Raw genomic sequence first — 56272 nt, forward strand, 5'->3', positions numbered from 1 at the left:
ACTTCTGGCTGGCGACCCTGGGGATCGTCGTCTACGCCGCGGTCATGTGGGTGTCCGGCATCATGCAGGGCCTGATGTGGCGCGAATACGACGAGCAGGGCTTCCTGGTCTACTCCTTCGCCGAAACGGTCGCAGCCATGCACCCCTACTACGTCATGCGCGCCATCGGTGGCGCCATGTACCTCTCGGGCGCCCTGGTCATGGCCTGGAACATCGCCATGACCATCCTCGGCCACCAGCGCGAGGAGCAACCGATGCCTGGCTCCGTTCCCGCCCTTCAGCCTGCCGAATAAGGAGCCAGAACATGGGCTTGATGGATAGACATGCACTAATCGAGAAGAACGCCACGCTTCTTCTTGTGGGCTCCCTTCTTGTTGTGACAATCGGCGGCATCGTTGAAATCGCACCGCTCTTCTATCTCGACAACACGATCGAGAAGGTGGAAGGCATGCGCCCCTACTCGCCGCTCGAACTTGTCGGGCGCAACATCTATGTGCGCGAAGGCTGCTACCTCTGCCACAGCCAGATGATCAGGCCGTTCCGCGACGAAGTCGAGCGCTACGGCCACTACAGCCTGGCTGCGGAGTCGATGTACGACCACCCCTTCCAGTGGGGATCCAAACGCACCGGGCCGGATCTCGCCCGCGTCGGTGACCGCTATTCGAATGCCTGGCACGTCGCGCACCTTGCCGACCCCCGCTCGGTCGTCCCGGAATCGGTCATGCCGAGCTATGCCTTCCTGAAGGACGCGCAGATCGAGGTGAAGAACTTCTCGACGCACCTGGTTGCGAACGCGCGCGTTGGTGTCCCTTACTCGGACGACATGATCGCCAACGCCAATGCCGATTTGAAGGCGCAGGCCGACCCGAATGCCGACACGTCCGGCCTCGAGAAGCGCTATCCCAAAGCCAAGGTCGGTGACCTCGACGGCAATCCGCAGGAGGTGACCGAAATGGATGCCCTGGTTGCCTATCTCCAGATGCTCGGGACCTTGGTCGACTTCAAGAACTACGACGAAGCCGCCGGCTACCGTTGAGGAGTTTATCCATGGATTACAATTTGATGCGGGAGTTTGCTGACAGCTGGGGTCTGGTCGCCATGGCACTCTTCTTTGTCGGAGCAATTGTCTTTGCCCTGCGCCCTGGCAGCCGCAAGCTGGCCGACGAAGCTGCCCGGATTCCCCTTGAGGACGAGTGATCATGAGCGACGAGCACATCGATGAAATCTCTGGCGTCTCAACCACCGGTCACGAATGGGACGGCATCAGGGAGCTGAACAACCCGCTTCCGCGCTGGTGGGTCACAACGTTCTACGTCACCATCGTGTGGGCGATCGGCTACACCATCGCCTATCCGGCATGGCCGCTGCTGCACTCGGCGACAACGGGTGTTCTCGGCTATTCGAGCCGCAATGACGTCAAGAACGAGCTGGCGGCGGCGGAAGCAGCGAAGGGCAAGTACGTCGCGGCGGTGGAGTCGAAAAGCATCTCCGAAATCGCCGCGGACGATGTCTTGCGGGAATTCGCGGTCGCGGCCGGCGGCGCCGCATTCAAGGTTAACTGCACGCAGTGCCACGGCTCCGGCGCCCAGGGTTCCAAGGGCTTTCCCAACCTCAACGACGACGACTGGCTGTGGGGCGGCAAGGCCGAGCAGATCCAGCAGACGATCACGCACGGCATCCGCTTCGCTTCAGATCCGGACACGCGCCTGTCGGAAATGCCGGCCTTCGGCGACATCATCACCGCCGACCAGATCTCCCAGGTCAGCGCCTACGTCGCCAGCCTGTCCGGCAAGGTCCGCGATGCAACTCTTATTCAACTCGGCGCCAAGGTCTTCGCCGAAAACTGCGTCGCTTGTCACGGCGACAATGCGAAAGGCAACAGGGAGCTCGGCGCGCCCGACCTGACCGACGCGATCTGGCTCTACGGGTCGGGCGAAACGGCAATCGCCGACCAGGTTCGCGCACCGAAGCAGGGCGTGATGCCAGCGTGGGGCGCGCGTCTCGGCGAGACCAAGGTCAAGGAGTTGGCGGTCTACATCCATTCGCTCGGCGGCGGGGAATAGGTCGGGGGCCCTCTTTCCTGCCCTTCGCCGCCTGAGCGACGCGGCCCGGCCAGTCCGGGCCTCAATTTTTTCGGCATTCCTCGATTGACCTGCATCAACGCGGGTCTGTCCATGCCGCGGCAAGGTTGTCCAGCGCACTCAAAGTCACGGTCTGCGCGCAAGTGGAGATACTCGTGCTGGACAAGACGCAGATAGAACGGCTGGAAGCCGAGGCGGTCAATTCCGCCAAGACCCGTCAGCCCCTTTACGCTGCGCGCAAGAAAATTTTCCCAAAGCGCGCCTCAGGCAACTTTCGCCGCTTCAAATGGCTGGTGATGGCGATCACGCTTGGCATCTACTACCTGACGCCGTGGCTGCGTTGGGACCGCGGTCCATTTGCCCCGGACCAGGCCGTGCTGCTCGATCTCGCCAATCGGCGCTTTTACTTTTTCTTTGTCGAGATATGGCCCCAGGAATTCTACTATGTGGCCGGCCTTCTTGTCATGGCCGGCGTTGGACTTTTCCTGATTACCTCGACTGTCGGCCGTGCCTGGTGCGGCTATGCATGTCCGCAGACCGTATGGGTCGATCTGTTCCTTGTCATCGAACGTGCGATCGAGGGGGACCGCAACGCCCGCATGAAACTTGACGATGGTCCCTGGACCGCCCGCAAGCTGATGCTGCGCGTATCGAAGCACGCCGTCTGGCTGGTCATCGGTGCGGCGACCGGCGGCGCCTGGATTTTCTATTTCGCTGATGCACCGACACTTGTGGGCGAGCTTTTCACCGGTACCGCCGCGCCTGTCGCCTACATCACCATCGCCGTGTTGACGGCGACCACCTACACGTTCGGCGGCCTGATGCGCGAACAGGTCTGCACCTATATGTGCCCATGGCCGCGCATCCAGGCAGCCATGCTCGACGAGAATTCGCTCACCGTCACCTACAATGACTGGCGCGGCGAACCGCGCTCGCGTCACGCCAAGAAGGTGCAAGCCGCAGGGCAGTCCGTCGGCGACTGCGTCGACTGCAATGCCTGCGTTGCGGTATGCCCAATGGGGATCGACATTCGCGACGGCCAGCAGCTCGAATGCATTACCTGCGCGCTGTGTATCGACGCCTGTGACGGCGTCATGGACAAGCTCGGCAAGGAGCGCGGGCTGATCTCCTACGCGACGCTCTCCGACTACAACGCCAACATGATGCTGGCGACCGCAGGCGGCTCCAGTTCAATCAATCCGTCGCTGGTCAGGACTGCCGTCGGCACCTTCTCCGATCAGGTGGCGCATTTTCACATTCGCAAGATCTTCCGGCCGCGCACCTACGTCTACATGGGCCTGTGGTCGCTGATCGGGCTGGGCCTGCTCTATTCGCTGCTGACGCGCAATCGGCTTGAGCTGAACGTGCTGCATGACCGCAATCCGCAATTCGTCACGCTATCCGATGGTTCCATCCGCAACGGCTATACCGTCAAGCTGCTCAACATGATCCCTGAGCCAAGGACCATCGCCGTCACCATGCAGGGCCTGGAGGGTGCCGACATGGTCGTCGTCGGCGACGACATCCCGGCCGGCCGGTCTTTCGCCGTCCCGGTCGAACCCGACCGCCTGAAAACGTTGAAGGTCTTCGTTCGCCAGCCGGCGGACCAGATCCACGCCCCGGCCCAGACCTTCAAGCTCCGTGTCGAGGACAAGGCGAGCTTCGAGTCGAACGAGTACACCGCCACATTCAACGCGCCAGAGGCCGCCAAATGACCGCCAATGCCCAAAAGCCTCGCGAATTCACCGGCAGGCACATGCTGGCCATCATTCTCACCTTTTTCGGGGTGGTCATCGCGGTCAACCTGACCATGGCCACGCTCGCCAATACGAGTTGGACCGGCCTCGTCGTCGAAAACACCTATGTGGCCAGCCAGCAATTCAACAAGGAGGCCGAGGCCGGCCGCGCCCAAGCAGCGCTCGGTTGGACCGGCAAGCTGACCATCGCATGGGGCGAAGTCCGCTACGGCCTCTCCGACGCAGCCGGCAAGCCGGTTCCTCTGCACGGCGTCAAGGTGCTGTTTCGTCATCCCGCCTACGAGAAAGAGGACGAGTCCGTCACGCTCGCGCTTGCCTCCGGCCAGGAATTCGCAGCGCAGCATATGCCGAAGGACGGTGTCTGGATCGTCGAAGTCGACGCCGATGCCGGCCAGGCACGACCCTATCGCGACGTCCGCAGGATCATGATTTCTCATGGAGGCTGCAGTGAGCTGCTGTGCACCGGGCGCTGAAATGGCGCTAGATCTGAACGGCGCCACATCGGTCCTGCCATCCAGCCAGGAGATCAGGTTGGCGAGCCGATCGCTTGGCGACGATCTTCGGCAGACCGACCTTTCAGTGCCGACGGTTCATTGCGCCGCCTGCATCCAGACGATCGAAGCGGCACTTGGAAGGCTCGATCACGTCGAAAGCGCGCGCGTCAACCTGTCGACGAAACGGGTCGCGGTCCGGTGGCGTGGAGACGAGGTGCCACCCTTCGTCGCCGCGCTTGGCAGGCTGGGCTACGAGGCGCATCTGTTCGCACCCGAGATCGACGACAAGGACAAGACGCTTGCCGAACTGATCCGCGCAGTCGCTGTTGCCGGCTTTGCGGCGGGCAACATCATGCTGCTTTCGGTTTCGGTCTGGTCCGGCGCCGAAGGTGCTACCCGCGACCTGTTTCACTGGGTCTCGGCGTTGATCGCCATTCCTGCCCTCGCCTTTGCCGGCGGCATCTTCTTCCGTTCGGCCTGGAATGCTCTGCGCCATGGTCGCATGAACATGGACGTGCCCATCGCGGTCGGTGTTTCGCTCGCCTACGCCATGAGCCTCTATGAGACGGTCAATCATGGCGACCACGCCTATTTCGACGCGTCGGTATCGCTGCTGTTCTTCCTTTTGATCGGACGCACGCTGGATCATGTGATGCGGGAGCGTGCCCGGACTGCCGTGAAAGGCCTGTCTCAGCTGGCCGCGCGTGGCGCCATGGTGCTGCGCGGCGACGGCGCGCGCGACTATTTGCCGGTCGGCGAGATCGAACCAGGCATGCGATTGTTGATCGCAGCCGGCGAGAGGATCCCCGTCGACGGCAAGATCATCCAGGGAACGTCGGATTTCGACTGCTCGCTGGCCTCGGGCGAAAGCACGCCGAAAAACGTGGCGCCGGGCGAAGCAGTACAGGCCGGCGTGCTCAATCTTACCGGCCCGCTGATGATTCAGGCGACAGCCGCCGCAAAGGATTCGTTCCTGGCGGAAATGGTCCGGCTGATGGAGGCCGCCGAGGGCGGTCGCGCGCGCTATCGCCGCGTCGCCGATCGCGTCTCGGCGCTCTACGCCCCGGTGGTTCATCTCACCGCCTTCTTGACATTCCTGGGCTGGATGGCGGGGACCGGCGACTGGCACCGGGCCGTGACGATCGCCATCGCGGTTCTCATCATCACATGTCCATGCGCGCTCGGCCTCGCCGTGCCGATCGTTCAGGTGGTCGCAGCACGACGCCTGTTCGAGAACGGCATCATGGTCAAGGATGGTTCGGCCATGGAACGCCTGGCGACAATCGACACGACGGTGTTCGACAAGACCGGCACGTTGACCCTTGGCCGGCCCCGGCTGGTCAACGCTTCGTCGATCGATCCAGGCATGCTGGCGATCGCAGCCGACTTGGCCGCACATTCCCGTCATCCATTTTCAAAGGCCATAGCCGGCTTTGCCATTTCGAGCCGGCAGCACAAATTCGATGCGGTGACCGAGCAACCAGGTTTCGGGATCGAAGCCACCGACGCCGGAACCATCTGGCGTTTGGGTCGACGCGGATGGGCCGGCTGGAAGGCTCGCACTGGCGGCGAAGGCAAATACGGCTACGGCGGAACGGTGCTGACGAAAAATGGCATGATTGCCGCATCCTTCGTTTTCGAGGATGCGCTGCGCGCCCACGCCAGAGCGGCCGTCCAACGGTTGGACGATGCCGGGGTATCGGTGGAAATGCTGTCGGGCGATACCGCTAAAGCCTGCGCCGAGGTTGCGGACGTGCTGGGTGTCGATAACTTCGTTCCCTGCCTGCTGCCGTCCGGCAAGGTCGAACGCATCGAGAGTCTGGCGAGAGATGGGCACAAGGTTCTGATGGTTGGCGACGGGCTCAACGATACGCCGGCGCTGAGCGCGGCCCATGTCTCGATCGCACCGGCCAGCGCCGCCGATATCGGCCGGAATGCAGCGGATTTCGTTTTCCTGCGCGAAAGTCTTCTGGCCGTGCCTCTCGCGCTGGACATCTCGCGGAAGGCAGGAAGCCTGATCCGGCAAAACATCGCCATCGCGATCGTCTATAATGCGGTCGCGGTACCGATCGCCATCCTTGGCCACGTTACGCCCTTGATAGCGGCGATCGCCATGTCCGCCTCATCGCTGCTTGTCATCGGCAATGCGCTGCGACTGCGATCGTCGAAACCAATCTCACCGGCCAGCGATATTCGCCACGATAGGCTGTCCAACTCCAACGAACGGGTCGGACCGTAATGACCACACTGACCTACCTCATACCTGTCGCGCTGTTTCTTGGAGCGCTTGGCCTGGGGGGCTTCCTGTGGGCTTTGAAAACTGGCCAGTACGAAGATCTCGACGGAGCCGCCGAACGGATTCTGATCGATACGGAAGATAAAAGCGGCCGCTGATATTCAAGAAGTGGCCCGTGACGGCGCATCCTTGCAGAAAACGGCGACGCCAAAATTCTCCACTTCAAATAGTGACACATAAGATCGCTGCGTTCCGAGCTGTTGTTTCCGCGATTAACATCACCAATTTGCGCCAACGCAAAGAAACGCTAGGTCAGGTCAGGTAGTTTCTCCTCATCCACAATGGTCGAGAGACAGGAGATTGACATGATTACGCGACGCGAAGCCCTCTTCGGAGCAGCGTTTGGCGCTGCCGCCGTTGCGGCGCTGCCCGCATTGTCGGCAACGGTTACAAAGGCAGAGGTGCGGGGGCTGCCCCGCGAAAAGATCATGCTCGTTGCGCCGCCTTTTGTGCATTCGCATGACCAGATTGCCAAGGGCGGACCGAAGATCGTCGAGTTCACCATGACAATCGAAGAAAAGCCGATCGTCATTGATGCCGACGGCACAAAGCTCAACGCGATGACCTACAACGGCTCGATCCCCGGCCCGCTGATGGTCGTGCACCAGGACGACTACCTCGAGCTGACGCTCATCAATCCTGAAACCAATTCGCTTGCCCACAACATCGACTTCCACGCCGCAACCGGCGCTCTGGGTGGCGGCGAGCTCACGCTGATCAACCCCGGCGAACAGGTGACCCTGCGCTTCAAGGCGACGCGGACGGGAACGTTTATCTATCACTGCGCCCCTGGCGGCGCGATGATCCCCTGGCATGTCGTGTCTGGGATGAACGGCGCGGTCATGGTGCTGCCGCGCGACGGCTTGAGGAACGACAAGGGCGAACCGGTCAAGTACGACAAGATCTTCTACGTGGGCGAGAGTGACTTCTATATCCCGCGCGACGAGAAGGGCAACTTCAAGAGCTACGAATCCGCCGGCGACGCCTACGATGACACCGTCAAGGTGATGCGCGGGCTCATTCCCACGCATGTGGTGTTCAACGGCAAGGTCGGATCGCTCACCGGCGACAACGCCATGAAGTCGAAGGTCGGCGAAACCGTGCTGATCGTCCACTCACAGGCCAACCGCGATACGCGGCCGCATCTGATCGGCGGCCATGGCGATTACGTCTGGGAACAGGGTAAATTCGCCAACCCGCCGGCCAAGGATCTGGAAACCTGGTTCATTCGTGGTGGTTCCGCGGGCTCGGCGCTCTACACCTTCCTGCAGCCGGGCGTCTACGCCTACGTCAATCACAATCTGATCGAGGCCGTGGAGCTCGGAGCGACCGCTCACTTCAAGGTCGAGGGCGATTGGAACGACGACCTCATGACGCAGGTGGAAGCGCCCAAACCCGTCGCCATGAACTGAACGGCCCTCGCATTTGCCCGGACAGTGATCCTGTCCGGGCTTGGACAAGAACTATGTCGGCTTTCATCCTGAAGCTCGTGCCAATGGCCGTGGTGGCCGCAGCGGTAGCGGTAGGACTCTCGATACAGGCCGCCGATGGCCAGCGACAGCCCCACGCCATTGCCACAACGGTTAGCCTGTTCCCCGGTTCGATCACCTATCCGATGCCCGGCGAGTTCCTGAAGAACGGACGACCGCAAACCAATCCCAAGGTCGAGCAGCAACTCAACGGTCCGCTTGAGATCATGACTTATCAGGTCAGCGCAGCCGACTATACGGATTGCGTGTCGGCTGGGGCCTGTCGGCCGGCGGAGGAGACCCGCTCAATCCCGCATGACGCACCCGCAACGACAGTGAGCTATCTCGACGCCGTTGCCTACGCCCGGTGGTATTCAGAAGCAACAGGTGACCAATGGCGGCTGCCCACCGACGAGGAATGGGCATTTGCGGCAGCTGAGCGGTTTGCAGGCGAATTCGAAGGTGTCGAAAACGATGCCAACAACCCTGCCAGGCGTTGGCTCACCAGCTACCAGGCAGAGCTTGACCTCAATCGCAAACCGGACCCGTTGCCCAGGAGCCGGGGTTCCTTTGGTGTGAATTCGCGTGGCTTGGCCGACTTTTCCGGCAACGTGTGGGAGTGGACTTCGACCTGTTATGTCCGCACGACGCTGGCCGAAGACGGAAGCGGGGTTGTGAGCGCGGTCGACAATTGTGGCGTCCATGTCCTTGAAGGCCTTCACAGAGCCTATATGTCGAATTTCGTAAGTGACGGAAAAAGCGGAGGCTGCGCCGTCGGCTTGCCCCCCGACAATCTGGGATTCAGACTGGTGCGAGGGCATCGTGGATGGGCCAACCGTTTCCTTAGCTATCTCGGCATTACCTGACAGTCAGGAGCAAGTGCTGCGTTCTGGTTTCGTCGGTCGATTGCTGCTCCGGGCTCACGGTGTCTTTGGCCTCATCTATGCTGTTCGATAGATCAGGATAAAGCCGGCAAAAGCCGCCATCCGGCCAGCACCCGCCGCTCCAGTTGGGGACGAAGGCGATCAGAATTCCCAGTGATCCCGCAAGAAGGACGGCTACGAAGATGAACAAAGGCGCCATTTCCAGCTTTGAACTCTCGCCCAGTGTGCCCGAGCGCTGGTCATCAGAGCAGGTGTCAAAGCGCCCACCGCACCCGTTCCGAGCGCGCATAGCCCGGCAGCGGTCGGCACCATGGCAGGAAAGAAGATCGGCGCCGAAATGAAGGCAACTTCAACCGGCACGAGGCCCATGCAAGATGGAGGACCAGCGCAGCCCACGGTCGCCACGCCTGGCGGATAGCGGCCACGGCCATAAACAGTCCTGAGGCGCTGTCGTCATGAGCGGTCGACCACGTGCCCAGCGCGACGGCCGAGATGACTATTGCCACGATGTCGAGTTGGGCAAATTGTGTCGGCAGCCGGTCGTGTCTTGGCGGACGAGCCAGTTGCGCGTGAAACTCGGAACGATCCTTCCGCCGATGAACGAGGGTGGTTCACCTTGCGTCAATAGGTGAAAAGCTCGTCCTCTTCGACCTCCATGAGTAAGGAACCACATAAGCGTCCCGAAATTTGCCGAGGATTTGGTGGCCGTCTTGAACGCGGTTGATCGCAAGCGAACGCTTGGCAACGCTTGATTGATCCTTCGCGCTCAAACATTCCCGGCCGCTTTGGTTCGGGTGTTGATTTGCTTTGTGGGGTCCGTTCAACAGGGAGTAAATAAATCCTTTCGAGGGGGAGGAAGCCCCATGCTTGCAGCGCATACAGACATCGCGCGCGGCCATCGAAGCCACCTTCCTGCTGCGGCATCGCTCCTTTGCTGAAAGAGCCGCATTTCGGCGCGATATTAATCATACCCGAAGCGTAACCACGGCATCACACGACCTTCTGAGACGGCTTCACCAGTCCCAGAACGATGACACCGTCCGACCTTGGGAAGATGCAGACCCGGCTCCCCTTACCATCTCAGCGTTCGATGCCGATATTCTCCGCGCTGTGTTCCGAGATTTGGTCTCGGGAACGAACGCGCCCGAGTGTCAATGGCGCGATCTGGCTAAGAGCCTGGTACTCGAATACGTCGGGTGCGTGCCGGTCGAAGTTGGCTTGGTGGATTGGATCATCAGCAAGTAGTTGTCCCTGCCGGCGTCAGTTTAGCCTGAATGACGAAGCTCAGGGCTCTCGGGCGCTTTCTGGCCTTGGGAACCATCCAGGGCACCCGGAGTTCGGTGCTGAACTACTCGTGCAGACCGACCATGGCAGAACTCGACAAAGCCCGGCAGCAGGCCATAGCCCACCTTGTTCGCCGGTGGATCAAGACAGAGGCGTTCCGCCGCCACCTTCGCCAGTTGCTGGGGCTGCGGATAGACCACGATCTCCCCCAGGAGCATCGGTCCCTGCTCGAAGAACTGAGACGGAAATACAGCGAATGGTCTCATGGCCCCAAGGTACGAACGGAAAAGAGACCCCAAGGGGTGGACGGTGGTCGACCAAAAGACCGGGAAACCCGCTGAACCCGAGGGTCACCCAGCGGTCGGCCTTGAGGTCACCTTACGCGACGGACCTCGTGATGCTCCTGAACGCCTCTGAACTCAAACGCAGGCTCTCCTATCGGAGCGTCAGCTGATGGCCACCTTGATGGCCACCCACTGGTTCACCCCACCGGTCCCGTCAGCGGCAACCCGTCAGGCATGACGTACATGGTCAGCAGCGTAGAGGCTGCCGCCGAGCATCTCCTTCAGTGGAGTAAGCGTGGCCCTAAGTGGAAACAAGCGGTGCGCGCTTGCTGGGCCGCTCTGGCTGGCCAAGCGACACCTCAGGAAGGCTCGAGAGTGCTTCAAGCTGGCTGCTATCGAGGAGGGGAAATTCCGAGGTGCCCCATTAGGGGGCTGACTGAGCAAGGAAGGCCCGCTGCCGGAGGGACGGACAACGGGCCTCAAGCGGCTGCATCCTCGGGGAATCGAACACTCTGCAAAAGCAACCTGTACGGCGCAGAATGGTTCCGCATGGAGTTGCCGGTTCAAGCGGGTTAGTATGAGCTAGGATCCTTCGGTCTGGCTGACAATACGCGTCGATGCCCCAGAAATCGCCTGGAGAAACCCCAAGCTGCCCCGCCCGTTTCCGACCCCGCGTTTCTGCCAAACACTGCGGTTCAGGCTACCTTTCCGGCTCAAGCTCCATCTGCTTCGTCTCGTCCTCTCCAACGCGCTCCTCGACCCGTTTGCGGCAATTTCCGTGGCCCATCAGCTCATGTCTGTGAAAACAAGCGAGTTGCCGCTGCGGGGGTTCCATATCCTTGCTGTCTTGGTTATGGTCTCAGCCAGGCCGATGGAGCTTAGGTATGAGCAACCCAATTCCGCTCGCTGTTGTTGCGTCTCTGTTGCTCACCTCCGTCTCCGCACTTTCGCAAGACAATCCGCCAAACAACGCTCCAGACACAATGGAAGCTCGCGTGCAGGCCTGCACCATTTGTCATGGCGACAAAGGCAAGGGCACCAGCGACGTCTATTTCCCGCGACTGGCGGGCAAGCCATCCGGATATCTCTATAATCAGTTGCTCGCGTTCAGAGCGGGACGGCGCCATTATCCGCCGATGAACTACTTGCTCGAATTCCTGCCGCAGTCCTATCTCAAGAAGATGGCGGACTATTTTGCCGACCAACGGCCGGCCTTGCCTGTTGCCGCGCCCCCCGACGTCTCGCAAGACGCTTTGATGCATGGCAAGGAACTGGTGACACATGGTGACTCAGCGCGCTCCATACCTGCGTGCGCGAGCTGTCACGGCCCTTCGCTTACGGGCATGGAGCCTGCAATTCCCGGCCTTCTTGGTCTGCGCCCAGCCTATGTAAGCGCTCAGCTCGGCGCCTGGCGCTACGGGACCCGGACGGCGACTGCTCCTGATTGCATGCAAGTCGTGGCAGGGCACCTTACGGAAGATGATGTGAGATCCGTGGCGGCGTGGCTGTCTTCCCTGCCGGCCCCGCCGAATGCCGCGCCAGCCCCGAAAGGCACCTTCACATTGCCCTTCGATTGTGGAAGCCAGCCGAACTGAGAGGACGCTATGCTGAAGCCCAAAGTTCTCGTCGGCCTCCTGGCGTTTTCAGGCGCGGTTTCGTTTGCCGCCCTCAAGCTGGACGACGCCGCCTGGGCGCAAGAACGGACATTGACAAACCCGGCGGCCACTATTCTCAAAGGCGAGTATCTGGCACGTGCCGGAGATTGCATCGCCTGCCATACGGCGCCCGAAGGCAAGTTGTTTTCAGGCGGCCGCGCCATGCTCACCCCCTTCGGCACACTCTACACTTCCAACATCACACCGGATCCTGAGACCGGTATCGGCCAATGGACGGCCGACGAGTTTTACAGGATGATGCATACCGGGCGTTCACGGGATGGGGGATTGATCTATCCGGCAATGCCGTTCGCCTCCTACACCAAGGTGACCCGGGAAGACAGCGACGCGATTTACGCCTATCTCAAGTCTGTCGAAGCGGTGAAACAGCGAAACCGGCCCCATGACCTCAGTTTTCCATACAACAACCGATCACTAATCCTTGGCTGGCGTACCTTGTTCTTTACCGAAGGCGAATATCAGCCCGATCCAAGCAAGTCGCAGGAGTGGAATCGCGGCGCCTACCTCGTCGAGGGGCTCGGGCACTGCGGCATGTGCCATACGCCGATCAACGCCCTTGGAGGCAACTCTCAGTCCGACGCCTTCAAGGGCGGTCTTATCCCGATGCAGAACTGGTATGCCCCATCCCTCACCTCGAACAAGGAAGCGGGGCTCGGCGACTGGAGCATCAAGGACATTTCCGATCTGCTGCGCACCGGGGTCTCGAACAGGGGCGCGGTCTACGGGCCGATGGCCGAAGTCGTTTACAACAGCCTCCAGTATCTCAGCGACGAAGACACGCGCGCAATGGCCGTCTACTTGAAGAGCATCGCTCAGGACAGCGCCCCCGATGTCGCTAAACCTTCCGTGCCGCCGAGCGAAGGAAGCCTGCTGATAAGCCTTGGCAAAACGGTGTACGATCAACGATGCGCAAGCTGCCACGGCGCGCGAGGCGAAGGGGCTCCGCCACATTACCCGCCATTGGCCGGCAACCAGTCCATCCAGATGCAGTCGGCGGTGAACGCGATCCGGATGGTACTGAATGGCGGTTATCCTCCCGGCACCGCCGGCAATCCGATGCCGTATGGCATGCCTCCGTTTGCCGGCACTTTGTCAGACAACGAGGTGGCGGCGGTAGTCACTTATGTCCGCACCTCGTGGGGCAATCGGGGAGCAGCGATCAGCCCGTCGGAAGCAAACCAGCTGCGCTCTGCGACATTGAATTGAGGGCCGGATGATCAACTCTGATGAGCCGACAGGCGCAGCCGGATCCGAAAAGGAGGCACTGGAGCGGATATTACGATCGGGCCCAGGCGGAGCTTTTCTCCTCGCCGGTATTACGACCGCCATTGTGCTTGGCATGTGGTTGACGTTCTACCTACTCGTATTCATCCCCCACGCCAATCCTTAGGGCTTCGAGGCTATCCAGATGACCGAGGATCCTGTTGACCATGCCGGGGCTGCGATTCGCGCCGAGAAAAACTGGGCAATAATCGCGGTCTTGATCATCGCCTTCCTCGCCGGCATGGCGGCCTTCGCCGGCATCCATCAGGCGACGATGCCGCAGGCGCGGGTGGAGACCGCTGATCCAACCACGCTTCACATTTCGGGTGAGTTCGTCGAATCCAACCTTGGTAGCGCCATCGAGCCTGACGGTTCAGTAACTGTCCGGGCAATCGGGCAACAATACTCCTTCGCGCCACAGTGCATTCTCGTCCCGACTGACACGACGATAACCATCCGCGCCACCAGTGCAGATGTCATCCACGGCCTTCTTATTCAGGGGACGAACGTCAACACCATGCTCGTCCCCGGCTACATTTCCGTGCAGAACGCCCGCTTCCGCAAGCCGGGCGAGTACCTGATGCCATGCCAGGAATATTGCAGCTTCGGGCACGAAGGAATGTGGGGGAAAGTCAAGGTCATTGACAAAGCCGAGTTCATGACCATGGCAACCAAGCAAGAGAGGGTGAGCTGTGTTAAATAGCCGGCGACTGATACTTGCTCATTTTTGGCTTGCGTTTGCGGTTTTTGGGCTCGCGCTTATCATGGGCGCCTGGCAGATGTTCATTCGAAGCCCGCTTCATACCTGGATCACCAATCCGGAATGGTATTATCGCTCGCTGACGGCCCACGGAACCATTATGGGTTACGTGTTCCCGACGCTCGTGGCCATGGGCTTCGGCTACGCCATTTCCGAAAGCGCGCTCAAGCAACCACTCATCGGACGGCGATGGGCCTGGGCGGGCTTCTGGCTGATCGTGATCGGCGCAGTGACGGCGATGGTTCCCGTGTCGCTTGGCCGCGCATCCGTACTCTACACGTTCTATCCGCCGCTGATTGGGAGCCCATTCTACTATATCGGCGTCGTGCTGGTGGTGCTCGGGTCATGGATATGGGTCGCACTCATGTCCATCAACCTGAGGATCTGGAAGCGAAACAACCCGGACGCGCCGGTGCCTCTCGCCATGTTCGCCAATGTAGCGGGCGCATATCTTTGGGCCTGGACGGCCGTTGGAGCGGCGCTAGAGCTTTTGTTCCAGATTTTGCCGGTAGCGCTCGGCTTGAAATCGACCATAGACGCTGGGTTGGCCCGCGTCTTCTTCTCATGGACGCTTCATGCCATCGTCTATTTCTGGCTGATGCCTACCTATATCGCCTATTACACGATCGTGCCGCGGGCCATTGGCGGGAAGCTCTACAGCGACTCCATGGGCAGGATTGCCTTCATCCTCTTTCTGGTCGTTGCGATGCCCATCGGCATCCATCACGCTTTCGCCGATCCGCAGGTCGGCGCCGGCTTCAAGTTCATCCATTCGGCGTTCACGGCGCTTGTGGCCCTGCCGACCCTGCTGACTGTTTTCACGATCTGCGCATCTGTCGAAATCGCAGGTCGCCTGCGTGGGGGCAGAGGACCACTGGGATGGATCGCTACATTGCCGTGGAACAATCCGATCATGCTGGCAACGGCATTCTCCTTCGTGCTTCTGGGTTTCGGCGGCGCCGGAGGCCTCATTAACATGAGCTATCAGCTCGACACCACGATCCACAACACGCAGTGGATAACCGGCCATTTCCATCTGATCTTCGGCGGCGCGATCGTGATCATGTATTTCGCCATCGCCTACGATCTATGGCCACATCTGACGGGGCGCGCGTTCATCGACTTCCGCCTCATGCGCCTGCAGCTCTGGCTATGGTTTCTGGGCATGATCATTACAACTTTCCCGTGGCATTATGTTGGTATATTAGGCATGCCTCGCCGCATGGCTTACTTCGATTATACCGACCCCGGACTTGCCTCCGAAGCGATGTCAGTGAGCATGTCGGCCTTTGGGGGGCTGATCCTGCTGATCTCCGGCGCGATCTTCATTCTCATCCTCATACGAGGCCAGCGCGCCCCGGCGATGGATGCGGGCGAATATCGCTTCAGCACGGCCGTCCATGCTCCCGTTTCTGTGCCCGCTGCCCTTAACAGCTATGGCCTTTGGCTGGCACTGATGATCGGGCTCACTGTGACCAATTATGGGTTCCCAATCTTGCAACTCGCGTTCAGGCAGGGCACCTCTGTTCCGGCTGTCTACATTGGAGCCCGATAATGTCGACGGAACGCCTCTTCTCAGCGACAAACCCTTGGGTCAGGTTGAGTATTGGTATCACGGCCGCGCTGGTGGTCTTGACAGCCCTTGGCGGCTTCATCCTGCTTCCCTATGCACAGTCTGATCTGAAGCTGGCTGGCTTGTGGGACGCAATATGCAGTGCTGCCGGCATTCCCAAACTGACATCGGGTGCCAGGACCGTTCAGCCCACGTTCAAGACCTCGGACGTCATCATGACGTCAGCCATGCTCGCCAATCCTTCGAACGAGTCGATCAACCGCGGTGCGACGCTCGCTCAGCAATGCGCGATATGCCATGGCCCGACGGGCGTCAGCCGCGCCGATTCGCCCAACCTCGCAGGGCAATACCCAGCCGCCATATACAAACAGCTAAAAGACTTCAAATCGGGCGCGCGCGTGAACGCCGTAATGAGTCCATTCGCGCCTCATCTTGCCGACCAGGACATGATCGACCTCGCGGCCTATTATAATTACCTGCCGCGATTGCCTGCCTATCATCCCTCGCAAAAGGTTCCTGCGCCTCGCATCGTCATCAATGGAGCCCCAATGCGCGGAATTGCGCCTTGCGGCTCGTGTCACGGCAGTTTGGACAACAAGGCCGGCAGTCCGTGGCTCGAAGGCCAGTCGGCCGTCTACATCAAAGCTCAACTGCGCGCTTTCGCAGACGGAGGTCGTCGCAACGATATTAGCCAGCAGATGCGAAATATTGCACGCGCAATGACGGACGATGAAATGGAGCAAGTAGCACAATACTACGCATCTCAACCCCCGGATAAGTATAAGCCGCAACCTTGAAGGCGTTCAGCAGCGTGGGTAGCATCTTCCACTGGACCGAACCGGCGGCCCTATGCTGTCGCAAAAATAACTTCACGAATTGGGTGTGAAGGCAATCGGCAGCGACGGCATGGCACCCTCGGATCAGCTCAATCAGGCGCGCTGCGGCATTGATCGTCGCTTAGGATGTGGAGCGGCAGTCTGGCTTCGTCTTGCGCAGGATGAGCATTCTACGGAATGCTGTGACAAACAGACCGAAGGCGACAACCCACATTGCTCCCGAGAGGTTGGTCAAGCCTGTCCCGTAGTCCGGCAACAGTTCGACGAGGAGGCGCGACAGGCAGCAAGTCGTCATCGCTATGAACGCACCGGTCGTCGGAGCCGAAGACGCGAAGGCGCGGTGGCTATGCTTACGGATCATGCTCGCCATGATAGCGAGGGCCATCGTGCCAATGGCGCCGATCGTCCATGCGTGGACCGCAGCCGCCTGTCCCAGCCACTCCGGTGCTAGAATGTGGATCGCCAGAAGTCCGAAACCCACGATGATCCATCCATATCCTATGTGAAGGGCAAGAGCCGTCGCCGAGGCCGCGCTTCGCCAACCATTCCATTGGGCGGCTCGCATGGTCTGACCGCAGGCGGCGAGCGCGCAGGCAACGCCGGTGAGTTGTGCCTGCGGCGCAACAACCCACAAACCAAGGGCGCATGCCGCAATAGCCGCTGCCGCGTATTCCAAAACGGCAGAACGGTTGACGGAGATTCGACCGCCCGCGCTCTCGACATAGGCCACCGTCAACGCCGGGACGACGCGTCCTCCGATGATCATGACAAGTCCGACGATCGAAGCCAAGGCTAGCCGCAGCGCAAATTCTACTTGGTAGGACGCCGCCGCAAGTATGTTGCCACCACAAAAGGCGAGCAGCAGAAACAATATCTTCAGGTTGCGGCGGTCGCGGCTCGCGATCACCCGTCCCGCCGCAATCAAGAGGAGCGTCAGCACCAAAAACGCATAGAGGGCAAGCCCGGCCGAATGCGACAGAAACAGGAAAGTCCCCCGGCTGCACAGCCATAGGGCGACGAGCAGACGCGTGGTAAGTGGCGAGACTGCGCGTCGTCCTGTCCATCGAGGCAATGCCGTCAACAGAAAGCCAGTCAAAATGGCTGGAACCATCCCGAAAAGAAGCACGTCGCGATGCCAATCGCCGGGAGATATCCCGGTCGGGCCGATGGCCTGTATTCCGAACGTTGACGGCAGCCAGACCGCCGGGCCTACAATCGCGTCCAACCCCGCGATTAGAAAGAATGGCCGAAACGGCGCCGACATCCGCCTCTGCTTCGCGTCGAAAATAAGCACACTCCCGTCGGCGGCCATGCGACAATTCCTCTACAGGGATGACTGACACGACGTCCTCGTGCCGCTTCTCAACTCGCAAGATCGGCGGTCGGAAAAAACTCAATGCGAAGGCAATACCGTCGATGATCGGTCTACGTGTTTGCTCCAGCGCAAACAGGCAGCAAAAATAGTCGCTTATAATCAAAACAATTTTCGAGACCGCGTCTGCCGATTGGCAGGGCGCGCGTCGTCTGTTCGCGTTGCGACCGGCTGCGAAACGTCTGCCCTAGGAGCGAAGAAGATGAAACAAAACGTTCCATTGAGTAGTATTGACGACTGTTCCCGGCGCTTTGCTGGCATGGCCGTTGTCGGCAGGCTGGCAAATTTGATCAAGGACGCCCGGCTCGATTGTGAGTGCCGTTCCAGACTCGACGAGACGCTGGCGCGATTTACGGCTCTGGAAGTGCGGCGCGCGGCACGCGAGCATCTTGCCAACGCCCGCTGTCAACGCGAGCGCATCGAAGCCATTCTCTTCTTCCTGCAGGATCTCGATGAAATGGGCGCAGCCGAACGGGATCGCAGCGTCTACATGGATCTCGCTCTCCTGTTTGACGACATCGCGAGCACCGCAAAGGAGGGTGCATTTTCGATGCGGCAACTCAGTTTATCTGCGGTGCAGACGGGCCATAGGTGATCAGCGGCAAGAACTGGTGAAGGCTTCAGGCGACCCTGCTAACCTGGTTCCGCCGATCGCGGTCCAAAACAGAGCCCGCGGCCACCTCCGACAGGGTGAAACTCAACACATTTCACAACGGAGAAATCGCACTGAAGAAATGCATGATGCCAACAATCGCCATGGTCCTCTTCATCGCCCCGGCGCTTGCGGCGGGAATGCATTCCGGCACTCATGACGGCCATGAACTGATGGTTATCGGTCAGCCGGGCATGGCGGCCAAAATAGATCGTACCATCGCGATCAGCATGGTCGAGAACGAAGATGGATCGATGGCGTTCGATCCGGTTTCAGTCACCGTAAAAAGAGGCGAGACGGTGCGTCTGGCCTTCACCAATGAAGGCGAATACGACCACCTGATACGGGGTCATTATGAGCTTGGAATGAAGGGGGCCCTCACGGTCACTGCCACCTGAGTCTTGAGTGACCAGATCGGTCGATCGGCGTGTGCGACCTCTTCGTAGAGCTCGACATCACTGCGCAGGTTGAGGTCTTCCTATCTCGATCAGCCATTCTGGTGGCCCCGGTCTAAGGCAAAGCCAGATGTGTTCGCCAGCAAAGAACGCTTCGAACTGACGCCTGAGTCTATCAGGATCAAAATCGAGAACGACCACGAATGTCTGACCGGGTTTGAGTCCGTCGAACATTGACAATACAGCGGACTGCTTCCTTTCAGGTGGAAGTTTCCGTACGTCATATGTCGCGCCTTTCGACGTCTGCAAATTCATTGCTATCCTTGCACGTTGAGCCAATCCATCAGGATGATCACGCGGCGGCGACTTTCTTTTCGCCCCAACGCGTGAGCTTGTCGCCCGGGTCAACGCCCGCCCAGCCAATCAGTCGGGCAGCCATCTCGACTACCATTTCCTCGATCGAGGCAAGCTTGACATAGAACGGCGGTACCGGCGGTGCGATGACTGCGCCCATCCGTGCTAGTCTCAACATCGCGTCGAGGTGCCCTTCATGGAGCGGCGCCTCGCGTGGAACAATGACCAGCCGGCGCCTTTCCTTCAGGACGACATCGGCGGCCCTGGTGAGAAGATTGTCGCCTAAACCGTGTGCCATAGCTGCCAAGGTCCGCATCGAACAGGGAACGACGATCATGCCATCCGTTCTGAAAGAGCCGCTGGCGATTGGTGCGGCGAAGTCCTGATAGGAATACGCGCGGTTGGCGACGGAGGTCAGTTGGGCAAGGCCGTCGGTGCCGAGCTCATGTGGGATCGCCAATCGCGCGCCCTTGGAGACGACGAGATGCGTCTCCACCCCGGCCCTGACCAACTGACGTATGGTCTCCAGCGCGAGCACGGAGCCGGATGCACCTGTCACACCGATTATCAGCCGTTTGGTCATTGTTGCCCCTGAGCGGTCGTCTGCGAAACAAACTCGTTCCATCGTTGAGACACCTGCTCCTCGATATGAGTTGACATCGTCAGCTCCTTTCCCCATTCGCGAGAGGTCTCGGACCCAATCTTGCGCGTCGCATCGAACCCGATCTTTCCCCCAAGCCCTTCGAGGGGTGAGGCGAAATCGAGCTGGTCGATAGGGGTTCGGTCCACCTGCATCAGATCGCGCGAGGGATCCATCCGGGTGGCGACCGCCCACATCACGTCCGGCCATGATCGAATGTCGATATCGTCATCCACCACGATGACAATCTTGGTCATCGAAAACTGCGGCAGCAGGGACCAGAACCCCATCATCACGCGCCTGGCCTGTCCGGCATACTTCTTGGCGATCGAGATGACCGCAATCCTGTAGGAGCAGGCTTCCGGCGGAAGCCACACATCAACGATTTCCGGTATCTGCTGGCGCAGGAGTGGCTTGTACACATCGAGCAGTGCCTCGCCGAGAACCGAGGGCTCGTCGGGCGCGCGCCCGGTGAACGTGGTCAGGTAATTTGCCCCGTCGCGAACGCGAACGCGCTTGAGGTTGAATACGGGGTATCGCTCCGGCGTGTTGTAATATCCCGTGTGATCGCCGAAAGGGCCCTCCAGCGCGGTTTCTGTTGAAGAGACGGCACCTTCAAGCACGATTTCCGCACTGGTTGGCACGTGAAGCATGATGCTCTTGCAGGGCGCCAATCCGACTCGGCGATTATTGATCATCCCGGACAGTGCCAGCTCCGACACGCCTTCAGGCGCCGGCATCACCGAGGCGATCAACGTCGCGGGATCTGCCCCGATGACGACCGCCACCGGCATCTCAAGCCCCCTCGCCTGCCATATGCGATGGTGGGCTGCTCCACCTCGCATGGGCAGCCATCTTACGATGGCACGATCACGGGCTAGCACCTGCATCCGGTATATGCCCAGATTGTATGTGCTCGGGTCGTCCTCGCCAGGCGGGCGAGTAATGACCACTGGCCATGTTATGAGTGGGCCTGCGTCTCCCGGCCAACAAGTCTGGATGGGAAGAAGCGAAAAATCCGGATCGGCGTCGCGCCACTCTCTGGGCGGGGAGACGATCTTCGGCCGCGCCACGAGTGCACCCCGCGCCGCAGGCAACATCTGTCGGGCCTGACGAAGGTTCTGTGGAGCCTGAGGCGATCTCATCCACGCAAGGAGCGCGCCGAGGGTTTCCAGACCGTGAAGGTCGGTGCCAAGGCCCCAGGCTACACGTTCCCGGGTGCCGAAAAGATTTGCGACGACGGGAAAGGCTGACTTGACGCCGCGATCGTCGACAGGCGCCGTAACGCGGAGCGCTGGGCCTTTCGAGGCAATCACCCGCCTGTGTATCTCGGTCAGTTCGAGCCGTGTCGAGACAGGGATGCCAACCTCACGAAGCTGCCCGTTCCGATCGAGGAACGAAAGGAATGAGCCAAGATCTGAAAACAAGGGAAGGCAGCGGTGATGCATAGCGAAATCCGGCCCGACCGGTTCGTCGGCGATCGATTTTGCCATCAGGGCTGACGAAGAACTTTGCGCTAGCGCAAAGAGCGAACGATCCGTCCCCGCTATTTTTCCCTTCTCACATCATTTCCGAGGAAGGCGATCGAGCCAAAAGGATTTCACATGGCAGGCAATCTCATTAGCGAAACTGTCGAAGCTTTGCGGTCCGTAATTTCCCTTCTCGCGGATCGCCGGCAGAGCATGGCAGCGACAAGGGACTTTTGGGCAATGGGTTTGGATGAGTGTACAGGCATCCTGAATGGCATCGGTTTGTCACGAAGCGAATTCGATGAAGCCATGCGGCTACCCTACGCTTCGCAAGACCTGCTTTCTTCCGCGATGCGTTCGATTGACATCGATCCTGACAGCTTTCAATCGCTGGAAGCCGCGCACCGTTTCATGTCACGCATCTGCATCGCCTGCCAGCATCGCCGCCAGTGTCATGGCCACCTGGCCGCCTTCGATTTCGAAAGCCACTATCAGGATTTCTGTCCCAACAGTGTCAATTTCGCGGACTTGCTGGCAGACGGACGCAGGAAGTCGATGGCCGGAAGGGCCTGCTGAACGAGCTCATGTGGATAGGATGTACTGAATGGTGACGATCAGCACGGAACCGACGTTGCCGGCGGTCATTCGTCATCTTTTCCCACCTTTTGCCGGACTTCCCCTCGGGCCGTTGCTGACGCTATCCTTGCGCTCGATGGCTAGGCGCCAGCCCCGATTGTTCGACCGCCTGGGCGAACATCGAACAGCTTGCGATTTCATCGACCCGGTCGACCTCGCCTTCGCATTTACCGTCGTACCGGACGCAGAGCGTTCGATCGTTCGTGTCGTCAGGAGAAGTGAGGCCGCGACATCAAACGTCCAGATCAGGGGACCTCTTCTGACACTCTTGAGCCTGCTCGACGGCACGCTGGATGGCGATGCGCTTTTCTTCAGCCGGATCATCTCGATCAGCGGCCGCACGGAGGCGGTGCTCGCGCTGAGGAACACAATCGAGGACGCCGAGCTTAGCCCCGCGGACCTACTCGGCCTGCGTGGCTTCCTGGCTCGTCTCGCCAATACGGGCATTCTCGGCGCATTGAGCGTCGCACGCCAAATGGCCAATCGAAATTCCAGACGCGAGGCGCCAGAGGCATGACAAGCGGACGCATGGAACTTGTCTGCCCGGCCGGAACCCCGCCTACATTGAGGGCAGCCGTCCAGGCAGGCGCGGACGCAGTCTATTGCGGATTTCGCGACGAAACGAATGCCCGGAATTTCCCCGGGGCTCAACTTCTCCGGGGAAGAACTGGCCGAGGGCGTCCGCTTCGCGCATAACCACGGCAGCAAGGTTCTCGTCGCCATCAATACATTCGCGCGTGTCAACGATGTTGGCCTGTGGAAAAAGGCAGCGGATACCGCAGCCGAATGCGGCGCAAATGCCATCATCGCGGCGGACATAGCCGTCCTTGATCATGTCGCCAAGAACCATAAACAAATTCGTCTTCATCTGTCGGTACAGGCTGCGGCAGCAACGCCGGAAGCAATCGGATTCTACGCGAAAAGTTTCGGAGTTCGTCGCGTCGTGCTGCCGCGGGTTCTTTCGGTTCAGGAGATCGCGGCGCTCAACCGCGCGATCGACGTGGAGACGAAGCATTCGTGTTCGGCGGCCTTTGCGTGATGATCGAAGGCCGATGCTATCTTTCTTCATACGCGACGGGAAAATCGCCAAATCTGAATGGCGTCTGTTCGCCACCCGAAATGGTGAGTTACGACGACGAGCCTAACGGCACGGCAGCACGGCTTTCAGGGTTCACGATCGACCGCTACGAGTTCGGCGAGCCAGTAGGCTATCCCACTTTGTGCAAGGGCAAATTCAAGGCCGGCGGCAAGACCTCCTATTTGTTCGAGGATCCCGTCAGCCTGAACGCTGGCGGGATGATTGCCGGGCTGAAGGCCGCCGGCGTAACCGCCTTGAAGATCGAAGGACGCCAGCGCGGCAAAGGTTATGTGACGGAAGTGGTCCGCGCCTTCCGGAAGGCCGTTGACGCGGTCGAGCAAGGCGGCGACGCCATTGAGATCGATCGGATTCTTGCTGGCCAGTCGGAAGGTTCCCGGCAGACGGCAGGAGCGTACAGCAAGAAGTGGAGATAGCACCTTGTCCGCAATTGCGTTGACGCTTGGGCCGGTCTTCTTCCACTGGTCGCCCGACCGCCTCACGGACTTCTACCGCAGGATCGCGGACGAGGCTCCGATCGACCGGGTCCATATCGGCGAAGTCGTCTGCGGCAAGCGGATGCCGTTTTCCGACCCCGTATGGCCTGAGATCATCGAACGCCTCGAGCGTGCCGGAAAGGAAGTGGTGCTGTCTACCCTGGCAGCACCGGCGACCGTTCGGGAACGCAGAAGCATCGAGGACCTCTGTGGCGACGATCGGCTGATCGAGATCAACGATGTCACCGCCCTGCCGTCACGCTCCGGCAAGCCTTTCGTGACAGGTCCGTTCCTGAACGTTTATAATGGGTCTTCCGCGCAATTCCTCATTCATCGCGGTGCCAAAACCATATGCCCGCCAGTGGAATTGTCGCTCGCCGCCGTCGGCGCCATGGCCAGCGCATGTCCCGAGGCGGATTTCGAGATTTTCGCCTTCGGTCGGCTGCCGCTCGCGCTTCCGGGCGATGCTATCATGCGCGCATTTACGGCCTTCACAAGGATTCGTGCCAGTTTACCTGCGAGAAAGACCCGGACGGTCTTGCCGTAGACACGCTCGACGACCAGCAGTTCCTCGCGATCAATGGCGTGCAGACGCTCTCCAACCAGGTGCAGGCCTTTTGCCCCGCACCCGCGGATCTCGCCTCCAGAGGCGTCCGGCGCATCCGCCTGTCTCCGCACACGTGCGACATGATCGAGGTGGCAAAGACGTACAGAGCTCTTGCCAATGGGAGAGAGGATCGCGAGGGGGCCCGTTTTATTCTCTCGTGCCTCGATCTGCCCGGCACGCTCGTCGATGGATACGCCCATGCCAAGCCCGGATGGCAAGCGACCGCTTCGATCTGAAGGTGGATCTCGAACAGAAAAAATGACCCAGATTGCAATCATTACAGTGTCAGAACGTGCAAGCCGCGGCGAATATCAAGATCTTGGCGGGCCTGCCATCGAGCGCTGGCTTCGACGTGTCGTAGCATCGCCTTGCGTCTTCATCCGCCGCATAGTCCCTGACGGCGTGGAAAGTGTCCGGAATGTGCTCATCGAGCTTTGCGACCAATGCGGCGTTGATCTTATCCTGACGACTGGAGGGACCGGTCCATCTCCAAGGGATCTTACCCAGAGGCAATGCAGCAAGTCATCACCAAGGAACTTCCCGGTTTTGGCGAACTCATGCGGCAGGCCAGCATGCGGCAAGTCCGCACAGCCATTCTTTCACGTCAGACTGCGGGAGTCCGCGGCCATCCGCTGATCATAAACCTGCCAGGCAAGCCGGCTTTAATCGACGTATGCTTGAACGCCGTCTTTCCTGCCGTGCCTTACTGTCTCGAACTGATCGGCGCAGCGCCAATCATACCCGAGCGATGTTCGGATGATCCCGTGTCGACAGCGCTTTTAGATTAAGAGCTGCGGACAATCACCTGATCCATCGGATCGTAGCTGCGAGAGGGCGACAACGAGGGAATTCCTGATTGTTTTCTCAAGCGAGTTGCGATGCGTCACACCTGTTTGAGCTTTGAGAAGCAACATTCGACCAGAGTGGCTTGGCGCACCGCGTGTTTGCGATCACATGGCGCAGGCGATCGGCATCGTCGGCCATTGCGACTTTGGCTGGCCGCCGATCAGAGCATAAGCCTGCGGCCTTTGCGCGACGGCCGGATGAAGCGCACCGGATGCCCTCATGCCTCCTGCGGCTGAAACAGCGGAAAACTCTGTTCAATCGCCGAAGACATCGGGCCTATCACGCTAGGCGATCAGGTGCGCACCCCTGCCCGGACACGCAGGATCCGAACTTGATAAATTGCTATGTTCTTTGAGCCAAATGCCCTGAACTCAGCCGCGCCGCACGCACTCAGGCTTCCCGCTGGGAGGCTGACGGCGACAGCTTGGTGATCTGCTCCTCTTTGTTCCAGCGCAAAGACGCGGACCTTTATCTGGGCAATTCATGGTCCAACGGTTGGCACGATTTCGTCCTCGAGACATTGCGTCGCGTCGAATGGGCCCGCTTCAAGTTTCAAAGCCGTTGTGTCGAAAATGCATGGAGCTTCGTCATGAACACCCAATTCCCAGTTCCAGAACTATGGGAACGCACGGTCGGCGACATAGCCGCAACGCTGCCTGGCGCCACCGCCGTTTTCCGCAAATTCAAGATCGACTTCTGCTGCAATGGCGATCTCACCCTCGATGGCGCCGCGCACCGGCGCGGAGTCGATCCCGACGACCTTGAGCGCGCGTTGGAGGCACTTGGTACCGACACTGCGGGTACAGCGGCGCCGGCTGCGATGGACAGCGATGAACTGATCAACCACATCGAAGCCTGCTACCACGAAGCGCACCGGCGCGCTCTGCCCGAGCTCATTGCACTGTCGCGTAAGGTTGAGGCGGTGCATCGCGAACATCCGAAGGTGCCGGCCGGCCTTTCGGATGCGTTACGGCAGTTGCAGAGCGAACTGGAGCAACACATGGCCAAGGAAGAGGCCATTCTGTTTCCAGCAATGCGGCAGTGGGGCAAAGGCAAGTTCGATATCCCGATTTCGGAACTGCGGCACGAGCACGACGACCAAGGCACCTTGCTTCGGCTCCTCGAAAGCCTCACCGGCGACTTCGTCACGCCCGACGGAGCCTGCCGCTCCTGGCAGGCGCTCTACGTCGGCACGGCTCAGTTTGCCGAAGACCTGATGGAACACATCCACTTGGAGAACAACATCCTGTTCCCGCGGTTCGCGGCAACGGAAGGCCGCGTCTAGCCGCCTAACGTCGACGACGACTGCAGCTACGCGGATCGCATAGCGAATCCTCGGCTGATGGTCTTGGTACTGAGGTAGCCACCGTGTTGTCGTCAGCACCAACTCGCTGTGGACCAACGCGCCTTTCCAGTTCGTCCAACCTGTCCCTGATGTCGTTGGCATCGGCCAGGTCTTCGCCCTGCCCTATCCTAGTTTGGCCTGATCTCACGACGGCCAATGGCGTGGCGGAAATGCCTAGTGGCGGTCGCTAAAATAGCTACGGGCTCGCGATAACACTTCCTCAGCGGTGACCGCATCGACAAATTCCACGCCAACGACACGACCCTCGGCCTTCTGACGGCATATGCGCTCGAGCAAGCCGACACAGCTCGATCTATTTCCGATTATAATCCATTTCTTCCGAGCTTCCAGAAAGCCAAGAACCTCCCCGAAGAAATCATCGTCTCGACGTTGGCCTTTCTGACCATCATGCGTCAGCCGCATGTCACCGATGAATTCAGGTTCTCCAGCGACTGACGGCGTTGCAGCGTCTTCAAAAAGGAACACTTTTGCTGTTCGGAATTCCAGCCACACAACAGCGTGATCGATTGACATGCCCTACCCCAGCTATCCTACGAGATATCCGGTGTGGGCGCTTGCCGCGCATTTGATATCGTTCGGCGGCATCGGCAGTGAACAGGCATGGAAGGGATGCACGGCCAGAAAGCGCAGGCGCACCCTAGGCTTCGGACCGAGTGCAATACCACAGTGGCTTAGATGCACCTCCATGACCATTGTCCCTCAACTCAATCCAGCGAGGACTCGCACGGGTATTGGCGGCAAATCTGTCAGTTCAGTGCCCAGGGCATCATTGACGGCGTTGACCACGGCCGCCGCGACCGGGATTGTCGCGATCTCTCCGACGGCTTTGGCGCCGAAGGGGCCGGTCGGCTCACCCTCTTCGGTGAGCAGGACACGCATCGGCGGCATCTCGGAGGCATTGGCCAATGTATAGCGGCTGAAGCTGTCGCCACGCATTCGACCAGTGACAGGGTCGATCGCAACATCCTCGTAAAGGGCATATCCGATACCGATCTGGATTCCCCCATGGAGTTGGCCTTCCACCAGCATGGGGTTGATCGCTCGGCCGACGTCATGGGCGGCTAGATAATCTGTCACGCGTACGCGACCGGCGAGTCCGTCGACCTCCACCTCAGCAAAATGCGCTGCGTATGAGCCTGAATTGGCCTGGGCGCGATAGGTCTCGGTCGCCGTGGGCAGTTCCGCCCCGCGGACCGTCAAGCGGGCAGCGAGTTCTGAAAGCGCCAGGCCCGAGCCGTCCGGGCGGCGCACTGCGCCCGCCTCCAGCCTCAATTCATCAACTTCTGTATTCAATTCCAGGACCGCCGCAGCCCGGATCACTTCCGAGAGTGCCACGCCTGCAAGTCGGATTGCTTCGCCGCAGATATAGGTCATGCGACTGGCCCGTGTGCCGAGATCATATGGACAGCTATCGGTGTCGGCGGGAACGATGGCAATGTCGCACGCCCTAAGACCCAACGTCTCGCCCGTGATCTGCGCAAGCGTCGTGTCGGCCCCACAGCCGAGGTCGTGGAGCGCGCAGACGAGTTCCGCTCGCCCGTCGGGCAGGAGGCTCAACCTCGCCGTCGTTTCCTCGTGGAAACCGGGATAGCAGCCGTTGATGTGAGTGGCCGAGGCTACCCCCACTCCTCGCCGCCACCGGCCTCGTCCGGCATCCGTCTGCCTACGCGCCTGCCAGCCGAATGCATCGGCCCCGCGTAGCAGACATTCTCTCCCCCGAGCGTTGCCAACGTTGAGCCCTTGCCAAGGTTCAATCGCGTTAGGCTCAACCAGATTCCTCAGCCGCATCGCCACCGGATCCACCCCCAGCCGCCGCGCGGATATATCAAGCGTGATCTCGGCTATTGTGTGGATCTGGGGGGATCCGTAACCGCGAAAAGCGCCTGCCGGGGCGGTGTTGATGTAGACTGCGCGGCCCGTGTAGCGCTCGGCGGGAACGTCATAAAGCCGAACCAGTCTTTGAAGCATCGAACTGGGCAGATAGTTGCCGCCGGTGCAATAAGCGCCGATGTCCACCAGCGTCTCGGTGTCGCGCGCCAGGATTCGGCCGTCGGAGCTAAGCGCGATCCGCATCCGGCCGACAACGCTCGACCGCGTGCGGGTCGCGGTGAAGGTTTCATGCTGGTCGTAGCGGATCATGACAGGCCGCCCTAGTACCAGCGCAAAGAATGCACACAACGGATCGAGAATCGGCTCGGCCTTGCCGCCGAAGGAGTCGCCTATGGGAGTCTTCACTACGCGTATCTGATCTGGTGGCACTCCCAATGCCTGGACGACGACAGCCTGCACTCCAAAAACGCTCTGACACGGCGAAAGGATCAAGATTCGACCGTCGGATTCAGGCTTGGCAATACAGGCGTGAGGTTCAAGGGCACAGTGATGGCTGCGCGGAGTCGTGACATGTGTTTCCACCACCAGGTCAGCCGCCGCAAATCCGGCATCAAGATCGCCATGCGTAAAGCTCTCGTCGGCCACGGGGTTCATGAAAGCCGGGATGCCATCGTCCCGCATCGCTGGCCCGGCGTGACCGAGCGCAGCTTCAGGATCAAATATAGCGGGGAGATCTACATCTTCGACCGCCACCAACCGTGCGGCGTGCCGCGCGATCTCCTCCGTGTCCGCCACCACAGCCGCAACCCGGTCGCCAATATGGCGCACCACCGCCGGGAACATTCGCTCGTCTGCCAGCGCCTCCTGTCCGGCGAACCAGATCGAGCTGTTGTAGTATCGTGGGGGCGTGTTTTCATGCCAGAAGACAGCGTGTACGCCCTCAACCGCCAACGCGGATGCAGCATCGACACAGGCGACGCGGGCATGTGGATGCGGGCTGAAAACGAGCGCGCAGTGCAGCAATCCTTCGACATGCAAATCGGCCGCGAAGCGCAATGCGCCCGTGACCTTTGCCACACCGTCAACGAGCGGCACCCGATGGGAGATCTGGTTCATCCCGCTGCTTCCTCGAAGAGCCGATCCACGTGGGCTGAGCCCCAGGGCCTGCGCGATCAGGTCGAGGCCGAGTCCGGCGATCGCGCGGCGCTTGTATATCTGCGAATTCCGGCCGGGAATGGCCGTATCGACATCGTCGACTAACGCCGCAATGAAGTCGCGCAACGTGGCGGCACCGAGCTTACGGCCCGCGAGCGCCCCCTCTGCCTGGAGCAGTCTGCTAGAAACGGGACCAAGCGCTCCGGCTGCGATCCGCACGACACCGAAATGGTTGCTCTGAAACTCAGCCAGCAGTGCGAGATTGAGGCGCGAGATGGTCATGTCCTGCCGAGATCCGAGCTTGACGAAGGCGCTTCGCGGCAGAAGGCCGCTTGCTGGCAAGATCACTTCCGTAATCAGATGACCGGAGCTTGGAAGGTGTTCGCAGAGCGCGGCCTCGTGTTGTGTCCCGTCGTGCTTGAGCAGCACCAGTCTTGTTCCCGCGGCGACCAACACGGGCATCAAGTCGGCGGCTGGGGCGGCATTGGCGATGTTGCCACCGATGGTGGCCCGGTTGCGGATCTGGACAGACTCGCACTGTGCGGCAGCCTCGCAAAGGGCCGGAATTCGTACTCGCAGCCTGCAATCCGCGGCAAGCACCGCGACAGTGGTGGCACCTCCGATGCGAACATCCGAGCCATCCGTGGAAATGAAGGCCATGCCCGCCACACGGGCGAGATCAACCAGCAGTCCGATTTCGGGGAGCGGACGGCCCGCGATCAGCATGTCCGTCCCTCCGGCGACGAAATGCACCGGCCCCGCTTCCGCGGCGAGCGTCGCCCGCAACTCGGCCATGTCGACGGGCGCTGAGACCGTGAGCGCATTCATCGCCCTGCCCCCTGGCGAGCGGCGGCTGCGGTAGCGACCGCCTGCACGATGGTCTCGAAGCCGGTGCAGCGGCAGATATTGCCTGCTAGTGCATGGCGGATTTCGGCTTCACCTGGGCTGGGATTGGCATGTAAGAGTCCCTGGGCTGCCAGCAGCATTCCCGGCGTGCAGTAGCCGCATTGCACGGCACCCATCTTCAAGAAGGCCTGCTGCAGATCGTTGATGCCGCTCCCACAGAGTCCCTCGATGGTGGTGATCTCGCGCCCCGCGACTTGAAAGGCCAGCATCAGGCAGGAATCAACCGGCTGGCTATCCAGCAGCACCGTGCATGCGCCACACTCGCCTTCGCAACAGCCTTCCTTGACACCCGTCAGGCCAAGGACGTCGCGAAGAAAGCTGCTCAATCGCGAGATTGGCAAGATCTCAGTCTCGATCGCCTGACCGTTAACCTTCAGCGACATTCTCATGGCGAGGAACCTTCCTCGCCTTAGATGTTTCGAATGTTTGACCTAGGCGGCGGCCAGACCAGTCGGTGGCGACGAAAAAGAAACCTTGCAAAGTGCTGCCGGACGTTGGGCTGGTCATCAGCTGCCGCAGCAACAGTCGCAGCCAGACGATTGCGGTCTGCTGATTTCGACGCGCCAGACCTCCGGCCCTCGCTCAAGGTATTCCCAAGCGAATACACCGGGATATCTGGCCTCGATCTGATAGTGCAGAGGTCGTGGGTCGTGGTCGTTGACGATGATGAAAGAAGAACCCTCGACCAACGCGGCCGCTACCCCGAAGATTCGCGGGTGACGATCTATCGGGGCGATGGTCCGCACGTCGATCAAAAGTGTCGATGCAAGTTCTGGGTCTGCCATGTCGATTGGAATTCCCGGCCGCCAGAAACGTTGGAGCCAGGAGACGGCGGCGATGGTCGATCCCGGCGCGAAAATCTACCCCGTGGTCAGTCAGCCTATTTGTCGAAACGCAAACAATTCCGAGAATCCTGGAGGAATTGGGAAATTGCCGCTTGTCGGCATTCCGCAAAGAGCCGTACGGGCGAACGGCTAGCATGACTGACGCTCCGTCCGTCCTGAGAAAATAGATGCCCGTCCTTCGCGGTTGTACCAGTGACCCAACGGCTCCGCGTTCTCGCCGGCAGTGGGAGGCCAGGTACCTGTGCCGACTGACTGGCGATTTCTAAAGGTGAGCCAGTATCGCTTTTTCTCGATTATCTCGCAGTCTTGCGGGAGAAGACTCACTTGGCACCCGATCCTGGCAGAGCCGCCTGACAATGCGGGCAATTGGACTTGTACCTTTGCCGCCCATCCCCACTCCCCGATTTAAGACTTGACGTGCGTCCATAGAGTGTCTTGCGACAGAACATACGCGTCTACGCCATCGAGGCGTCGGACCGCACCGGCAATTGTCTCCACGTCCATCAAGCTGAAGGCGGTCGACAGTGCATCCGCAATCGTGGCAGTCGGCGCGACGACGCTCAGGCTCGCATAGCGTTGGGGAGTGGATCCGGTTCGCGGATCAATAATATGGGTGAACCGGCCGTCTTCATCGAACTGAAAGCCGGCCGGGCTCGAGGTGGCGACGGCGCTGTCCGTCAGCGGCAAGACTTTCAGAATCGAATCGGAATTGAAGGGATCAGTTATGCCAATGCGCCAAGGACGGTCCTCCGGCGCCGATCCGATCGCACGGCCCTCGCCCATGTTGACGAGCGCGTGCTCAACGCCGCCGGCACGCAGCAGATCGACAACCTTATCCGTTGCGTAACCCTGCGCGATGCCGTTGAGCGTGAGCGCCGACCCGGCCATCGGCAATTCTATGCGATCTTCCGAGTAGGCCAATCTGTCGAAGCCGACCCGATCAAGGGCCTCTTGCATGACCCGCCGCGACGGCCCGGCCGCAGTGGCTCCGGGATCGGAAAAGTGGCGTTGATAGGCCAGCCACAATGGCTGCACCGTAGGATCGAAGGCGCGCCCGGTAAGACGCCAGACGTCGTTGCAACGGCGAAGGATTTCGACGAGATCCGTTGCCGGCGAGACCAGGAATCCTTGGCGATTCAATCTCGAAAGGTCCGAATCCTCACGATAGAGGCTGAAAATCCTTTCCAAGCGGCGGACTTCGGCGGCAACTTGGTCAACGAGCCTCAAGGCCAAGGCTCGGTCGGGATGGTTGATCAGCAGCGTTGCCTGGGCGCCCATAGCTTCTCCGCGCCACGAGACGGCCGACGGTGTCGCCAGAGCTTTGCGACCGAGCGGAAGCAAGGCCATTCCAGCAGCCGCAGCAGTTATGCCAATGAATCGACGGCGAGACATATGGGAGATCATGGCGCCCTCAATTGACGTTGTCGGGATCAAGCGATTGCGGGTCCGAGCCCCGATCGGAAACCGTCTCAGACTCCTGCCCCAGAACGTAATCGCGCGGCAGGTCGGTGAAGTTCAGGACCTGGCCACCATGCTCGCTGGCAAAGGCCCGGGCGGATTCGCTGGAGGAGAAAGGCACCGCTTCCGCAGCTCCCATGCCGCCCTTTTTGTCGCTCCCGATGACGAAAAAGGCGTCCTTGGCATTCACCCAGTTGTTGATACCTGGATTATCCCAGTTGGGTGCTTTCGCCATGTCGGACACGTAGACCGCCCGTATGTCCTTGGGTTCCTCTGGCAGCATGGTAAAGGCGATCGTGTCGCGGGCCGAGGAGAACCAGATGGGCTCGTCATACTTGGCAAGGATAACCTGCCCTTTCGGGCCCGGATGTTCGAGGATGTTCATACCGCAATAGCGACCCATCGCATCTTCGGTCATGGCGAACGGCGCCGGCATCTTGTCCGGGCCGCGCTGACAGCCGGCTATGGCTATGAGGCTTCCGGCGAGGAGTCCCAGTCCCAAGCGCATCCTCACAACTCCCTCGTCGAAAATATGAAAGCGGCGGCGGCCATCGGCGCCACCGTCCACGCTGCTAGTGTCGCCACGAGCGACAAGGAACCGAGCCCGACACTCTGGACGGTTCCAGCCATGCCGGATGCCGAACTGATCTCGGCAGTGCCCATGAGATTCAGCAGCCTGTACGCATCGGTCGGATTAAGAAGAAGCAGGGCATTTAGCATGCCGGCGGTCACGAATCGCCCTTGATCGGCTACCAGCAATCCCAGCAACCCCATGTCGTAGATCAGCACAAACAGGAGCCAGATACCGATCGCGATCCCACTCGCGGTTCCGTGGTCGCGTGAGAGCGCGCTCACAAGATAGCCGATCGCCACAAACACGGCTCCGAGCAGCACCGATGAGGCCGTCATTGTTCCGAAGGCGAACCAACTGGCGCCGCCAATCGACTTTCCGGTCGCCGCCAGCGCAATCGCGGCAACGCCATACCCAATGAGGGTCGCAAATGCCAGGATCGCAAGATGGCCAAGGAACTTGCCGAGAAGCACTTGCCAACGCCGCACGGGATAGCTCAGCAACAACGTCATCGTGCCGCGCTCGATCTCGCCGACAATCGCATCATGGGAGATCAGTAAGGCGATGAGCGGAACGATGAATATGGTGAGGCTGGCCAGGCTCACCACGACAACGTCAAGAGCGCCGGCCCCGACATTGCCAGTTGGCGCACTGCCGAGAAACGTCAGGGTTAGCGCGAGCGCCGCCAACAGTGCTGTCGCTGCCACCACCCAGCGGTTTCGCAGCCCTTCGCGGATTTCCTTGACGGCCAGAAGCGCGATCGTACTCATGCTGATGGTCTCCCGCCGAGGAAATGGGCATAAAGTTCATCGAGGCCGGGCGGCACCATCTCGATGTCGTCGAATGGCACTTCGGCGCCGCCTGTCCGGCGCAGGAACGCGATCTTGCTATCGGGGGACGCGTCCAATTCGATGGTATGGCCGTTCACCTGCCGGAGATCCGGCCCATTTCCCATCCAGTCCCTGATGCGCTGGACGCCGCCGTCGGTAGCCCTCATCCGAATGACCGTCGGCAGGCGAGAGATCCGCCGCAATTCATCGAGCGACCCGTCCGCGATCTTCTTGCCTTCGTTCATTATAATGACGCGCGTGGCGTTTCCTTCGAGCTCGTTGAGGGCGTGCGACGACAGAAGGATCGTTGTCCCCGCATCCCGCATTTCACGCACGATCCGATAGAATTGCTGGCGCAGTTCTGGATCGAGGCCGGTGGTCGGCTCGTCCAGCAGAAGAACCCGCGGCGTTCCGATCAGCGCTTGCGCCAATCCCAGCCGCTGCCGCATGCCCTTCGAGTAAGTTCCAATGCGTCGGTCCGCAGCATGCGCAAGACCGATCCGATCCATCAGCTCGTTCACGGAGCGCGGGCTCTCGCCCTTCAATCCAACGTAGAATCGAAGCATTTCGCGGCCAGTCAGAACCGGATTGAACGAAACGTTCTCCGGCAGATAGCCAAGATGTCTGCGAACGGCGGAATTTCCGGCTGACGTATCCTGCCCCAGCACGGTCACGGAACCTGATGTGGGCCGGCTCAGCCCAAGCATGAGCTTGATCAGGGTTGTCTTGCCCGCACCGTTATGTCCAACGAGGGCGACGGTCTCAGCATCACTCAGTGCGAATGAAACGTCATCGACGGCCCTGACCCTGCCAAAGTGCCTGGCAACGGAGTTCAATTGAATGTTGACGCTCATGGGCTCTCCTTCGTGTCAGCCGGCTTCATCAGAGGATGGCTGTCGACGACGCCGCCGGGGAAGACTGCGGGAAATCGGGTCTGCGCCCAGCGGATCACCTGCACCGCGGGGCTGTTGACGAGAACCTTCGCCGCCGGCGCTGTCCAGAGCACTTTGTCGATCATATCGTTTGGTCGGTAGGAGTTGTCGCCGATACCGTCGCCGTTCAGGTCAAAAGCCGGGTTGTCGCTCCAGTAGTTACCTCGGCCGCCGCTCGACCACTCAAGGTAGCGCGTACCGACATATTTCACCTGGTTTCGATTGCGGATGAAGGCGTTACCGGCCATCTCGTTGCCTTCCGAACCGGCCGTAAAATGCACGCCGATCTCGCAACCCTCGAATCGATTGCCGCGAAAGCGGTTCTTGTTTGCATTGTAGATGAACACGCACTTCTCGGGGCCTAGGCGGGTAATGGCCCCTGTCGGAGTCACCACCCTGTCCGCGTCGGCCACAGGAAGTCCGTCCGTGTCGGCGAAACGCTGTCCGTTGCTCGCCCATCTTCCGATCGGCTGCCTTCGGCCGCGAACCACGTTGCCGCTTATTTCTGAGCCATTGGCATAATTGAGCAGCAGCCCGTTGTCGCGGTCGCCGTCGGACAAATTGCCCGTGACCCGCAGCCTACTGGAATACATGATGGCGTAGCCAACAACATTGCCGACTGAAACGTTGTCACTGATCACGCTGTCGTTTGTGTACATGTAATGGATGGCGAACCGCACATCGTGGAAGGTGTTCGCGCTGAATTCATTGTGTTTGCTGGCAGTCGCAAAAATGCCATCGCGTCCAAAGCTGATCTGGTTGCCGACGACCTTGGCGCCTGGCGCGTTCCAGACGGAGACGCCATTTCCAGCCTGGTTCGTCCGCCCTGTGCGCATGCCCTCTATGCGGTTACCCCTAGCGACGGCGCCCGCAGCGCCATGGAGATATATTCCGTAGAGGTTGCCGAGGATCGTGTTTCCCTCGACCATCACGCCCTTGGCCGTCTCTTTCACGAACACGCCGGCGTCCATCGCATCCAAGTCGGACCCAGAACCAACAATCTCCAAATCGCGCACCGCAGCATTCGCGGCCTCGACGGTGATCACGTTGCCCTGGCCATCACCCTCGACGATTGCGCCCGCCTGGCCTTGCAGGGTCACCCGTTTGTTGATGGATACAGGACCGCGATGTCTGCCGACTGCGAGCAACAGCACGTCGCCGGGGGCGGCGGCATCGACGGTCGTTTGAAGGGGCGTCTCATCGGCCGGCACGGCGATTTCCGCCGCCCCGGCATCGTTACCAGGAATGGCGACGAGAAACGCCGCCATTCCCAAAGTTCCGAGGGTGGCCAATCGAGCCATGCTGTCACGCCGCCTGCGGCTCGACGAACATGCGGCCCTGCATCTCCATGTGCATGGCATGACAGAACCAGGAGCAGTAATACCAGTAGACGCCTGCGCGGTCGGCCGTGAACGTCACCGAAGCAGTTGCCTGGGACGCTACTTCCATGTTGATCCCGTAGTTGACGATTGCGAAGCCATGGGTGAGGTCTTCCACCTCATCGATATTGGTGACGTAGACCGTGACCTCGTCGCCTTGCTTGACGGAGAAGCTCTCCAGTCCGAACGCCGGTGCAGCCGACGTCATGTAGACGCGAACCTTGTTTCCGTCGCGGATGACTTCGCTATCCGCCAGCAGGTCAATGCCGTCAGCAACTGCCTGTTTTACCGCGTCAGCGAAGAACGGGTCCGCCCGATCCCATGCGCTGACGGGGTTTATTTTCGACCGGTGAACCAGCGTTGCGTCATGTGGTTCGGCAAAGCTCGGCCCGTCATGGACGAGCGCCATGGTATCCCCCGAGATATCGATGAGCTGGTCGTTCTCAGGCTTGAGCGGGCCGACGTTGAGGAACCGGTCCTTGGAGAACTTGTTGAGGGAGATGAGCCATTTGCCGTCCGCCTCCTTCGTCTGCCCCATCGAGGAATGGTTGTGGCCGGGCTGATAATGGACGTCGAGCTTTTGGCGGATCGGATCGACCTTCTCGCCGGCGAAGGAGCGCTTGGCATCGTCGATATTCCATTTGCAGATCTGGCTGTCGATGAACAAGGTGGTGTAGGCATTGCCCCGGCCATCGAAAGCCGTGTGCAACGGCCCAAGACCGAGCTGGGGTTCGGCCACGACGGCATCGCGGGGCTGGATCTTGTCGTCGAAGAGATCGTCGAACTTGCGCACATCGAAAACCGTGCAGGTGGGCGACAGCTTGCCGTTGGCCACCACATGGATTCCGTCTGGCGCGGTATTGATGCCATGCGGGCTGTTCGGAACGGGAACGTAGCGCGTGTAGGGCGAACCGTGGCGTCCGTCGATGACCGGCACGCCGCCGATTTCCTTGAAATCACCCTTGGCGACGGCTTGCTCGATGCGCTTGAGATTGAAGATGACGACCCAATCCTGCTCTTTCGCCATCGTCTCGGCCAAATTGACACCTTCTTCGGAATTGTAGCAGGTGGCATAACAATATTTGCCCTGGTAGTCGGCATCGACGTTGTCGAGATTGCCGTCGACCATCACCTGCCATGCGACCTTCATTGTCTCCCCGTCAACGGCGGTGAAGATGGCGTGGTACTTCGTCTTGTCGTCGAGGACTTTACCGTCGTTCGGGATCGGCACCCGGTCCTCGCCATTGCAGAAAACGTAGCCTGTCTTCGGATATTTCTGGACGCGCAGCCCGTGCACGGTGTGCTGGTTCGGCAGCTGGATGATCTTGTCGCATTTCATCACGTCGAGGCGGATACGGGCCACGCGGGTATTGGCCTTGTCATTCGCGAACAGGTAGCGGCCGTCATAGGTGCCATCCGTAAACGAGAGGTGCGGGTGATGAAGATCGCCGTTGAGGTAGATGCCGCCCTTGTCCTTCAGGAATTCCTTGGTTTGCGGCAGCAGCCCTTCGGTCAGCACCTTGCGGCTTTCGTTGGTCAGGCCCCATCCGGTCGCGCTGCAGCGGTTGAAGACGGGGATCCGCATCAGTTCGCGCATCGAAGGCGCACCGACAATGCGGACTTCGCCGCTTTGGCCGCTCGAAAAGAACACATAATATTCATCGAGCTCGCCTGGCATGACCTCGAACTTTTGCCCTCCAGACGCAGCGCTCTGTGCCGCAGCCGGCGACACCATGCTTCCGCCCAATGTCAGCGTGCCGCCAATGCCCGATGCGCCGGCGGCCGCCACGATTGCCGACGTACCCAACAGCTGGCGCCTGCTCAGGGTTCTCTTGCGGTCTTCTTCCGACATATTCCGTCTCCTTCTGGTTGAGTCTTAGGTCGTTGAACTGAGAACAGGGCTGCTTTGCTCGATTGGCTTGCCTTTGAAGGCGATCACCGGCTTGGCCGGCCCCTTGCCCCGGCTCGACGGTGACGAGAGCGCCTCGAATTTCTCGCGCTTCAGGCGCACCTGGATCATGTGCGGGCAGCGATGGTCGTCGTGGTAGAGTTCTTGGCAATGCATGCAGTAGATGCATTCATTGACGTTGATCTGGCCCTCTGGATGGATCGCCTGCACGGGGCATTCCTTGGCGCAACGCTGGCAGGGCGAGCCGCACTCGGGATAGCGCTTCAGCCACTCGAACATGCGGATGCGCCCTGGTATGGCGAGTGCGGCGCCGAGCGGACAGAGATAGCGGCAGTAGAAGCGTTCGATGAACAGGCCGGCAACCAGAAGCGCCAGCGCGAAGATCACGAACGGCCATTCGCGGGCGAACTTCAGGATGATCGCGGTTTTGAACGGCTCGACCTCGGCGTAAGTCTCTGCCATTCCCACCGAATAGAGCGAAAGGCCGAAGAGGCCGAGGAAGATGATGTACTTGATTGGCCACAGCCGCTCGTGCAGGCCGAAGGGCAGCGTGATCTGGGGCACTTTCAGCCACTGCGCCAGATTATTGCTTAGCTCCTGGAGCGCACCGAACGGACAAAGCCAGCCGCAAAACGGCCCACGGCCCCAGAAGAGCAGCCCGGCCGCAACCGCACCCCAAAGGATGAAGATGAGGGGTGCCGACAGAAAGAATTCCCAGCTGAAGCCGCTGATCAACGAGTTGAAAAACGTCAGCACATTGACCACGGAGAGCTGGGCATTGGCGTACCATCCAAGCCAGACCAGTGTGAAAAGGAGATAGCCTCGTCGCACCCAACCGAACAGGCGTGGCCGCCGAACCAGCCAGTTCTGGAAGAAGAAGATGGCGGTAAGGACAAGGAGGGCGGCCACGGTGATGGCGAGCGAAACGGTGTCCATCCTCCAAATTTTCATCCAGAGCGGTTCTTGGTCGGGGAAAGTCGCGCCTGGCTCTTCAGCCGACGCAGGTGCCGGCGCGGCCGCTTCCGAAACCGATTTGACGGCCTCCTGCACCGGAGGCTCTTCGATCGTCAGGTAACGGTCGGGAAGAGTATAGCCGACATTGAACGGAAGCACCGCCTTGTCGCGCGCACCAAAGCTACGCTGGGCTAGCAGTTGCAGTTCCCAAGGCCGCGTCAGATCGAGCGAAAATTCCTCCGGTACGGAAAACAATGCTATTTCGCGCAGGCTCGGCGCGCCTTTGGCCGCCAGGTCGCCGAGTCTGGTGTGGTTTCGATCGCGGAACCGGACACCTTGGCCGTCTTGCAGCAGTTCGATCCGATCAAAGATCCCGCCCCGGACATAGCCAGAGCCCTTGAAGGAATAAGCGCCCTCCCCGGCAACAACGATTGCCTGCTGCCCGGGCTTGAGCTTCCTTTGCAGCCGCTCGTAGGCGGCATCTCCCAGAAGGCTGCGACCGATCGTCGGCACACTGACCGCAGCCACATACAAGTCGATGAAGCGATCGCCTGGATTGGCTGTCTCGGGCTTGACGGAAGCTTCTGGATGGCCGGCTTGCGCGAAAGCGTCGGAGACCTCGCCGACGCTGAGGCGGAGGCTGCGAATTGAGCCATCGCCCAGGAGCGAAGCCCAATCGCGGATTTCAGACTTGGATAGGTCCGGTTTCTTAATCAGCCCTGGGGCGACTGGTGAGGTGGACGAACCCGTTGCACCAAGACGGTTGCTCCGGATCAGTTTGACGGCGGAGCGGACGACGCTGTCGCTCATCACCAGAACTGTCACGGTGGCACCGCTGACGATGTCGACCTGCGGAAGTTGTTCTGCCCCAGCAGCGACGCGACTAAGGTCCTTGCCGATCAATAAGTTGAGCGCCGCAACGACCTTTGCCTGCGGTATGCCTATGAGGACGATCGGTTCCTTGTGCTCGACCAGCTTGATTCCGCGGATAATGCCCGCGGGATCAATGCCAACAAGAATTCTGATCGGTTTTCCCGAATATCCAACGGCGCTGGAAAAGTCGGTGTTGAGGTAGGCATATCCGATCTTTCGGTTTCCCGAATAGACTGGCGCCAGCGCCGGGACCCCCTCCATCTCCCCGTATCGGTCGCCTCCCTGGATAAGCTCCCCGGGCTTGGTGTTTGCCAGGTAATCCTTAAGGCTCCCAGCCGCATGGGTGGGAGCGGACAAGACAGTTAGGATTGCAAGGGTTGTAATTGCCCACGCAGCAAGGCGGCGCCAGTTCCTCCAGAGTCGGAAACAAGCGGCCAACATATATCGTGTGGAAATGCTCCCCGGCATTGGCTTCCTTCATCACGTTCTCAAGCTGGGAGCCGGCTGGTTTCGTCCGCCAGCAGCCTCTGGCGCGTGTGTCGGCGGTTTTGGACGGGAGTTCTTTGACGCAGCGCAAACAACTCCCAGGCAGTTGGCTTAGTGTCGGAAAAACTGGCATCGGAGGAAAAAGTCATGTCTCGTTTGGGAGCAGAGCCGGCGGCGCCGGTCAGGTCGATGGCCGAACTTCTGGCAATCGCTTTCGCGATGGAGAAGGAATCTGCTCAAAGGTACTCAGAACTGGCACAACGAATGCGCGATAAGGGTCAGGCGAGACTGGCCGAGGTCTTCGAGCGCCTGGTCAAGGAGGAAACGGGCCATATCGAAAACGTCACTCGCTGGTCCCGGCAATCCAGTGGCAATGATCCGGATCTGAGGCAGCTCCGATGGACGCCGAAAGGTGTTTTCGATGACGAGAACACGGCCGTGGTCTCGCCGGAACTTGTGGACCCCTACCATTCGTTTGCGATGGCAGTGAGAAACGAAGAGCGCGCTTTTGCCTTTTGGTCCTACGTAGCTTCGAACGCACCTTCAACGGAGATCCGCTCCGCTGCCGAGCAGATGGCCAGAGAGGAGTTGGAACATGCCCGTGTTCTGCGGGTCGAACGCCGGCTTGCATTCTCTTCGCGTCGTGAGGCCGACGCGACATTTGCCAGCGCTGGCGACCTTGCAACCATGGAAGAACAGGTCGCGATCCGACTGAGAGCATTTGCGGCGCTTCGCGGGGAACATGACGAGACCGTGCTTAGCGGTCTGGCGGCAGAGGCACGAAAACTTGCGCAACAACTCACGGCCAGTCCGTTTGGAACGAACACGTCTATCAGCGACCGATCGCCGGAATCCTTGGATGCTCTCTGCGAGCTGCTGGCCGAATCCTACCTCAACGCGGGGGAAACCCTTCCCCTCCAGGCCGACCGCGACCGAGCTCAAATGCTGGCAACGACTGCCATTAAGCGCTTGGCTACTTTGAGATATCTCGACGAACAGCCGCTATGATTGTTGGCGCGATCAGTGTGGGTTCAACACCGAAATTCGCCAATTGCGCTGCTCCAACGTGATACAAATTCCGGATTCGTCATACCAAGCGATGTCGACGGCATTCCGTTTGCTTCGATACGGCGCGGTCCAGGTCTCGCGCGTCAAGAAGGCGCCTTGTTCGGCTGCCGCGCACGTAATTTGGGCCGAACGAGCATGCCGCCAAACAGGGCCACATATCCGAGGAAGGCCGCCACCCACAACGTCGCCGACATGTGGAGAAGCATTGCTTGCGCAGGTAGGAACGCGGCGCCGATGCGCAGGACGGCCGCAAGCACGATCGCGACAAAGACCACGCGTGTGCCAATGGTCGCCCGCAATTCGCGCCCTGTATGCCCAAGCGTGGCTCGGGTCATGACGGCGAGCGTCATGCATGCCACCGCTCCTACGCTGAACGCGTGAATGCCCGCCGCCGAAGGGACTGTCTCCGGCACGACGACGGCAAGTCCGGCGAGCAGGAGACCGATCGGCACGAAGGCAAACGCGACGTGCAGGATCAGCACCAGCGGATCACGAAACGTGCGATCACCCGCCCAGCGCACAAGCCGGATAGCGTTGAAGGCCGCCCCGACGATCAGCATCGCGCCTGTCGCGCTGCTTTCGGGAAAGAATGCCCAGGCCGCCAACGCGGTCGCCGACAGTGCGATCGCTGCGATGTCGAATTGGCTGAACGGGGCCGGCAGGCGTCCCTGATTTTCGCGTACCAACCAATTGCGGGTGAAACTGGGAACGATACGTCCGCCTATGATCATGATCAGAACGACGGCAGCCCCGAGTCCGAGCCGGCGGCTGATGTCCGAGACTGCATGGTTGTGCGCTTCGACATGAAACATCACATTGGCCACCAAAAGTACGGCGACCGGCAACAGCACCTTGAGGTTCCGCCAGTTCCGACCCGCGATGATTTCAGTCGCGGCGGCGACCGCGACAGCCACAAGGAAGGCGCAGTCGATTGCGGCTCCAACGAGCCAGCCGGTCTGCGCCGAAAAGAACACGGCGAACCGCCCCGCAAGCCACAACAGGACGAGTGCCAGCAAAGGCAGGCCTTGCACCGGCAGTCGTCCGGTCCAATTCGGGATCGCGGTCAGCAAGAAACCCGTGACGATCGCCGCGAGATAGCCAAACAGCATCTCGTGGACATGCCAGTCTACCGGCAAGAAGGCGCTTGAGGTTTCGATACGACCGTAAAACAACGGCAGCCAGAGCAGGATCGCCCCTCCGGCATACAGCGAGCCGAGCAGGAAGAACGGCCGGAAACCGTAGGAGAGAACCGCCGGATAAGTGCCGGGTCGTGTGCGTGGGATTGCCATCGGATGCATTTCAAAAGGGAACCATAGGCGGACTAACGTCCGCCCGCAGGTCCTTTAGGTCTCTGAACAAGAATTGCCCCACCTTCAGTTGCCTGCTGGAATTGCACCCAACAGCGTCTCGAACACTTTCTTCGCCTTCCCGGACTGCTTAACCGCCGCTGCCTGCGCCAGATTGACCGGCTTGCCGACCACGATCAACGCCACCATGCCCATCCCATAATGAGGCGCGCACTTCACGCCATAGATACCTTCCTTGTCGAGTGTAACGGTGATTTGTTCGCCCGGCTTGCCCTTGAAAGTCTTCGCGCCGTCGGGGATCATGCCGTTGATCGTTTCGGCATCGTGGCCCTTGTCGGTTGGCACGAACGTGATGGTGTCACCAGGCGCTGCCTGGACAAAGTCCGGTTGAAAGACCATTACGCCTTTCTCACCTTTGTTGAGCATCTGGATCTGGTGATCGGCGGCTTGAGCAGCTCCGCTCATTAGCGATGCGGCGGCGAGCGCGGTGGCGATGGTGACTGCGTATCTCATGATTTTACCTTTCTGTGATTTCATATTTGACGGGTTCGCCGTTGGGGAGCTTTTAGACTGACTTCAGCATGCGAACTTTGATGCAACGCAAACAAGGTCGAAGGAAAAGGCCGGGCTTGGTGCCCCTTGCCGTCCGTCGGGAACCCATGACATTGTGTGCTCGACAGAGACACGGATTTGCTGATGCCCATTGCAAGATCTTGGAAGAGGAATTGCCCTTGAGCCGTCTGGATCGGTCGTTGATCTCCGGGCTATCGGCCTTCCAGGGCATGACCCCGACGGATCTTGATTACATGATCGGCCAAGCGCGATCGTTGCGGGTTGTCAAGGATCAACCTATCTTCGAGCAAGAGCAGGAAGCCCACTCCTTCTTCTTGTTGCTCGACGGACATGTGCGTGTCGTTAAGACAACGCCAGACGGCCAAGAAGTGACCGTGCGCTACATTAGTCCTGGTGAACTGATGGGGATTGCCCACGCGTTGGGTCGCAGCACCTATCCGGCCAGCGCAATTGCTGCCGTCGATTGCGTGGCTCTTGCATGGCCAGGTCATCTTTGGCTCAAGTTCGCGGATTCCTTCCCAAGTTTTGGCGCCAATACCTATAAAACCGTTGGCAGCAGGCTGCAGGACGCTCACACGCGCGTGATCGAGATGTCCACCGAACAGGTGGATCAGCGCGTCGCCCATGCGCTGCTCAAGTTAATCAAGCAGACCGGTCGGCAAACCGATGAGGGAATCATGATTGATTTCCCGATATCACGGCAGGACATCGCCGAGATGACAGGAACGACGCTGCACACGGTGAGTCGGCTGCTCTCATCTTGGGAGGAAAAGGGGCTCGTTAAAAGTGGCCGCGAAAAGGTGACCGTGGTGGAACCTCACCGCCTGCTTTTGCTGGCCGAAGGACGGACTGGGAACAACTAGTCCGCTCCGGTTCGCTCGATCGCGGCGTTCAGATCGACACGCAGTGATTCCTCGCCTATCCCGTGCTCACGCGCCGCTTCGGAAATGGTGTGGAACGAGGCAACCGGGCAGCCGACGCAAAGCAGGCGATACTGGAGAACCACTCCGATGGTTGCCGGCCACCTGAGCATTATTTCGTCCATCGTTGCATCGTCGCGAAGTCGGGTCTTCATGCGCGTCGTCCAGGTTTAGGAAGCAATATCTTGCAACCGCTGTTCCAGATGATCGTTGCGCTGAGACAAAGAGGAAGCGCCCTCCCGCGTGTGCCCCCTTCCCAAGCAACGCTGAGATGCGTTTTGGACACCGAGGGCGGGCGCAGGCTGCTTGGTCCATAGGAGTAGGCATGCCACCCCAACAGGAAACTCTGAGCCGATGCTAAGCGCCCGTGTCATAAACATTCCGACGGTCGGGAAAGCGAGCGCGCTTCGCCGTGGCCGAACAGCGTAAGCCCACAAGTGAAACGCGCCACTGCAAGGCCCGGCCTTGCAAGGCAAGCATATGCGCCGCTGGTTGCGGGAACTCCGTAGCAAGGGTCCGGGTCAGAAATCGCGCACACCTTTCAACCATGAAGACGATCAGGACCGATGTCTTCACAACGCCGTGGAGCGCATTTGACCGTCGTAAATCAACGACGTTTCCAGAGCGGCGCACCGTCTATGACGAGGCGTTGCCTTGCAGCCATGCTGTCATGCAATGGGTCACGTTGCGGTCAGGCCAAGACGGCACTTGGCGTCTGTATTCATCATATCAGGTGCCCATGGTGGATCATATGTGAGCCGGATGTCTACCCAATGGATCCCAGGTACTATCCAGGCGGCCGAGCGGACTGCATCCTTGAGGTATCCCGTCGCGGGACAAGCACGGGCCGTGGTCGTCATTTCGATATGCGCTATCCCATCCTGTTCCACCGAAACTTGGTAGATCAATCCGAGATCGACGACATTTTCTCCAAGCTCCGGATCAATGACCATGCGCAGGGATTCACGTATGCCAACCGCTAGTGCCTGGCCTTCCGCTCCGTTCATGATACTCGCCCTCCTGACCCACCAGAGCGGATGACTATGCGATAGTGCCCTTGCGGCTCGAAGGTGCCGCGCCAGCGATGCCCACGTACCTGCAACTCATCGAATAAAAAAACTGGTTCGCGCGGCAGCAGCACTGCCATCGTCTGACCAAGTGCCAAGGTCTTGACCGCTTGCAGCGTTCTGACCATCGGTTCCGGCGGCTCGAGATCGCGATTGTCGAGCTCCATGATTGGTTCTGGCCAGTCGCGTGGCATGTCGTCGGTGCTTGCTGATCGTTCCGACGGTTCCCCTACCTGCTGTGCTGCCCCAACCGGCGTGAAGACAACTTCCCAGTCACCATTGCCAATTTCTTTGGCCGAGGGCTCGAAGCCTCGCGCGCCAAGCACCTGAAACAAGGGAATGGGCTTAAAGGACACAAGCAAGCGCAGGCTTTGACCCGGGCCGAGTGCGGCCACCGCTTCCATGATGGCACTGAAGGGCTCGCCACCTTCGCGAAGGATCGGCCGAACGTCGAGGTCGTAATGCGGGGCACTCATTCGGGTTTCCTCTATAATGGGCGCCAGGAGGGCAGGAAAAGGCGCGGGCGCGATGCTCCCTCGGGCAGGCGCAAGGCTGCGGTAACATTGGCAAGGCGGCGCGCAAGAACGAGTTCCGCGACGATCGCTATCGTAGCAGCTAAGGTCACAGCCGTAGCCATGCGGAACAGACCCGGCACCTCGGTCAGAAGCGCCCCAGTCCCGACCAGCACGCCGGCGTAGAAGAGTGCGAAACTCACCTTGCCGCGCGTTTCGACGACAAGATCCTGGACGCGCGGCGTTGGCTTCCTGCCCATCACCGGTCCGTAGCATTCGAGCCAGGTTAGGAACGGCACGATCTTGTAGAGTTGCGAAAGCCCCAGCCCTGTTAGCCAACCGAAAGCAACGAGATAGACAACTGCGCCTGCATGCTGCGCAAGCGTTCCCGTCGCCAGCAGAGCGAGGAGAAGCACAACCGACAGATAAAGGGCGGAGAAGGCGCCGATCGCCGAACTGCTGTTCAATTCGATCTTGCGTCGCTTGCGGCTGCGATAGAAGAAAACGAGATCGATGGCATAGAACACCGTCGCGGCGGACGCGAGTAAGCAAGCGAGAACGGCAGGCAGCATTATCTCTCCGGAAAGACGTGTCAAAGGCTCTGACGACACAATAAGAAGCAGGGCGGTAGCGCCGGCCCACAAGACCAGATAACCCGTGGTGCGTTCGCTGTCCGGGGAAAGCATAAACATTGGCAGCAAGCGGTAACTCACACCAACGGCCGTGAAGCCGAGCCAGCCGCCAAGGCCTACCATCACGTGAGTGGGAAGAGCCGCTTGCACATCTATGCCAATCCCACCTAGCACCTCGCCGGAGAGCGAGAATGCAAAGGAGGCACCCAAGACGCTGGTGACTGCGATGCTGGCAAGCCCTCCCGCAACGAAGCGCGCGGGCAGTGGCAGTCTGGATGGTCGGACATCCCATAACGTACGTGCGAGCGCCCATCCCACCAATCCGAAGCCAGCCGGAAGGAGAAGCCCGGCAAACGCAAGCGCAGGAACATCAACGTCAATTGCTCCTGATAGGCGCAAGAATCCGGTGACCAGGCAAGTCAGACCGACAATCAGGCACAGCAGCGCCGGCAAGGCCAGAGACTCGCAGCGAAGTGGCCGCGCAACGAGCACCGGGACAAACTGGAACAAGGCTCCGCACATCAGAAGGCTAAGCCAGCCTATTGTGATCATGTGGACGATCATAAGCGTCTCTGGGGCTTCCAAGGCAACAGTCGGAAAACCGTAGCCGGCCATCATCAGCATCTGAGCGGCGACCAAAGACACCAGTGCCGAGGCGAAGTACGCCATGGTCCAGCGCGAAAGAGCCGAGTTGATCATCGCCAGACAGCTATACAATGAAAACATCTGCGATCATGGGACATGTCAGAACTCATTCGCCAAATCGGAGCAGCAGACATTCTACACAAGGGCCATCACCGCTGTGGCACCCAACACGATTGGGGCGAGCCCAGCGATGAGCATGGGCAGCCATGTCTTCTCTGCCTTTGGGCCGCTCGCCGCTTCAGTGCTGAATACGAGGCTTGGGCATCCGTTGATCGCGTCTTCCATCCCTATCTCGAATTGCATGTTCATGTCACTTCCTTGAACTCCCGGTCGCTGAGGCGTCCGTCAAAGCGCTTCGCATTTGCCTCGCAATCCTTTGTTTGCTTCGACGTGCGACCGCTTTAGCAATCCCGCATCGTACGGCAGAAGCGCAATCGTATCCCCCTCGGGCAGCGCGCGAACACATCAGGTCAAAGTCGTCGAACGTCGATTACGAGAAGCTATCCGACATGCCCCAATAGTTCTTTGCGTTCGCGCAAACTGGGGTCGATCCGCGTCTTACTCGGGTTAGTGATCGCCCTGTGGGATTTCGGGTGCCATTCCGGTGCAAGAGCAGTGAGGACGCTGACAAGCGCGATTACGCCTGAGCAGGGAACGATCTCCGCAATCGCAACTGCTTGACCGACAAGACCAAGCCTTCGTAGAGCAATTGCCGCGAGGATGGCCAGAGCAGCTTGGGAGCGCTTTAATCAGTCGTCCAAAGGCAATCACCACAGTCCACAACGTCCCTGGGCAAAGCCGCCCGTCCAGGCCGAAATCCGTCGGGGCGAGCACGGCGACGAGGACGCTTGCGTTAGAGCAAAGAACATCCGATGGGATGCCATAAACTGGAGCTAGCAGTTTGATGGAAGGCCGTCGTTTAGAATCTATCGCGATGCTAATGGACGCAGAACTGCGGTGAGCGGATTCACCTTGCCAGTTGGCCGAGGGCAATCAGCAGGTTGAGAATTATGCAGAACAAGACGCTGCCAGAGATTGCGTGTGGAGGTCTGAATGATCTCGGTTAAATGGGCGGATGCTGCGCCCGAGATCGATGCCGCGGCTGCCGCCAAAGCGATGAAGTTCTCTGTTGAGTATTTCATAAGGCAGATCCAGCGTGGCGGCATCAAAGGGCGGGTTGAGCGAGGGGTTGGTGAGGACGATGGCAAACACCGTTTGGCCTTCCGTTCTCATGATCGTGAGTTGACAATAGTTGTCGGTCCAAACGGTGAGATCATCAGCCAGGAACTAATCGTGGCGAGCCCAAAGCGTCGTTGGAGGCGGGCTTGAGCCGTGCCCAGCGCAATTGGAGACATCTGCGAGGCCGTCAATTCCTTCCTTGTAGCACAATGAGGCTGCTGACGTTGGGACCCCGACTGATCTGGCCCACTTCGATCCCGAGCCACTTCGCTTCACGAACAGGTTCCACTGCGCCTCGCACACTGACCATGTAATGATCTGAGCGCTGGTGCTGAAGCGCTAGCCCAAGCCACACAGCGAGATCGAAATAACTAGGCCGGTCAGATGGCAATACCAACGGCGGCGCCGATACCGGCGGTCAGAGCCATTGCCAGCGCGCCCCAGAAGGTGACACGAACCATTGCCCTCAGCACATTGGCGCCGCCGGCTTTGGCCCCGATGGCACCCAGAACCGCCAGGAACAGGAGGGAGGCGACAGACACCGTTGTGGCAAGCCAGGCGGCCGGCGAAATAAGCACCATCGCCAAAGGCATGGCTGCGCCAACCGAAAATGCGGCAGCCGAGGTCAGAGCGGCCTGGATCGGCCTCGCCGTGGTCACCTCGGAGATACCAAGTTCGTCACGTGCGTGGGCGCCGAGCGCGTCCTTCGCCATCAATTGGTCGGCGACCTGCAAGGCCAGGGTTGGCTCGACGCCTCGTCTGACATAGATCTCCGCAAGTTCGTGACGCTCGAAATCTGGCTGCGTGGCCAACTCGCCCTTCTCACGCGCAAGGTCAGCTTGTTCGGTGTCGGACTGCGAACTGACCGAAACATACTCTCCGGCCGCCATCGACATCGCGCCGGCGACCAGTCCGGCCACGCCGGCCACCAGAACATTTGAGGCCGCGGCATTGGCCGCCGCCACACCAACGATCAGGCTGGCCGTCGACACGATTCCGTCATTGGCGCCCAGCACGGCGGCGCGCAGCCAGCCGACGCGCGATACGAGATGGTTTTCACTGTGCAGGCGGCTCATGGCATCACCGCGCGCGCCGTCCAGCAGGCCGGAGCATTCTGACGAGCACATCCGATTTTACGAAGAAATGCTGCCACAGCGCCGCTACGGCATGAAGGCCTACAACGATGATGATCACTGGCTTGGCGAGTTCGTGTATCTCACCCATTGCTCGAATGTTGAAGTACCATGCCAGCGCTCCGGTAATTGGCATCCCGAAAATGAACAGGTAGAGCAGGAAATGGGCGGCAGCGGCGATCCCCTTTAACAGTGCGCTTTCTTCCGACGGTGCTGCCGGCACACCAACCTTGAGACGGACCGCAAGCCGCCAGATCGCCAGTACCAGAACTGCCAAACCGACATAGACATGAATATTCGCGTTTAAGATGTCGCCAGCTGCCGGCTCGGTGCCGCGCGAGAACGCCCGGTAAGCCGGCTTGATGTCCTCACCGATTACAAGCTGCAGGACGATCAGCACCGCGATGGTCCAATGCAGCAATATCTGGGTTCCGGTGTATCCGGCCGGCTCTTTGACAACAGCCATAGGCAGCTACCTTGTTTGAGAGAGCCCTCTTAGCTCAGGCTTTATGTGGATATCTTGATCTATGACAAATCGACTTGATGTCGTCCATGAGCTTTGCCGGGCACTCGCAGCTTGAACTCGGCTGACAGCCAGTTGTCAGCTTGGTCGTGGGATATTGCCTCCGGAGAGCAGATAGGCCGCCCTGCGAGAGTCAACGTGGAAACACCTCCGATGAAACAGATTGCCTTGTCACTTTTCGTGATCGCCGCGTCGGGCGCTTATGTCTGGGATCAGGCCGGCAAGGACCCTGCAAACGATATGCTCGGCGAAGCGCTGCCGGCCGACGCAGCCGAAGCGCCTTCAGCGCAGCCAAAAGAGCCGGCCCCGTTTGCGGCGACCTTGCCGGCGCCCCTCGACCCCCGGTTCAGAACAAGGTTCCCGATTGCCCCGGAAACGACGGCTGGCATAGCAGTGCCCGCCGAACGAACAGATGATCCGGTCAAGCAGACAGTGGTTCCGGTGACCCCACAACCCTCGCGAGCGCTGCTGGCGCAGCCAGTGGCGCCGGCTGCCTCCGATCCTGCGCCATCGGTACCTTCATTTGCCGTCACTCCCGCCGTCTACATACCAGTCCCGCAGCCGAGGCCAGCATATCGGGATGCGCCAGCACGTGTCGTCCGGGTCGACATGAAGATCTATGCCGACGGCGTCTACACCGGCCCTACGGCCGATGCCTACTACGGCATCATCCAGATTCAGGCCCTGATACAGGGCGGGCAGCTTAAGGCGCTGAAGGTATTGAAATACCCATCCGACCGCCGCACCTCCATCAATATCAACAGGCAAGCGCTGCCCATGCTGCGCGACGAAGCGATCAGCGCCCAAAGCGCCAATGTCGACATTATTTCGGGCGCGACCCTGACCAGCAGGGCTTTCATCCAGTCGCTGCGCGGCGCGCTGAAGAAAGCGACGTCGTAGGTCCATGCGCGACACGCGAATTTTGATGGGCATGCCCATAACGGTCGACATCGGTGGCGCCTCGACCGGGGAGCTGATCGACAGGGTCTTTGGCTATTTCGAGAATATCGACCGGCGCTTCAGCACATACCGGGCCGACAGCGAGATCGCGGCCATCAACCGCGGCGACGTTCCGGTCGCCGACTGGAGCGGCGAGATGATGGAAGTGCTCGCTCTCGCCAGACAGACGAAAGACGAGACGGACGGATACTTCGATATTCGCAAGCCCGACGGATCGCTCGATCCTTCCGGCATCGTCAAGGGCTGGGCAATCCGCAATGCGGCAGGCATCGTTCAACGGGCCGGCATCAGCGATTTCTTCATCGAGGCGGGCGGCGATATCCAGTCCTGCGGCAAGAATGCTTCGGGTCAGGATTGGAGCGTCGGTATCCGCAATCCCTTCAATGCTCACGAGATCGTAAAGGTCGTCTATCCCCGCGATCGCGGCGTCGCGACCTCAGGCACCTATGTCCGCGGCCAACACATCTACAACCCGCACGGGATTGGTAATCCAATCCAGGACATCGTCAGCCTGACCGTGATCGGCGCCGATGTGCTCGAAGCCGATCGTTTCGCCACCGCGGCCTTCGCCATGGGTCGGGACGGCATTTTCTTCATCGAGCAGACCCCTGGCCTGGAGGGATATCTCGTCGACGCCAGTGGCCGCGCCACCCCGACAGCCGGGTTCGGAGCCCTTTGCCTGCCATGATCAAGACCATCGACCGATTTCTCGATCACCTGACCATGTACAGGCTGGTCCTCTACTATCTGATGACGCTTGTCGGCGCAGCGTTCGTGCTCGGCTTCGCCAAGCTGGTGCCACATGACCCCATTGCGCTTGGCTTCACGACGGCTCTTGCGCTGGCCGCCTGCTGGATCACCAACAAGGCCTTTGCGCGTGTCTTCGCGGTCCCGGCCAACAACGAGTCCGCCTACATCACCGCGCTCATCCTGGCGCTTATCCTCGATCCGGTGGCGGTCACGGACACAAAGGGGATCGCAGCGGTGGCATTCGCGTCCGTCTGGGCGATTTCATCGAAATTCATTCTCGCCATCGGCCGAAAGCACCTTTTCAACCCGGCTGCGCTGGGCGTGGCGCTGTCCGCGCTGCTGCTCGACCAACCAGCCACCTGGTGGGTGGGCGGCAATCTGCCATTGCTTCCGCTCGTGCTCGTCGGCGGTATGCTCATTGTCCGCAAACTGCGCCGGCTTGACCTTGTCTCGACCTTCCTTGTCGCGGCGCTGGCGACCATCCTGGCAACGACCGATCCGGACCAGTATTGGACGGCGCTCACGCAGACACTGAGTTCCTCGCCCCTGCTGTTCTTTGCCTTCGTGATGCTGACCGAGCCGCTGACCGCGCCGACGATGCGTTGGCCGCGTATCGCCTTTGCCGCGATCGTCGGCTTTCTGTTTGCTCCCGCCATTCATCTCGGCTCGTTCTATTTCACGCCGGAACTGGCGCTGCTTGCCGGCAACCTGTTTGCCTATGCGGCAGGCCCCAAGGGACGCTTCGTGCTGACTCTTGAACGCATCGAGCAGTCGGCCGTCGACAGCTTTGACTTCATCTTCCGCTCGCCGCGCAAGCTCGCCTTCGAGGCCGGTCAGTATCTCGAATGGACGCTTGGTCTCCATCGTGCCGACAATCGCGGCAACCGCCGGTATTTCACGGTCGCCTCGGCGCCGACGGAGGAAACGGTCCGCCTCGGCGTCAAGTTCTATCCGCAATCAAGCGCCTTCAAGCGCGAATTGATGGCCATGAAGCCAGGCAGCACGATTCACGCCGCGCAACTGGCCGGCAATTTCACGTTGCCCGCCCGGCGTGAAATCAAGATCGCTTTCCTGGCCGGGGGCATCGGGATCACGCCATTCCGCTCGATGCTGCAATACCTACTCGACCGCAATGAGCGGCGGCCGATCGTCATCCTCTACGGAACCGAGGGGCAGCAGGACATTGCCTACCGTGACGTGCTCGGTGCCGCAAAACGCGAACTCGGCATCCGAACGTTCCACGCCGTCGCGCGAGGTGGCGAGCGTGGCCAGTATCCTGGCTACATCGACGAGCGCCTGATCCGTCTGGCTATACCGGACCACCTCGAGCGGATTTTCTACATTTCCGGCCCGCAGGCGATGGTCAAGGCGCTGCGCAAGAAGCTGCTGGCCATGGGCGTGCGTCGCTCGAAGATAAGGGTCGACTACTTCCCGGGTTTCGTCTGAAGGACGCTCAACTGTGTCGTCGCAAGGAAATGGCCATAAACAGACCCGGATCGGCGTTGGCCATGGCAAGGCGTCCGCCATAGGCTTCGACGATATCGGATACGATGGCCAGGCCAAGCCCGCTGCTGCCGCCCTTGCTGTCGAGCTGGACACCACGGGACAGAGCGGTCTCCCGATCGGCATCCGGTATGCCAGGACCATCATCGGCGACAGTGACGATTACCTCGTCAGCGGTGGAGGATGCATCGACACGCACTGACGACTTTGCGTAGCGCGCGGCGTTTTCGACCAGATTGCCGAGGATTTCCGACAAGTCGCCTTCATCCATCGGCGCTGTCAGATCCTCCGGGACGGTCATCTTGAATGAAAGCTGCTTGCCGCTTGGCGTGCGCTTGACGACGGCAATGACGCCGGCCGCGACCTGCGATACCCGGCAGGATGCCTCGCCGGAAACGCCGGGCGCGAGGCGGGCGCGCGCGAGCTCCCGCTCGACATGGCGCCGGATCGCTTCTGTGCTCTTCTCGATCTCGTCGGCCAGATCCGTCTCGCCTTTCTTGCGCAAGGCACGGATGTCAGCCGACAGGACCTGGAGCGGCGTCTTGAGGCCGTGCGCCAGATCGGTGGCGCGCGAACGGGCCCGAGCAAGAGCCTTCTCCTGGGCATTGAGAAGACGATTGATTTCGTCAGCGAGCGGCTGCACTTCGCTCGGTGCCACCACATCGAGCCGTGTCGTTCGCTGCGCAATCACGCTTCCGACGGCGGCCCGCAAGGTCTCCAGAGGTGCGAGACCGATCGTGATCTGGATGAAAAACGCGGCCATGAGAACTGCGGCGAGCATCAAGAGAGCCGGAGCAAGATCGCGAACATACTCGCTTACAGACGCCTCGATGGTTCGATGATCCTCCGCCACGACTGCGCGAAAGGACCGACCTCCGGCGTCGATGATTGTACGCTCGACCGCAATGCTGAGTTCTCCGCCAGGTCCCGTGAACTCCTCGACCGTTCGCATCTCACCCGTTGCGCTGCGGGCAGGCAGGACCAGCTTGGCGTCCCACAAAGATCGTGAGCGCTGGAGACCGCCGGTAGCGATGTCTTCGACCTGCCAGTAATAACCGGACAGCGGATTGGCGAAGCGCGGGTCGGTGAGCACCGGGGCTAACACCAGTTGGCCGTTGCTTGTGAAGGTCGTTGCGCCGATCAACTCATTGAGATCGACCGTCAGCTCGCCCACAACGCGCCGCTCGACGTGAAGTTCAAACAGATAGCGCAAGCCGGCGCCGGCTATGGCGAGCGCGACAAGAATCGAGATCGTTGCCGCCAGCCACAGCCTGAAGCGGATCGAGCCGCCCATCAGGCGGGATCATCGGGCATCAGATACCCGAAGCCGCGCCGCGTTTCGATGGCGCCACTCCCGAGCTTGCGACGCAAGCGCGCGACGATCACCTCGATCGTGTTCGGATCGCGGTCGTTCCCTGAATCGTAGAGATGCTCAGCAAGTTCGGTGGGCGCCACCACCCGACCAGCATGATGCATCAGAAACGCCAGGAGCCGGTATTCCAGCGGCGAAAGAGAAATGGGGACGCCACGGAGCGAAATACGCATCTGGCGCGTATCCAGAAGCAACGGCCCGGACCTCAGAACGGGTGCGGCCTGCCCGGCCGAACGACGCAGGATCGCCCGCAATCGGGCGAGCAGTTCTTCCATCTCAAAGGGTTTGGGAAGATAGTCGTCAGCACCGGAATTGATACCGTCCACGCGTTCGGTCCACGTACCTCTTGCCGTCAGGATGAGAACCGGAAACCTGCGCTCATTGGCCCGCCAGCGCTTCAAGACAGTGAGACCATCGAGCTTCGGCAACCCGAGGTCCAGGATCGCAGCATCGTAGTTCTCCACATCGCCTGCGAACCAGGCAGCCTCTCCATCGCGAACGATATCAACCGCCAGACCGGATGCCTTAAGGGCTGTAGCGATATCGGCGGCGATACGGGGCTCGTCCTCGGCAAGGAGGATCTTCATCAGTCCCCCTCCCTTTCGCGCATGATGACACCGGCACCGGCGTCAACATCGACAGTCTTTCGCCGGCCATCGGCGCCGACGACCTGGAATCGATAGACCCATTTGTTGGCCTTGCGGAGGAGGTCAACCGCGACGATGTCGCCTGGAGCCTGCGCGCGAACAATATCGAGGATATTGGAAAGGCCTTTTATCTCACCGTGTTCGTAGAGATCCCGCGCCCTGTCATGATCGCCATCGTCGTCCTCGTCAGCCCGCGCGGCAAGTGGCTGGGCCAGGACAAGCCCGGCCAGGCCCAGGATTGCGAGGCTCTTTAGTTTGACCATCATGAGGGAGGCATGTCGCACGTCGAAGCTTTCAATTTGCTGTCAACCATCCACAGCTGCCGGCAAGCAAAGGCTCGCTATCACGGCATCCTCGCGGCCAATCATGGCCGCGCAGAGAAAAGGATGTCGAAACCATGCGCAATTCCCTGTTCTTACTCGCAGCACTCGGATGCTTCTCGACCTTTGCCCTGCCGGCAGCCGCTGAATCTGAAGAAGGTTCATGCGCAGCGTCATCCTCATCCTCAATTGCCCCTGCCGGCCCAATCGATCTGGAGGCCATCCCCATGCAGGATGCCACCGGTCCCAAGGCGATCAAGGGCGTTGGCGATGACCACGAATGCGACGACAGTCACACTTCCAGTAAGGCCGTTTTCAGCAGCACTGACGAGGACGGCCAGGGGGACGACGACTGATACCGAAAAGCTTATGCCCAGCCCTTGAGCTGGGCGTCCGCTGATCAATTGCGCTATCGCCAAACTTACCCCCTCTATCTGCGCCATCCCTTGGCCACTCCGGAGATTTTC

Annotated in this window: 58 protein-coding genes and 2 pseudogenes (1 of these 60 running past the window's edge); 33 read left to right on the forward strand and 27 right to left on the reverse strand. The window is 60.2% G+C overall.

Annotated elements, in window-relative coordinates:
- From ccoN to FJ973_RS07415, 18 genes are all read left to right on the forward strand, one after another.
- Positions 1 to 293, forward strand: partial view of a cytochrome-c oxidase, cbb3-type subunit I gene (gene ccoN, locus FJ973_RS07325; protein ID WP_140522793.1) — the end only. 1318 nt of this gene lie to the left of the window's left edge; only the last 293 of its 1611 coding nucleotides appear in the window; its start codon lies off the left edge, out of view; it ends in the stop codon at positions 291 to 293.
- 11 nt (positions 294 to 304) lie between these two features.
- Positions 305 to 1036: a cytochrome-c oxidase, cbb3-type subunit II gene (ccoO, locus tag FJ973_RS07330; protein WP_140522795.1), complete on the forward strand. Its 732-nt coding sequence runs from the start codon at positions 305 to 307 to the stop codon at positions 1034 to 1036.
- Positions 1037 to 1047: 11 nt separating this feature from the next.
- The gene (locus FJ973_RS07335) at positions 1048 to 1197 is read left to right on the forward strand and encodes a cbb3-type cytochrome c oxidase subunit 3 (RefSeq protein WP_140522798.1); all 150 of its coding nucleotides are present in this window, start codon (positions 1048 to 1050) and stop codon (positions 1195 to 1197) included.
- A gap of 2 nt (positions 1198 to 1199) precedes the next feature.
- Entirely contained in the window at positions 1200 to 2063 is an 864-nt protein-coding gene (gene ccoP / locus FJ973_RS07340; protein ID WP_140522800.1) for a cytochrome-c oxidase, cbb3-type subunit III, read from the forward strand.
- 173 nt (positions 2064 to 2236) lie between these two features.
- Entirely contained in the window at positions 2237 to 3796 is a 1560-nt protein-coding gene (gene ccoG, locus FJ973_RS07345) for a cytochrome c oxidase accessory protein CcoG (RefSeq protein ID WP_140522802.1), read from the forward strand.
- Positions 3793 to 4311, forward strand: a complete 519-nt coding sequence (locus FJ973_RS07350; RefSeq protein ID WP_140522804.1) for a FixH family protein — start codon at positions 3793 to 3795, stop codon at positions 4309 to 4311. Before ccoG ends, FJ973_RS07350 begins: the two co-directional genes overlap by 4 nt.
- The gene (locus FJ973_RS07355; protein WP_140522806.1) at positions 4286 to 6571 is read left to right on the forward strand and encodes a cation-translocating P-type ATPase; all 2286 of its coding nucleotides are present in this window, start codon (positions 4286 to 4288) and stop codon (positions 6569 to 6571) included. Before FJ973_RS07350 ends, FJ973_RS07355 begins: the two co-directional genes overlap by 26 nt.
- Positions 6571 to 6726 carry a cbb3-type cytochrome oxidase assembly protein CcoS gene (gene ccoS, locus FJ973_RS07360; protein WP_140522808.1) on the forward strand — a complete coding sequence of 52 codons (156 nt, stop codon included), beginning with the start codon at positions 6571 to 6573 and terminating at the stop codon, positions 6724 to 6726. The genes FJ973_RS07355 and ccoS overlap by 1 nt, the downstream gene beginning before the upstream one ends.
- Before the next feature lie 207 nt (positions 6727 to 6933).
- On the forward strand, positions 6934 to 8040 hold the full coding sequence (nirK, locus tag FJ973_RS07365; protein WP_140522810.1) for a copper-containing nitrite reductase: 1107 nt from the start codon (positions 6934 to 6936) through the stop codon (positions 8038 to 8040).
- Positions 8041 to 8093: 53 nt separating this feature from the next.
- Entirely contained in the window at positions 8094 to 8963 is an 870-nt protein-coding gene (locus tag FJ973_RS07370; protein ID WP_140522812.1) for an SUMF1/EgtB/PvdO family nonheme iron enzyme, read from the forward strand.
- Positions 8964 to 9848: 885 nt separating this feature from the next.
- Complete coding sequence (locus FJ973_RS07375) at positions 9849 to 10226, forward strand: hypothetical protein (protein WP_140522814.1); 378 nt, start codon at positions 9849 to 9851, stop codon at positions 10224 to 10226.
- A gap of 122 nt (positions 10227 to 10348) precedes the next feature.
- Complete coding sequence (locus FJ973_RS30805; RefSeq protein ID WP_181165394.1) at positions 10349 to 10606, forward strand: hypothetical protein; 258 nt, start codon at positions 10349 to 10351, stop codon at positions 10604 to 10606.
- A gap of 186 nt (positions 10607 to 10792) precedes the next feature.
- Complete coding sequence (locus FJ973_RS07390; protein WP_224684583.1) at positions 10793 to 11125, forward strand: DUF982 domain-containing protein; 333 nt, start codon at positions 10793 to 10795, stop codon at positions 11123 to 11125.
- 308 nt (positions 11126 to 11433) lie between these two features.
- Positions 11434 to 12144, forward strand: a complete 711-nt coding sequence (locus FJ973_RS07395) for a c-type cytochrome (RefSeq protein WP_140522820.1) — start codon at positions 11434 to 11436, stop codon at positions 12142 to 12144.
- A gap of 9 nt (positions 12145 to 12153) precedes the next feature.
- The gene (locus FJ973_RS07400) at positions 12154 to 13431 is read left to right on the forward strand and encodes a cytochrome c (RefSeq protein ID WP_140522822.1); all 1278 of its coding nucleotides are present in this window, start codon (positions 12154 to 12156) and stop codon (positions 13429 to 13431) included.
- A 202-nt stretch (positions 13432 to 13633) separates the two neighbouring features.
- Positions 13634 to 14191, forward strand: a complete 558-nt coding sequence (locus FJ973_RS07405) for a cytochrome C oxidase subunit II (protein WP_140522824.1) — start codon at positions 13634 to 13636, stop codon at positions 14189 to 14191.
- Entirely contained in the window at positions 14181 to 15803 is a 1623-nt protein-coding gene (locus FJ973_RS07410) for a b(o/a)3-type cytochrome-c oxidase subunit 1 (protein WP_140522826.1), read from the forward strand. The genes FJ973_RS07405 and FJ973_RS07410 overlap by 11 nt, the downstream gene beginning before the upstream one ends.
- Entirely contained in the window at positions 15803 to 16618 is an 816-nt protein-coding gene (locus FJ973_RS07415) for a c-type cytochrome (RefSeq protein ID WP_140522828.1), read from the forward strand. The genes FJ973_RS07410 and FJ973_RS07415 overlap by 1 nt, the downstream gene beginning before the upstream one ends.
- 160 nt (positions 16619 to 16778) lie before the next feature.
- Here FJ973_RS07415 and FJ973_RS07420 read toward each other — a convergent pair whose 3' ends face one another.
- Complete coding sequence (locus FJ973_RS07420) at positions 16779 to 17969, reverse strand: NnrS family protein (protein WP_140522830.1); 1191 nt, start codon at positions 17967 to 17969, stop codon at positions 16779 to 16781.
- Between the two features lie 262 nt (positions 17970 to 18231).
- Here FJ973_RS07420 and FJ973_RS07425 point away from each other — a divergent pair, with 262 nt between their 5' ends.
- Together FJ973_RS07425 and FJ973_RS07430 are read left to right on the forward strand one after the other, a co-directional pair.
- A complete protein-coding gene (locus FJ973_RS07425) occupies positions 18232 to 18624 on the forward strand; it encodes a hypothetical protein (protein WP_140522832.1) in 393 nt (130 codons plus the stop codon).
- A gap of 143 nt (positions 18625 to 18767) precedes the next feature.
- Positions 18768 to 19079 carry a hypothetical protein gene (locus tag FJ973_RS07430; protein WP_140522834.1) on the forward strand — a complete coding sequence of 104 codons (312 nt, stop codon included), beginning with the start codon at positions 18768 to 18770 and terminating at the stop codon, positions 19077 to 19079.
- 57 nt (positions 19080 to 19136) lie between these two features.
- Here FJ973_RS07430 and FJ973_RS07435 read toward each other — a convergent pair whose 3' ends face one another.
- The 3 genes from FJ973_RS07435 to FJ973_RS07445 are packed head-to-tail and all read right to left on the reverse strand — an operon-like array spanning position 19137 to position 21563.
- Positions 19137 to 19391 carry a DUF2249 domain-containing protein gene (locus FJ973_RS07435; RefSeq protein ID WP_140522836.1) on the reverse strand — a complete coding sequence of 85 codons (255 nt, stop codon included), beginning with the start codon at positions 19389 to 19391 and terminating at the stop codon, positions 19137 to 19139.
- Positions 19392 to 19428: 37 nt separating this feature from the next.
- On the reverse strand, positions 19429 to 20013 hold the full coding sequence (locus FJ973_RS07440) for a UbiX family flavin prenyltransferase (RefSeq protein WP_140522838.1): 585 nt from the start codon (positions 20011 to 20013) through the stop codon (positions 19429 to 19431).
- Complete coding sequence (locus tag FJ973_RS07445; protein ID WP_318013164.1) at positions 20010 to 21563, reverse strand: UbiD family decarboxylase; 1554 nt, start codon at positions 21561 to 21563, stop codon at positions 20010 to 20012. Before FJ973_RS07445 ends, FJ973_RS07440 begins: the two co-directional genes overlap by 4 nt.
- Positions 21564 to 21674: 111 nt before the next feature.
- On the opposite strand from FJ973_RS07445, the gene FJ973_RS07450 reads away from it, so the two are divergent.
- The 6 genes and pseudogenes from FJ973_RS07450 to ric all read left to right on the forward strand — a co-directional run bounded on the left by FJ973_RS07450 (position 21675) and on the right by ric (position 26485).
- Entirely contained in the window at positions 21675 to 22115 is a 441-nt protein-coding gene (locus FJ973_RS07450; protein WP_140522840.1) for a hypothetical protein, read from the forward strand.
- A 28-nt stretch (positions 22116 to 22143) separates the two neighbouring features.
- Positions 22144 to 22692: an SCP2 sterol-binding domain-containing protein gene (locus tag FJ973_RS07455; protein ID WP_140522842.1), complete on the forward strand. Its 549-nt coding sequence runs from the start codon at positions 22144 to 22146 to the stop codon at positions 22690 to 22692.
- 11 nt (positions 22693 to 22703) lie between these two features.
- Positions 22704 to 23687 (forward strand): annotated as a pseudogene (locus FJ973_RS07460) (peptidase U32 family protein).
- A gap of 4 nt (positions 23688 to 23691) precedes the next feature.
- A complete protein-coding gene (locus tag FJ973_RS07465) occupies positions 23692 to 24294 on the forward strand; it encodes a U32 family peptidase (protein WP_224656235.1) in 603 nt (200 codons plus the stop codon).
- Between the two features lie 318 nt (positions 24295 to 24612).
- Positions 24613 to 25142 (forward strand): annotated as a pseudogene (mog, locus tag FJ973_RS07470) (molybdopterin adenylyltransferase).
- 647 nt (positions 25143 to 25789) lie between these two features.
- Positions 25790 to 26485, forward strand: coding sequence for an iron-sulfur cluster repair di-iron protein (gene ric / locus FJ973_RS07475; RefSeq protein WP_140523391.1), 696 nt, complete (start codon positions 25790 to 25792; stop codon positions 26483 to 26485).
- Positions 26486 to 26719: 234 nt separating this feature from the next.
- Here the strand turns inward: ric and FJ973_RS07480 are convergent, their stop codons facing one another.
- The 11 genes from FJ973_RS07480 to FJ973_RS07530 all read right to left on the reverse strand — a co-directional run bounded on the left by FJ973_RS07480 (position 26720) and on the right by FJ973_RS07530 (position 40469).
- Entirely contained in the window at positions 26720 to 27079 is a 360-nt protein-coding gene (locus FJ973_RS07480) for a hypothetical protein (RefSeq protein WP_140522844.1), read from the reverse strand.
- 186 nt (positions 27080 to 27265) lie between these two features.
- Entirely contained in the window at positions 27266 to 30379 is a 3114-nt protein-coding gene (locus tag FJ973_RS07485; RefSeq protein ID WP_140522846.1) for a molybdopterin cofactor-binding domain-containing protein, read from the reverse strand.
- Positions 30376 to 30846 carry a (2Fe-2S)-binding protein gene (locus tag FJ973_RS07490; RefSeq protein ID WP_140522848.1) on the reverse strand — a complete coding sequence of 157 codons (471 nt, stop codon included), beginning with the start codon at positions 30844 to 30846 and terminating at the stop codon, positions 30376 to 30378. The genes FJ973_RS07485 and FJ973_RS07490 overlap by 4 nt, the downstream gene beginning before the upstream one ends.
- A gap of 117 nt (positions 30847 to 30963) precedes the next feature.
- Complete coding sequence (locus FJ973_RS07495; RefSeq protein WP_140522850.1) at positions 30964 to 31242, reverse strand: DUF2249 domain-containing protein; 279 nt, start codon at positions 31240 to 31242, stop codon at positions 30964 to 30966.
- A 465-nt stretch (positions 31243 to 31707) separates the two neighbouring features.
- A complete protein-coding gene (locus tag FJ973_RS07500) occupies positions 31708 to 32580 on the reverse strand; it encodes an FAD:protein FMN transferase (RefSeq protein ID WP_224656233.1) in 873 nt (290 codons plus the stop codon).
- A gap of 133 nt (positions 32581 to 32713) precedes the next feature.
- A complete protein-coding gene (locus FJ973_RS07505) occupies positions 32714 to 33274 on the reverse strand; it encodes a nitrous oxide reductase accessory protein NosL (protein ID WP_224656242.1) in 561 nt (186 codons plus the stop codon).
- Positions 33271 to 34101, reverse strand: a complete 831-nt coding sequence (locus FJ973_RS07510; RefSeq protein ID WP_140522856.1) for an ABC transporter permease — start codon at positions 34099 to 34101, stop codon at positions 33271 to 33273. The genes FJ973_RS07505 and FJ973_RS07510 overlap by 4 nt, the downstream gene beginning before the upstream one ends.
- On the reverse strand, positions 34098 to 35015 hold the full coding sequence (locus FJ973_RS07515; RefSeq protein ID WP_140522858.1) for an ABC transporter ATP-binding protein: 918 nt from the start codon (positions 35013 to 35015) through the stop codon (positions 34098 to 34100). Before FJ973_RS07515 ends, FJ973_RS07510 begins: the two co-directional genes overlap by 4 nt.
- Entirely contained in the window at positions 35012 to 36361 is a 1350-nt protein-coding gene (locus FJ973_RS07520; protein WP_140522860.1) for a nitrous oxide reductase family maturation protein NosD, read from the reverse strand. The genes FJ973_RS07515 and FJ973_RS07520 overlap by 4 nt, the downstream gene beginning before the upstream one ends.
- A 37-nt stretch (positions 36362 to 36398) precedes the next feature.
- The gene (gene nosZ / locus FJ973_RS07525) at positions 36399 to 38324 is read right to left on the reverse strand and encodes a TAT-dependent nitrous-oxide reductase (protein WP_140522862.1); all 1926 of its coding nucleotides are present in this window, start codon (positions 38322 to 38324) and stop codon (positions 36399 to 36401) included.
- A gap of 24 nt (positions 38325 to 38348) precedes the next feature.
- The gene (locus FJ973_RS07530; RefSeq protein WP_224656232.1) at positions 38349 to 40469 is read right to left on the reverse strand and encodes a NosR/NirI family protein; all 2121 of its coding nucleotides are present in this window, start codon (positions 40467 to 40469) and stop codon (positions 38349 to 38351) included.
- 339 nt (positions 40470 to 40808) lie between these two features.
- On the opposite strand from FJ973_RS07530, the gene FJ973_RS07535 reads away from it, so the two are divergent.
- Complete coding sequence (locus tag FJ973_RS07535; RefSeq protein ID WP_140555412.1) at positions 40809 to 41702, forward strand: ferritin family protein; 894 nt, start codon at positions 40809 to 40811, stop codon at positions 41700 to 41702.
- 143 nt (positions 41703 to 41845) lie between these two features.
- Here FJ973_RS07535 and FJ973_RS07540 read toward each other — a convergent pair whose 3' ends face one another.
- Positions 41846 to 43051, reverse strand: a complete 1206-nt coding sequence (locus tag FJ973_RS07540) for an NnrS family protein (protein ID WP_140523397.1) — start codon at positions 43049 to 43051, stop codon at positions 41846 to 41848.
- 84 nt (positions 43052 to 43135) lie between these two features.
- The gene (locus tag FJ973_RS07545; RefSeq protein ID WP_140522866.1) at positions 43136 to 43582 is read right to left on the reverse strand and encodes a pseudoazurin; all 447 of its coding nucleotides are present in this window, start codon (positions 43580 to 43582) and stop codon (positions 43136 to 43138) included.
- A 218-nt stretch (positions 43583 to 43800) separates the two neighbouring features.
- Between FJ973_RS07545 and FJ973_RS07550 the strand changes: the two genes are divergently transcribed.
- Positions 43801 to 44505, forward strand: a complete 705-nt coding sequence (locus FJ973_RS07550) for a Crp/Fnr family transcriptional regulator (RefSeq protein WP_140522868.1) — start codon at positions 43801 to 43803, stop codon at positions 44503 to 44505.
- Here the strand turns inward: FJ973_RS07550 and FJ973_RS07555 are convergent.
- From FJ973_RS07555 to FJ973_RS30810, 5 genes are all read right to left on the reverse strand, one after another.
- Positions 44502 to 44717 carry a DUF1858 domain-containing protein gene (locus FJ973_RS07555; protein ID WP_140522870.1) on the reverse strand — a complete coding sequence of 72 codons (216 nt, stop codon included), beginning with the start codon at positions 44715 to 44717 and terminating at the stop codon, positions 44502 to 44504. The genes FJ973_RS07550 and FJ973_RS07555 overlap by 4 nt on opposite strands.
- Before the next feature lie 525 nt (positions 44718 to 45242).
- Entirely contained in the window at positions 45243 to 45569 is a 327-nt protein-coding gene (locus tag FJ973_RS07560) for a metal-sulfur cluster assembly factor (protein ID WP_140522872.1), read from the reverse strand.
- Positions 45566 to 46105 carry a DUF2249 domain-containing protein gene (locus tag FJ973_RS07565; protein ID WP_140522874.1) on the reverse strand — a complete coding sequence of 180 codons (540 nt, stop codon included), beginning with the start codon at positions 46103 to 46105 and terminating at the stop codon, positions 45566 to 45568. The genes FJ973_RS07560 and FJ973_RS07565 overlap by 4 nt, the downstream gene beginning before the upstream one ends.
- Positions 46106 to 46116: 11 nt before the next feature.
- Positions 46117 to 47499 carry a hypothetical protein gene (locus tag FJ973_RS07570; RefSeq protein ID WP_318013165.1) on the reverse strand — a complete coding sequence of 461 codons (1383 nt, stop codon included), beginning with the start codon at positions 47497 to 47499 and terminating at the stop codon, positions 46117 to 46119.
- A gap of 54 nt (positions 47500 to 47553) precedes the next feature.
- Positions 47554 to 47727: a hypothetical protein gene (locus FJ973_RS30810; RefSeq protein ID WP_181165392.1), complete on the reverse strand. Its 174-nt coding sequence runs from the start codon at positions 47725 to 47727 to the stop codon at positions 47554 to 47556.
- Positions 47728 to 48471: 744 nt separating this feature from the next.
- On the opposite strand from FJ973_RS30810, the gene FJ973_RS07575 reads away from it, so the two are divergent.
- Positions 48472 to 48747 (forward strand): DUF6522 family protein, encoded by a 276-nt coding sequence (locus FJ973_RS07575; protein WP_140555413.1) that lies wholly within the window; start codon positions 48472 to 48474, stop codon positions 48745 to 48747.
- A gap of 230 nt (positions 48748 to 48977) precedes the next feature.
- Here FJ973_RS07575 and FJ973_RS07580 read toward each other — a convergent pair whose 3' ends face one another.
- Both FJ973_RS07580 and FJ973_RS07585 read right to left on the reverse strand, forming a co-directional pair.
- Positions 48978 to 49673, reverse strand: coding sequence for a VIT family protein (locus FJ973_RS07580; protein ID WP_140522878.1), 696 nt, complete (start codon positions 49671 to 49673; stop codon positions 48978 to 48980).
- A 4-nt stretch (positions 49674 to 49677) separates the two neighbouring features.
- A complete protein-coding gene (locus FJ973_RS07585) occupies positions 49678 to 50196 on the reverse strand; it encodes a cytochrome b/b6 domain-containing protein (protein ID WP_140522880.1) in 519 nt (172 codons plus the stop codon).
- A 111-nt stretch (positions 50197 to 50307) separates the two neighbouring features.
- On the opposite strand from FJ973_RS07585, the gene FJ973_RS07590 reads away from it, so the two are divergent.
- The 3 genes from FJ973_RS07590 to FJ973_RS07600 are packed head-to-tail and all read left to right on the forward strand — an operon-like array spanning position 50308 to position 53409.
- On the forward strand, positions 50308 to 51153 hold the full coding sequence (locus FJ973_RS07590) for an FMN-binding protein (protein ID WP_224656231.1): 846 nt from the start codon (positions 50308 to 50310) through the stop codon (positions 51151 to 51153).
- 25 nt (positions 51154 to 51178) lie between these two features.
- Entirely contained in the window at positions 51179 to 51901 is a 723-nt protein-coding gene (locus tag FJ973_RS07595; RefSeq protein ID WP_224656230.1) for an FAD:protein FMN transferase, read from the forward strand.
- Positions 51898 to 53409, forward strand: coding sequence for an RnfABCDGE type electron transport complex subunit D (locus tag FJ973_RS07600; protein ID WP_140522883.1), 1512 nt, complete (start codon positions 51898 to 51900; stop codon positions 53407 to 53409). Before FJ973_RS07595 ends, FJ973_RS07600 begins: the two co-directional genes overlap by 4 nt.
- A gap of 7 nt (positions 53410 to 53416) precedes the next feature.
- Here the strand turns inward: FJ973_RS07600 and FJ973_RS07605 are convergent, their stop codons facing one another.
- The 3 genes from FJ973_RS07605 to FJ973_RS07615 are packed head-to-tail and all read right to left on the reverse strand — an operon-like array spanning position 53417 to position 55751.
- Entirely contained in the window at positions 53417 to 54760 is a 1344-nt protein-coding gene (locus FJ973_RS07605) for a HAMP domain-containing sensor histidine kinase (protein ID WP_140522885.1), read from the reverse strand.
- Positions 54760 to 55425, reverse strand: a complete 666-nt coding sequence (locus FJ973_RS07610; protein ID WP_140522887.1) for a response regulator transcription factor — start codon at positions 55423 to 55425, stop codon at positions 54760 to 54762. The genes FJ973_RS07605 and FJ973_RS07610 overlap by 1 nt, the downstream gene beginning before the upstream one ends.
- Entirely contained in the window at positions 55425 to 55751 is a 327-nt protein-coding gene (locus FJ973_RS07615; protein WP_140522889.1) for a PepSY domain-containing protein, read from the reverse strand. The genes FJ973_RS07610 and FJ973_RS07615 overlap by 1 nt, the downstream gene beginning before the upstream one ends.
- A gap of 131 nt (positions 55752 to 55882) precedes the next feature.
- On the opposite strand from FJ973_RS07615, the gene FJ973_RS07620 reads away from it, so the two are divergent.
- On the forward strand, positions 55883 to 56161 hold the full coding sequence (locus FJ973_RS07620; RefSeq protein ID WP_140522891.1) for a hypothetical protein: 279 nt from the start codon (positions 55883 to 55885) through the stop codon (positions 56159 to 56161).
- Positions 56162 to 56272: the final 111 nt, after the last annotated feature.

This window comes from Mesorhizobium sp. B2-1-3 (assembly GCF_006442495.1).
Lineage (GTDB): Bacteria > Pseudomonadota > Alphaproteobacteria > Rhizobiales > Rhizobiaceae > Mesorhizobium.

Coding starts and splice junctions, on each gene's coding strand:
- FJ973_RS07555 (WP_140522870.1), bottom strand. CDS start 44,717: ATGAAGACCCGACTTCGCGACGATGCAACGATGGACGAAATAATGCTC.
- FJ973_RS07515 (WP_140522858.1), bottom strand. CDS start 35,015: ATGAGCGTCAACATTCAATTGAACTCCGTTGCCAGGCACTTTGGCAGG.
- FJ973_RS07530 (WP_224656232.1), bottom strand. CDS start 40,469: ATGGAGGGGGTCCCGGCGCTGGCGCCAGTCTATTCGGGAAACCGAAAG.
- FJ973_RS07560 (WP_140522872.1), bottom strand. CDS start 45,569: ATGAACGGAGCGGAAGGCCAGGCACTAGCGGTTGGCATACGTGAATCC.
- FJ973_RS07605 (WP_140522885.1), bottom strand. CDS start 54,760: ATGGGCGGCTCGATCCGCTTCAGGCTGTGGCTGGCGGCAACGATCTCG.
- FJ973_RS07350 (WP_140522804.1), top strand. CDS start 3,793: ATGACCGCCAATGCCCAAAAGCCTCGCGAATTCACCGGCAGGCACATG.
- ccoO (WP_140522795.1), top strand. CDS start 305: ATGGGCTTGATGGATAGACATGCACTAATCGAGAAGAACGCCACGCTT.
- FJ973_RS07395 (WP_140522820.1), top strand. CDS start 11,434: ATGAGCAACCCAATTCCGCTCGCTGTTGTTGCGTCTCTGTTGCTCACC.
- FJ973_RS07405 (WP_140522824.1), top strand. CDS start 13,634: ATGACCGAGGATCCTGTTGACCATGCCGGGGCTGCGATTCGCGCCGAG.
- FJ973_RS07615 (WP_140522889.1), bottom strand. CDS start 55,751: ATGATGGTCAAACTAAAGAGCCTCGCAATCCTGGGCCTGGCCGGGCTT.
- FJ973_RS07610 (WP_140522887.1), bottom strand. CDS start 55,425: ATGAAGATCCTCCTTGCCGAGGACGAGCCCCGTATCGCCGCCGATATC.
- FJ973_RS07575 (WP_140555413.1), top strand. CDS start 48,472: ATGATCTCGGTTAAATGGGCGGATGCTGCGCCCGAGATCGATGCCGCG.
- FJ973_RS30805 (WP_181165394.1), top strand. CDS start 10,349: ATGGCAGAACTCGACAAAGCCCGGCAGCAGGCCATAGCCCACCTTGTT.
- FJ973_RS07335 (WP_140522798.1), top strand. CDS start 1,048: ATGGATTACAATTTGATGCGGGAGTTTGCTGACAGCTGGGGTCTGGTC.
- FJ973_RS07570 (WP_318013165.1), bottom strand. CDS start 47,499: ATGTTTTCATTGTATAGCTGTCTGGCGATGATCAACTCGGCTCTTTCG.
- FJ973_RS07435 (WP_140522836.1), bottom strand. CDS start 19,391: ATGAATTTGCAGACGTCGAAAGGCGCGACATATGACGTACGGAAACTT.
- nosZ (WP_140522862.1), bottom strand. CDS start 38,324: ATGTCGGAAGAAGACCGCAAGAGAACCCTGAGCAGGCGCCAGCTGTTG.
- FJ973_RS07600 (WP_140522883.1), top strand. CDS start 51,898: ATGATCAAGACCATCGACCGATTTCTCGATCACCTGACCATGTACAGG.
- ric (WP_140523391.1), top strand. CDS start 25,790: ATGAACACCCAATTCCCAGTTCCAGAACTATGGGAACGCACGGTCGGC.
- FJ973_RS07490 (WP_140522848.1), bottom strand. CDS start 30,846: ATGAGAATGTCGCTGAAGGTTAACGGTCAGGCGATCGAGACTGAGATC.
- FJ973_RS07455 (WP_140522842.1), top strand. CDS start 22,144: ATGGTGACGATCAGCACGGAACCGACGTTGCCGGCGGTCATTCGTCAT.
- FJ973_RS07430 (WP_140522834.1), top strand. CDS start 18,768: ATGATGCCAACAATCGCCATGGTCCTCTTCATCGCCCCGGCGCTTGCG.
- FJ973_RS07480 (WP_140522844.1), bottom strand. CDS start 27,079: ATGTCAATCGATCACGCTGTTGTGTGGCTGGAATTCCGAACAGCAAAA.
- FJ973_RS07440 (WP_140522838.1), bottom strand. CDS start 20,013: ATGACCAAACGGCTGATAATCGGTGTGACAGGTGCATCCGGCTCCGTG.
- FJ973_RS07370 (WP_140522812.1), top strand. CDS start 8,094: ATGTCGGCTTTCATCCTGAAGCTCGTGCCAATGGCCGTGGTGGCCGCA.
- FJ973_RS07495 (WP_140522850.1), bottom strand. CDS start 31,242: ATGGCAGACCCAGAACTTGCATCGACACTTTTGATCGACGTGCGGACC.
- ccoP (WP_140522800.1), top strand. CDS start 1,200: ATGAGCGACGAGCACATCGATGAAATCTCTGGCGTCTCAACCACCGGT.
- FJ973_RS30810 (WP_181165392.1), bottom strand. CDS start 47,727: ATGAACATGCAATTCGAGATAGGGATGGAAGACGCGATCAACGGATGC.
- FJ973_RS07510 (WP_140522856.1), bottom strand. CDS start 34,101: ATGAGTACGATCGCGCTTCTGGCCGTCAAGGAAATCCGCGAAGGGCTG.
- FJ973_RS07565 (WP_140522874.1), bottom strand. CDS start 46,105: ATGAGTGCCCCGCATTACGACCTCGACGTTCGGCCGATCCTTCGCGAA.
- FJ973_RS07545 (WP_140522866.1), bottom strand. CDS start 43,582: ATGAGATACGCAGTCACCATCGCCACCGCGCTCGCCGCCGCATCGCTA.
- FJ973_RS07415 (WP_140522828.1), top strand. CDS start 15,803: ATGTCGACGGAACGCCTCTTCTCAGCGACAAACCCTTGGGTCAGGTTG.
- FJ973_RS07540 (WP_140523397.1), bottom strand. CDS start 43,051: ATGGCAATCCCACGCACACGACCCGGCACTTATCCGGCGGTTCTCTCC.
- FJ973_RS07580 (WP_140522878.1), bottom strand. CDS start 49,673: ATGAGCCGCCTGCACAGTGAAAACCATCTCGTATCGCGCGTCGGCTGG.
- nirK (WP_140522810.1), top strand. CDS start 6,934: ATGATTACGCGACGCGAAGCCCTCTTCGGAGCAGCGTTTGGCGCTGCC.
- FJ973_RS07500 (WP_224656233.1), bottom strand. CDS start 32,580: ATGGGCGCCCAGGCAACGCTGCTGATCAACCATCCCGACCGAGCCTTG.
- FJ973_RS07425 (WP_140522832.1), top strand. CDS start 18,232: ATGAAACAAAACGTTCCATTGAGTAGTATTGACGACTGTTCCCGGCGC.
- FJ973_RS07620 (WP_140522891.1), top strand. CDS start 55,883: ATGCGCAATTCCCTGTTCTTACTCGCAGCACTCGGATGCTTCTCGACC.
- FJ973_RS07450 (WP_140522840.1), top strand. CDS start 21,675: ATGGCAGGCAATCTCATTAGCGAAACTGTCGAAGCTTTGCGGTCCGTA.
- FJ973_RS07485 (WP_140522846.1), bottom strand. CDS start 30,379: ATGAATGCGCTCACGGTCTCAGCGCCCGTCGACATGGCCGAGTTGCGG.
- FJ973_RS07400 (WP_140522822.1), top strand. CDS start 12,154: ATGCTGAAGCCCAAAGTTCTCGTCGGCCTCCTGGCGTTTTCAGGCGCG.
- FJ973_RS07390 (WP_224684583.1), top strand. CDS start 10,793: ATGGTCAGCAGCGTAGAGGCTGCCGCCGAGCATCTCCTTCAGTGGAGT.
- FJ973_RS07420 (WP_140522830.1), bottom strand. CDS start 17,969: ATGGCCGCCGACGGGAGTGTGCTTATTTTCGACGCGAAGCAGAGGCGG.
- FJ973_RS07445 (WP_318013164.1), bottom strand. CDS start 21,563: ATGGCAAAATCGATCGCCGACGAACCGGTCGGGCCGGATTTCGCTATG.
- FJ973_RS07520 (WP_140522860.1), bottom strand. CDS start 36,361: ATGGCGGCGTTTCTCGTCGCCATTCCTGGTAACGATGCCGGGGCGGCG.
- FJ973_RS07585 (WP_140522880.1), bottom strand. CDS start 50,196: ATGGCTGTTGTCAAAGAGCCGGCCGGATACACCGGAACCCAGATATTG.
- FJ973_RS07595 (WP_224656230.1), top strand. CDS start 51,179: ATGGGCATGCCCATAACGGTCGACATCGGTGGCGCCTCGACCGGGGAG.
- ccoS (WP_140522808.1), top strand. CDS start 6,571: ATGACCACACTGACCTACCTCATACCTGTCGCGCTGTTTCTTGGAGCG.